The organism is Arthrobacter sp. Alg241-R88, assembly GCF_900537115.1.
GTDB lineage: Bacteria > Actinomycetota > Actinomycetes > Actinomycetales > Micrococcaceae > Arthrobacter.
This window is the reverse complement of sequence record NZ_UNRG01000002.1, coordinates 1-57220: the sequence shown is the minus strand read 5'-3', so window position 1 is coordinate 57220 and position 57220 is coordinate 1. Positions and strand designations below refer to the sequence as shown.

Annotated in this window: 51 protein-coding genes, 1 tRNA gene and 2 rRNA genes (1 of these 54 cut by a window edge); 18 read left to right on the top strand and 36 right to left on the bottom strand. The window is 65.2% G+C overall.

What is annotated here, in order from left to right; all coding sequences use genetic code 11:
* The 4 genes from rsmH to dinB all read right to left on the bottom strand — a co-directional run.
* Positions 1-661: the 5' portion of a 16S rRNA (cytosine(1402)-N(4))-methyltransferase RsmH gene (rsmH, locus tag G6R19_RS05090; RefSeq protein WP_163163026.1), read on the bottom strand. Its footprint begins 329 nt before the window's first position; the window shows 661 of its 990 coding nt (coding positions 1-661); its start codon is at positions 659-661; its stop codon lies off the left edge, out of view.
* Between the two features lie 166 nt (positions 662-827).
* On the bottom strand, positions 828-1256 hold the full coding sequence (mraZ, locus tag G6R19_RS05085) for a division/cell wall cluster transcriptional repressor MraZ (protein ID WP_018763545.1): 429 nt from the start codon (positions 1254-1256) through the stop codon (positions 828-830).
* Between the two features lie 374 nt (positions 1257-1630).
* Entirely contained in the window at positions 1631-2005 is a 375-nt protein-coding gene (locus G6R19_RS05080) for a DUF3040 domain-containing protein (protein ID WP_163163024.1), read from the bottom strand.
* Positions 2006-2279: 274 nt separating this feature from the next.
* Positions 2280-3503, bottom strand: a complete 1224-nt coding sequence (gene dinB, locus G6R19_RS05075; RefSeq protein WP_240341773.1) for a DNA polymerase IV — start codon at positions 3501-3503, stop codon at positions 2280-2282.
* 74 nt (positions 3504-3577) lie between these two features.
* Here dinB and G6R19_RS05070 point away from each other — a divergent pair, with 74 nt between their 5' ends.
* A complete protein-coding gene (locus G6R19_RS05070) occupies positions 3578-4105 on the top strand; it encodes a hypothetical protein (protein WP_163163022.1) in 528 nt (175 codons plus the stop codon).
* Positions 4102-5196 (top strand): polyprenyl synthetase family protein, encoded by a 1095-nt coding sequence (locus G6R19_RS05065; protein WP_163163020.1) that lies wholly within the window; start codon positions 4102-4104, stop codon positions 5194-5196. The genes G6R19_RS05070 and G6R19_RS05065 overlap by 4 nt, the downstream gene beginning before the upstream one ends.
* 35 nt (positions 5197-5231) lie before the next feature.
* On the opposite strand, the gene G6R19_RS05060 is transcribed toward G6R19_RS05065, so the two are convergent.
* Complete coding sequence (locus tag G6R19_RS05060) at positions 5232-5585, bottom strand: Rv2175c family DNA-binding protein (RefSeq protein WP_205484251.1); 354 nt, start codon at positions 5583-5585, stop codon at positions 5232-5234.
* 242 nt (positions 5586-5827) lie between these two features.
* Here G6R19_RS05060 and G6R19_RS05055 point away from each other — a divergent pair, with 242 nt between their 5' ends.
* Positions 5828-7210: a lytic transglycosylase domain-containing protein gene (locus tag G6R19_RS05055; protein ID WP_163163019.1), complete on the top strand. Its 1383-nt coding sequence runs from the start codon at positions 5828-5830 to the stop codon at positions 7208-7210.
* 104 nt (positions 7211-7314) lie between these two features.
* Entirely contained in the window at positions 7315-9411 is a 2097-nt protein-coding gene (pknB, locus tag G6R19_RS05050; RefSeq protein WP_163163017.1) for a Stk1 family PASTA domain-containing Ser/Thr kinase, read from the top strand.
* 82 nt (positions 9412-9493) lie between these two features.
* Here pknB and G6R19_RS05045 read toward each other — a convergent pair whose 3' ends face one another.
* Both G6R19_RS05045 and G6R19_RS05040 read right to left on the bottom strand, forming a co-directional pair.
* On the bottom strand, positions 9494-10885 hold the full coding sequence (locus tag G6R19_RS05045) for a 3-deoxy-7-phosphoheptulonate synthase class II (RefSeq protein ID WP_163163015.1): 1392 nt from the start codon (positions 10883-10885) through the stop codon (positions 9494-9496).
* A gap of 116 nt (positions 10886-11001) precedes the next feature.
* Positions 11002-11859, bottom strand: a complete 858-nt coding sequence (locus G6R19_RS05040) for a lysophospholipid acyltransferase family protein (protein WP_240341772.1) — start codon at positions 11857-11859, stop codon at positions 11002-11004.
* A 111-nt stretch (positions 11860-11970) separates the two neighbouring features.
* Between G6R19_RS05040 and G6R19_RS05035 the strand changes: the two genes are divergently transcribed.
* The 3 genes from G6R19_RS05035 to G6R19_RS05025 are packed head-to-tail and all read left to right on the top strand — an operon-like array spanning position 11971 to position 14133.
* A complete protein-coding gene (locus tag G6R19_RS05035; protein ID WP_163163013.1) occupies positions 11971-12759 on the top strand; it encodes an alpha/beta fold hydrolase in 789 nt (262 codons plus the stop codon).
* Positions 12756-13568, top strand: coding sequence for an alpha/beta fold hydrolase (locus tag G6R19_RS05030; RefSeq protein WP_163163011.1), 813 nt, complete (start codon positions 12756-12758; stop codon positions 13566-13568). Before G6R19_RS05035 ends, G6R19_RS05030 begins: the two co-directional genes overlap by 4 nt.
* Positions 13555-14133: a hypothetical protein gene (locus G6R19_RS05025; protein ID WP_163163009.1), complete on the top strand. Its 579-nt coding sequence runs from the start codon at positions 13555-13557 to the stop codon at positions 14131-14133. Before G6R19_RS05030 ends, G6R19_RS05025 begins: the two co-directional genes overlap by 14 nt.
* A 4-nt stretch (positions 14134-14137) precedes the next feature.
* On the opposite strand, the gene G6R19_RS05020 is transcribed toward G6R19_RS05025, so the two are convergent.
* Positions 14138-15229 carry an ROK family glucokinase gene (locus tag G6R19_RS05020; protein ID WP_240341771.1) on the bottom strand — a complete coding sequence of 364 codons (1092 nt, stop codon included), beginning with the start codon at positions 15227-15229 and terminating at the stop codon, positions 14138-14140.
* Between the two features lie 179 nt (positions 15230-15408).
* On the opposite strand from G6R19_RS05020, the gene G6R19_RS05015 reads away from it, so the two are divergent.
* Positions 15409-17217 (top strand): AMP-dependent synthetase/ligase, encoded by a 1809-nt coding sequence (locus G6R19_RS05015; protein ID WP_163163007.1) that lies wholly within the window; start codon positions 15409-15411, stop codon positions 17215-17217.
* 238 nt (positions 17218-17455) lie between these two features.
* On the opposite strand, the gene G6R19_RS05010 is transcribed toward G6R19_RS05015, so the two are convergent.
* On the bottom strand, positions 17456-20854 hold the full coding sequence (locus G6R19_RS05010; protein WP_163163004.1) for a pyruvate carboxylase: 3399 nt from the start codon (positions 20852-20854) through the stop codon (positions 17456-17458).
* Positions 20855-21155: 301 nt separating this feature from the next.
* Between G6R19_RS05010 and G6R19_RS05005 the strand changes: the two genes are divergently transcribed.
* The gene (locus G6R19_RS05005; protein WP_163163002.1) at positions 21156-21974 is read left to right on the top strand and encodes a ParA family protein; all 819 of its coding nucleotides are present in this window, start codon (positions 21156-21158) and stop codon (positions 21972-21974) included.
* A gap of 81 nt (positions 21975-22055) precedes the next feature.
* Here G6R19_RS05005 and G6R19_RS05000 read toward each other — a convergent pair whose 3' ends face one another.
* The 5 genes from G6R19_RS05000 to gcvH all read right to left on the bottom strand — a co-directional run bounded on the left by G6R19_RS05000 (position 22056) and on the right by gcvH (position 25144).
* A complete protein-coding gene (locus G6R19_RS05000; protein ID WP_163163000.1) occupies positions 22056-22649 on the bottom strand; it encodes a MerR family transcriptional regulator in 594 nt (197 codons plus the stop codon).
* Positions 22650-22884: 235 nt separating this feature from the next.
* Complete coding sequence (locus G6R19_RS04995; protein ID WP_138135016.1) at positions 22885-23388, bottom strand: bifunctional nuclease family protein; 504 nt, start codon at positions 23386-23388, stop codon at positions 22885-22887.
* The gene (locus G6R19_RS04990; protein WP_163162998.1) at positions 23388-24104 is read right to left on the bottom strand and encodes a MerR family transcriptional regulator; all 717 of its coding nucleotides are present in this window, start codon (positions 24102-24104) and stop codon (positions 23388-23390) included. Before G6R19_RS04990 ends, G6R19_RS04995 begins: the two co-directional genes overlap by 1 nt.
* Before the next feature lie 23 nt (positions 24105-24127).
* Positions 24128-24604, bottom strand: coding sequence for an FHA domain-containing protein (locus tag G6R19_RS04985; protein ID WP_163162996.1), 477 nt, complete (start codon positions 24602-24604; stop codon positions 24128-24130).
* 153 nt (positions 24605-24757) lie between these two features.
* Positions 24758-25144: a glycine cleavage system protein GcvH gene (gene gcvH, locus G6R19_RS04980; protein WP_163162994.1), complete on the bottom strand. Its 387-nt coding sequence runs from the start codon at positions 25142-25144 to the stop codon at positions 24758-24760.
* Between the two features lie 163 nt (positions 25145-25307).
* Between gcvH and G6R19_RS04975 the strand changes: the two genes are divergently transcribed.
* Together G6R19_RS04975 and G6R19_RS04970 are read left to right on the top strand one after the other, a co-directional pair.
* Complete coding sequence (locus G6R19_RS04975) at positions 25308-26177, top strand: Fpg/Nei family DNA glycosylase (RefSeq protein WP_163162992.1); 870 nt, start codon at positions 25308-25310, stop codon at positions 26175-26177.
* 668 nt (positions 26178-26845) lie between these two features.
* A complete protein-coding gene (locus tag G6R19_RS04970) occupies positions 26846-27214 on the top strand; it encodes a hypothetical protein (protein WP_163162990.1) in 369 nt (122 codons plus the stop codon).
* A gap of 102 nt (positions 27215-27316) precedes the next feature.
* Here the strand turns inward: G6R19_RS04970 and G6R19_RS04965 are convergent.
* The 10 genes from G6R19_RS04965 to G6R19_RS04920 form a co-directional block, all read right to left on the bottom strand.
* Positions 27317-27393 (bottom strand) — tRNA-Pro (locus tag G6R19_RS04965).
* Between the two features lie 160 nt (positions 27394-27553).
* Positions 27554-29104: a ribosome biogenesis GTPase Der gene (gene der / locus G6R19_RS04960; RefSeq protein WP_163162988.1), complete on the bottom strand. Its 1551-nt coding sequence runs from the start codon at positions 29102-29104 to the stop codon at positions 27554-27556.
* A gap of 10 nt (positions 29105-29114) precedes the next feature.
* On the bottom strand, positions 29115-29795 hold the full coding sequence (locus G6R19_RS04955; RefSeq protein WP_163164103.1) for a lysophospholipid acyltransferase family protein: 681 nt from the start codon (positions 29793-29795) through the stop codon (positions 29115-29117).
* Between the two features lie 46 nt (positions 29796-29841).
* The gene (gene cmk / locus G6R19_RS04950) at positions 29842-30555 is read right to left on the bottom strand and encodes a (d)CMP kinase (RefSeq protein WP_163162986.1); all 714 of its coding nucleotides are present in this window, start codon (positions 30553-30555) and stop codon (positions 29842-29844) included.
* Positions 30555-31664: a prephenate dehydrogenase gene (locus tag G6R19_RS04945; protein ID WP_163162984.1), complete on the bottom strand. Its 1110-nt coding sequence runs from the start codon at positions 31662-31664 to the stop codon at positions 30555-30557. Before G6R19_RS04945 ends, cmk begins: the two co-directional genes overlap by 1 nt.
* A gap of 3 nt (positions 31665-31667) precedes the next feature.
* Positions 31668-32876 (bottom strand): pseudouridine synthase, encoded by a 1209-nt coding sequence (locus G6R19_RS04940; protein ID WP_163162983.1) that lies wholly within the window; start codon positions 32874-32876, stop codon positions 31668-31670.
* A 114-nt stretch (positions 32877-32990) separates the two neighbouring features.
* A complete protein-coding gene (locus G6R19_RS04935) occupies positions 32991-33653 on the bottom strand; it encodes an SMC-Scp complex subunit ScpB (RefSeq protein WP_163162981.1) in 663 nt (220 codons plus the stop codon).
* Positions 33650-34462 (bottom strand): ScpA family protein, encoded by an 813-nt coding sequence (locus G6R19_RS04930; protein ID WP_163162979.1) that lies wholly within the window; start codon positions 34460-34462, stop codon positions 33650-33652. The genes G6R19_RS04935 and G6R19_RS04930 overlap by 4 nt, the downstream gene beginning before the upstream one ends.
* Before the next feature lie 7 nt (positions 34463-34469).
* The gene (locus G6R19_RS04925) at positions 34470-35369 is read right to left on the bottom strand and encodes an AAA family ATPase (protein ID WP_104045332.1); all 900 of its coding nucleotides are present in this window, start codon (positions 35367-35369) and stop codon (positions 34470-34472) included.
* Positions 35370-35603: 234 nt separating this feature from the next.
* Complete coding sequence (locus tag G6R19_RS04920) at positions 35604-36950, bottom strand: cation:dicarboxylase symporter family transporter (protein WP_163162977.1); 1347 nt, start codon at positions 36948-36950, stop codon at positions 35604-35606.
* A gap of 165 nt (positions 36951-37115) precedes the next feature.
* On the opposite strand from G6R19_RS04920, the gene G6R19_RS04915 reads away from it, so the two are divergent.
* The 6 genes from G6R19_RS04915 to G6R19_RS04890 all read left to right on the top strand — a co-directional run bounded on the left by G6R19_RS04915 (position 37116) and on the right by G6R19_RS04890 (position 43883).
* Positions 37116-38750: a sensor histidine kinase gene (locus G6R19_RS04915; protein WP_163162975.1), complete on the top strand. Its 1635-nt coding sequence runs from the start codon at positions 37116-37118 to the stop codon at positions 38748-38750.
* Complete coding sequence (locus tag G6R19_RS04910; protein WP_163162973.1) at positions 38747-39460, top strand: response regulator; 714 nt, start codon at positions 38747-38749, stop codon at positions 39458-39460. The genes G6R19_RS04915 and G6R19_RS04910 overlap by 4 nt, the downstream gene beginning before the upstream one ends.
* 151 nt (positions 39461-39611) lie before the next feature.
* Positions 39612-40253 (top strand): GntR family transcriptional regulator, encoded by a 642-nt coding sequence (locus tag G6R19_RS04905; RefSeq protein ID WP_163162971.1) that lies wholly within the window; start codon positions 39612-39614, stop codon positions 40251-40253.
* A 9-nt stretch (positions 40254-40262) separates the two neighbouring features.
* Positions 40263-41783, top strand: coding sequence for an MmgE/PrpD family protein (locus G6R19_RS04900; protein ID WP_163162969.1), 1521 nt, complete (start codon positions 40263-40265; stop codon positions 41781-41783).
* Positions 41783-42685: a methylisocitrate lyase gene (gene prpB / locus G6R19_RS04895; protein ID WP_163162967.1), complete on the top strand. Its 903-nt coding sequence runs from the start codon at positions 41783-41785 to the stop codon at positions 42683-42685. The genes G6R19_RS04900 and prpB overlap by 1 nt, the downstream gene beginning before the upstream one ends.
* Positions 42686-42743: 58 nt before the next feature.
* Positions 42744-43883 (top strand): bifunctional 2-methylcitrate synthase/citrate synthase, encoded by a 1140-nt coding sequence (locus G6R19_RS04890; protein ID WP_163162965.1) that lies wholly within the window; start codon positions 42744-42746, stop codon positions 43881-43883.
* A gap of 65 nt (positions 43884-43948) precedes the next feature.
* On the opposite strand, the gene G6R19_RS04885 is transcribed toward G6R19_RS04890, so the two are convergent.
* Positions 43949-44431, bottom strand: coding sequence for an 8-oxo-dGTP diphosphatase (locus tag G6R19_RS04885; RefSeq protein ID WP_163162963.1), 483 nt, complete (start codon positions 44429-44431; stop codon positions 43949-43951).
* A 74-nt stretch (positions 44432-44505) separates the two neighbouring features.
* On the opposite strand from G6R19_RS04885, the gene G6R19_RS04880 reads away from it, so the two are divergent.
* Positions 44506-45195 (top strand): hypothetical protein, encoded by a 690-nt coding sequence (locus tag G6R19_RS04880; RefSeq protein ID WP_240341770.1) that lies wholly within the window; start codon positions 44506-44508, stop codon positions 45193-45195.
* A gap of 49 nt (positions 45196-45244) precedes the next feature.
* Here G6R19_RS04880 and xerD read toward each other — a convergent pair whose 3' ends face one another.
* The 11 genes from xerD to G6R19_RS04825 form a co-directional block, all read right to left on the bottom strand.
* Positions 45245-46327 carry a site-specific tyrosine recombinase XerD gene (gene xerD / locus G6R19_RS04875; protein ID WP_205484249.1) on the bottom strand — a complete coding sequence of 361 codons (1083 nt, stop codon included), beginning with the start codon at positions 46325-46327 and terminating at the stop codon, positions 45245-45247.
* Positions 46327-46986, bottom strand: coding sequence for an NUDIX hydrolase (locus G6R19_RS04870; protein ID WP_163162961.1), 660 nt, complete (start codon positions 46984-46986; stop codon positions 46327-46329). The genes xerD and G6R19_RS04870 overlap by 1 nt, the downstream gene beginning before the upstream one ends.
* Before the next feature lie 26 nt (positions 46987-47012).
* Positions 47013-48782: a CTP synthase gene (locus tag G6R19_RS04865; RefSeq protein WP_163162959.1), complete on the bottom strand. Its 1770-nt coding sequence runs from the start codon at positions 48780-48782 to the stop codon at positions 47013-47015.
* 112 nt (positions 48783-48894) lie between these two features.
* The gene (recN, locus tag G6R19_RS04860; RefSeq protein WP_163162957.1) at positions 48895-50634 is read right to left on the bottom strand and encodes a DNA repair protein RecN; all 1740 of its coding nucleotides are present in this window, start codon (positions 50632-50634) and stop codon (positions 48895-48897) included.
* A gap of 3 nt (positions 50635-50637) precedes the next feature.
* Positions 50638-51663: an NAD kinase gene (locus G6R19_RS04855; protein ID WP_163162955.1), complete on the bottom strand. Its 1026-nt coding sequence runs from the start codon at positions 51661-51663 to the stop codon at positions 50638-50640.
* Between the two features lie 13 nt (positions 51664-51676).
* Positions 51677-52492, bottom strand: a complete 816-nt coding sequence (locus G6R19_RS04850) for a TlyA family RNA methyltransferase (RefSeq protein ID WP_163162953.1) — start codon at positions 52490-52492, stop codon at positions 51677-51679.
* A complete protein-coding gene (locus G6R19_RS04845; protein ID WP_163162951.1) occupies positions 52492-52746 on the bottom strand; it encodes a hypothetical protein in 255 nt (84 codons plus the stop codon). Before G6R19_RS04845 ends, G6R19_RS04850 begins: the two co-directional genes overlap by 1 nt.
* Positions 52747-52755: 9 nt before the next feature.
* Positions 52756-53745 carry an HAD-IIA family hydrolase gene (locus G6R19_RS04840; RefSeq protein ID WP_163162949.1) on the bottom strand — a complete coding sequence of 330 codons (990 nt, stop codon included), beginning with the start codon at positions 53743-53745 and terminating at the stop codon, positions 52756-52758.
* Between the two features lie 5 nt (positions 53746-53750).
* A complete protein-coding gene (locus G6R19_RS20355; RefSeq protein ID WP_163162947.1) occupies positions 53751-55712 on the bottom strand; it encodes a hypothetical protein in 1962 nt (653 codons plus the stop codon).
* Between the two features lie 605 nt (positions 55713-56317).
* Positions 56318-56434, bottom strand: a 5S ribosomal RNA gene (gene rrf, locus G6R19_RS04830).
* Positions 56435-56635: 201 nt separating this feature from the next.
* A 23S ribosomal RNA gene (locus tag G6R19_RS04825) occupies positions 56636-57220 on the bottom strand; the annotation flags it as partial.

Below are 57220 nucleotides of genomic sequence, written 5' to 3'. Positions count from 1 at the left end.
AGGTCCTCTTGGCCGGATGGCCGCCGGACTTGGCCGCTCCCGCGGGAACGACGGCGCGGATCTGCTCCACCAGTTCACCCGTCGTGGTGAAAGGTTTGACGGCCCGGGAGGCGACGATCCTGTTCGCAATCCGGCCGGCGAACTTCTCTTCGCCCCACTTCCGGATAATCCGGACGAGTTCCTCTTCGCTGTAGTTGTTCACGACGTCAGCTGCGGTCTGGCCCCGGCTGGTATCCATTCGCATGTCCAACGGAGCGTCGAACGAGTACGCAAAGCCCCGTTCGCGCTCGTCCAGCTGGAGCGAGGAAACGCCCAGGTCCATCAGGATTCCGTGGACTTCGGGGACGCCGAGGTCGGCGATGACTTCCTGGATTTCGTCGTAGACGGCGTGCACCAGGTCGGTCCGTGCCTCAAAGGGCGCCAGCCGTTCCCCAGCGAGGGCAAGGGCTTCTTCATCCCGGTCGATGCCGATCAGGTGCAGGTCCGGAAAGCGCTGCAGCATGGCCTCGGAGTGGCCGCCCATTCCCAGGGTCGCATCGATGGCCACCGGTGTTTCACCGCGGCTCCTGGCGGCTTCAAAACCGGGAGCCAACAAATTGATGCACCGGTCCCGCAGGACCGGCACATGGCGTTCGGACGTAGGCTTCGGTTGATCGTTCATGCCTCGTCCTTTCTCGCCGTCGCTGTCACCTGGTGGGTTCTTGGCCCAGATCCCCATCCGCGCCTATCGTCCTGCCCGCCTGGCTCCGGGGAAGTGAGCCAGGTTGGCCTGCCGATGGGCCGGCTGGAGATCTCAGCCAAGAAAGCTGCCCGCTGCCCTGTTCCGGTCAGAGAATGCCCGGAATGGGGTCATCGGTTTCGGAAAAGGCTGTCTCCTTCTCCGCGAGGTACTCATTCCAAGCCTGGGCGTCCCAGATCTCGGCGCGGGTTCCGGCGCCAATGACGGCCAGTTCCCTCCCGAGTCCTGCGTACTCCCGGAGCGCCGGTGGAATGGTCACGCGCCCCTGCTTGTCAGGTACCTCGTCAGAGGCTCCAGAGAGAAAGACGCGGATATAGTCCCGCGCCTGTTTTGAGGAGATTGGCGCCTCCCGCATTTGCTCGTGAACCCGGGCAAATTCCTTCTCGCTGAAGACGTAGATGCAACGTTCCTGGCCCCTGGTGAGAACCAGTCCGCTGGCAAGTTCCTCCCGGAACTTCGCGGGGAGAATGATCCGTCCCTTTTCATCCAGACGTGGCGAATGCGTGCCCAGAAACACTGGCCCACCGCCTGTCCGATGTCAGGAACTGCACATCCCCTATGTTGCAACCACCCTCTTATGTCCTCCACATTACTCCACTTTCCCCCACAGTCAACGCGAAAAGGGGGTGTGGAGGCGCAATTATTGGGAATTCAGCCGCTAAATTGCGCGGAATTGCTGTGGTGGTGGGAAGTGGAGGACTTTCCCCGTGCCCGGGCCGCTATCCGCCTGAGCGAAACCCCAATGCACCGGCGGGATTGGCCGCCGCCGGTTTTCGAGCCCGGTTAAACGCGAAAAGACCCGCCGAAGCGGGTCTTTTTGGCGCGATCCCCCACCGGGGGGAGCAAAGTGGGGTACCGGGGGGGCTTCCGGATCAGGGGCGCTCCTTGAGGCTAGGGCTCGCCCCTGCGCCTCTCGTCCCAGCGTTCCTCCAGGCTGCTCATGAAGGAGCTCCGCTGTTTGCCGGCTTTACCGGTGCCGGACTTGGCGCCCTTCGCGCCGGAAGAGCTGCTGCGCATGGTGGCGAAGTAGACGCCGCCCCCCATCACAACGAAGCCCAGGACACCAACAAATATATTTTGGAGGGTAACGCCCACCAGCAAGAGGAAGACGCCTGCCAGCGCACCAAGGACGCCGATCACGACGTGTCTCGTCGACCACGAGCGCCCGGGGTCCGACCCCATGGAATTCGCGAACTTTGGGTCATCCTCGTGAAGCTGCTTCTCCAGCTGCTCAAGCAGCTTCTGTTCGTGCTCCGACAGCGGCATCACGACCTCCTTTTGTAGGCCAACGTCCGGGCTGGTCCCAGCCACTACTTCTGCTCGGATAACGTCCGGCATGCCTTAGTGGTTCCCGCCTCCGCCGGCAATGGCGAAAACGCAAACCCGGCATGCAGACGCCGGAGCGGGAGCATGTCCAAGAGAGTCCGGCAGTAAGTCCGTCACTCAAAAACTTTGTATCTATAAGGATAGTTTGTTCAGGGCGGTTCTGAAAGACGGCAATGACTTTCGCGGCGCGCTTCCGGCGGCCTATTTGCCGGGCTTATCCGGAGCCGCTGCCCGGCTCCAGAAGCCGGGCCGGAAGGACCGGATGACCACCGAATTTGCGCGCCACCTGGTCCACGGCCTGCTCAGCAGCCCGCCAGTTTTCATCCCTGCGGTCGATACTCAGCTGGAGCGAGGTCCGCGCTGCTTCTTCAAGCTGCTCGGCCCGCACTCCTACCAGCCTGACAGCCATTGGCCTGGCCACGGAGTCCAGGAGCTGAAGCGCCACTCCATAGATGAGCTGTGCACTGTCCACGGGCGTCTGAACGGTCCGGCTGCGCGTGATGGTGGAAAAGTCCGCGAAGCGCAGCTTCAAGGCGATGGTTCGGGCCACCATTCCGGAACTTCGCAGCCGCTCTGCAGTACGGTGCGAAAGCCGCAGCAGTTCGCGGTGGAGGAGGGCGTCGTCGGCGGTGTCCTCTGCAAAGGTTTCCTCAGCCCCGATGCTCTTCTCAAGGCGGACAGGCGTCACGGGACGCGGGTCTATCCCCCACGCGAGCTGATGTACGTGGATTCCGGTGACGCCCAGCATCTTCTTGAGCGAGGAGACCGGCGTGGCCGCCAGGTCCGCCACGGTTTTGATGCCCATCCTCGCCAGGACATCCGCGGTTTTTGCGCCAACTCCCCAGAGGGCCCCGACCGGCAGGCTGTGGAGATAGGGAACTGTTTCCTCCGGCCCGATCAGGAGCAAACCGTCCGGTTTGCAGCGGGTGGATGCAATTTTTGCCACAAATTTTGTCTCAGCGATCCCCACGGAGGCGGTAATGCCCAGGTCCGCGGCTACCCGGCTCCGGATGAGCTCACCGATGCTCCGCGGCGGACCCAGCCGGCGGATGGCACCACCGACATCCAGGAACGCTTCGTCCACACTCAGCGGCTCGACGAGTTCGGTAACCGATCCGAAGATCGCCATCAGCTCGGCGGAAACTTCGTAGTACACCTTGTGCCGGGGCTCGATAATCACTGCCTGGGGGCACATGCGCATAGCCACTGCCATAGGCATGGCGGACTTAACGCCGAACGCCCTGGCTTCGTAGGACGCGGACAAAACAACCGAGCGCTCCGCCGGATAGCCAACGATGACGGGTTTGCCCCGGAGGTCGGGCCGCGTGCGGAGTTCCACAGAGACGAAAAAGGCGTCCATGTCCACGTGCATAATGCAGTTGCGCCTGCGGCGCTGAAGACCTGCTCCGGCCGGCTCGTTCGTCCCAACAGGTCCCACGGCTGCAATCCTATCGCTTTGTACTGACTAAACTGGAGGCTGAATCCGGCATCTACACCAGGAGGAAAGTCCCTGTGACGGTCATTGGAAACCTTAAGCCAGCAGCCTTGGCGGCTTTCGCTGCCGGGGCGGTATTGGCCCTTGCTGCCTGCAGCCCAACGCCCTCAGGAACACCGGATCCCGCAGCCTCCGCTTCTTCGCCGGAAACTGCCCAGTCCACCATGACAGCTTCGGCCAGCCCCTCCGCCTCGCCCAACACGTCCGCCACGGTGGGCGCCGTCGTCGAAGGATTCCCCCAGCAGCTCCTCCCGCTCATGCCCGGCGCGAGCGTGGTGTCCAGCAGCTTCGACAAGGCATCGACGCCGGCCACCGCCGCCCTGGTTGCCACCATAACCTCGCCCGCTGCGGCTGTCCTGGACTTCTACACCAAGGAGCTGGAGGCCCGCGGGTTCAAGGCAGTCCCGGGTGAAGCCGTGGGGGCGGTAGCTTCGAAGGACTTTGTCCGGGGAGACAATGAGACGGTCAATCTCTCCGCCGTGGAAGCGGCCGGTGTTGTCACTTTTACCATCGGCGCCAACGTGGCAGCTGAGTCAGCCAAGTGACGGCAGCTGAGCAGCTAAGGAATGAACAGGCCGCCTTTGTGGCGGCAGTGGCAGGTGAACTGACTGACTTTCTCACGTCCCGGCAGTCCATTATGTCCGCCATCTCACCGGACATCGAACCCATCATGGGCTCCATTTCCAACCTGGTGACCGGCGGAAAGCGCCTGCGGGCGCTGATGTGCTACTGGGGCTGGCGGGGCGCCGGCGGCGAGCCGGCGGCCCGGCAGGTAGTGACGGCCGGAGCAGCGCTGGAATTGTTCCAGGCCGCCGCGTTGATCCATGACGACATCATTGACCGCTCCGACACGAGGCGGGGCGGACCCAGTGTCCACCGCCGCTTCAGCGAACTCCACGGGACCCGCGGCTGGGCCCTGGACAGTGAGCGGTTTGGGCAGGCCGCTGCAATCCTCACTGGAGACCTGTGCCTCTCATTCAGTGAGGAAGCGTTCACCGATATTGGCGAGAACGCCGCAGCCGGCAGCCGTGCGCGGCTGATCTTCAACCTGATGCGGGCAGAGGTGATGGCCGGCCAGTACCTGGACATCCTGGAGGAAGTCGCGGGCCCGGTTAGGGACCGCGCAGGTGCGGTCAGCAGGGCGCAGTCCATCATCAGGTTCAAGTCCGCCAAGTATTCAACGGAGCATCCGCTGGCGCTCGGCGGAGCACTCGCCGGAGCCTCGAACGAACTGCTCCGCGGCTACTCGGCATTCGCGTTGCCCCTTGGCGAGGCCTTCCAGCTTCGGGATGACGTGCTGGGCGTCTTCGGCGATCCGCTTACCACGGGCAAGCCCGCCGGCGACGACCTGCGCGAAGGAAAGCGGACTGTGTTGGTGGCGCTGGCTTTGGACCAGGCGTCGGAAGCCGAATCCGCCTTTATCGACGCCAGGCTGGGCAGCCCCGACCTCTCCGATGAGGACATTCTTGAGATCCGCCGGATCATCGAAGAGTCGGGAGCTTTGCAGGCCACTGAAGTCCTGATCAATGAATTCGGCGCGGCAGCATTCGACGCCCTCGAGGCGCTTCCACTGCATGAACTGCCCAAAACCGCCCTGCGCAGGCTGGCTGAAGCAACCGTCAGCCGTGCCTCCTGACTAAGGGGGACAAAGCAGGAGGCAAAGCCGGACAGCTACCAGGCCAGGGTCTGCGCCCTGCGCCTGATTTCTGTTTTGCGGCCCTCCCGCAGGGCGTCAATGGGACGTCCGCGCAGTGACTCGTCAGGCGTGAAAAGCCACACGATAAGGTCCTCGTCCGAATAGCCGGCGTCTGCGAGCACAACAATGGTGCCTTTAAGGCTGTCTACCACCTGGCCGTCCTGAATGAATTCAGCCGGAACCGACCGGATATTCCGCTCTCCCACCCGCAGAGCCGCCAAGGCATGTTCATCAAGCAAACTGTGGACTCTGGTGATGGAAACATCCAATAAACGGGCGACGTCGGGCAAGGGCAACCATTCGCCCACGAGGTTTTCTACATTACTCACGGATCAAGGTTGCCATGGGGCGTACCGCCGCGCCTAGTCGGGAAAATTCCCGGAGCGGCCCTGACCTGCGGACACTCCACGAATTACTTCTTGCAGGTAATGCGTGATTTCTTGTGCTAACTGCAAATTCGTGAGAGATTCACATAGATCACATTCGTAACAGCAATAACACGAGTAACAGTAGTATCAGAATGACAGCGGCATCCCCGCCCGCGCCCGCAGTTGAGAAGAGGATTCTTTCCATGACGATGTCCCGCTCGCCCAAGCAGCCCCCCAAGCCGAGTCTGCCTATGATCGCTGCCACCACGGCAGCGCTGCCAGCGGTCGTATTGTCATCCTTGGCCCTCGCCCAGCCCGCCGCCGCCGAGCAGCCTGCCCGCGCCGTGCCTGCCACGCTGGCCGCGGCGATGAAAGCACAGGCGGCAGCACAGGCGACGGCGGCTGTCATCCCGGCCTCGTCCGTCTCCACCACCATCCCCACGGCCTTCAAGCCGGCGCAGCCGGCCGCACCGGCTGAGTACACGATCGCCCGGGGCGACACCATCAGTGCCATTGCGGGCAGGTTCGGGTTGAACACGGGCGAAATACTGAAGCTTAACAACCTGCAGGCGAACACCATCATTTACCCGGGACAGAAGATCAAGCTGTCAGGCTCGGCCGCCGCGCCGGCAGCCCCGGCGCCGGCAGCCGCTCCCGCTGCCCCCTCCACTGCCGGCGGCGGTGCCACCTACACCGTGAAGCCTGGCGACACGCTGGGTGCCATTGCTGCAAAGCACAAGGTGAGCCTTGCCGATGTCTTCGCCTGGAACAACCTCAATATGCGTTCCATCATCTACCCCGGGCAGAAAGTCAAAGTCGGCGGTGGTGATGCCGCTCCAGCCCCGGCCGCCCCGGCCCCTGCCCCGGCAGCACCCGCCCCGGCCCTGGCAAACTCCTCCGCCCCTGCCCCGGCTTCCGGCTCGTACACGGTCAAAGCAGGCGACACGCTTTCCGCCATCGCTTCGCGCCACGGCGTCAAGCTTTCGGAGCTCCTCTCCGCCAACCGCATGAACATGGGCACCGTGATCTACCCGGGCAACAAGCTGGCCATCCCCGGCGCCGGCCAGCAGGCCCCGCAGCCGGCTGCCTCGGTCACGCCGCTGGTGCCCAGTTCCTTCCTTGGCTTCAGCTACCCGGCGGCCGTGGTGAGCTCGGCAAACGAAAACAAGGCGCTCCTGAACGCTTCGCCCGTCCCCTCCCGGGAGCAGATGCGCGGCATCGTTGCGGACACCGCGCGCGCCATGGGTGTGGAGCCGTCACTCGCCCTCGCCTTCGCCCACCAGGAGTCCGGCTTCGACCAGCGCGCGGTATCCCCCGCCAACGCCATCGGGACCATGCAGGTCATCCCCAGCTCGGGCCAGTGGGCCTCGGACCTGGTGGGACGAAAGCTGAACCTCCTTGATCCCTATGACAATGCGACGGCCGGGGTGGCGATCATCCGCCAGCTCCTCGCCACCAGCAAGGACCGGGACACGGCCATCGCCGGCTACTACCAGGGCCAGTATTCTGTGAGCAAGTACGGCATGTACGACGACACCAAGGCCTACGTCGCGGCCATCAAGGCACACCAGAAGAACTTCGGCTAGCACCGCGGTCCGCTTCCCGGCATCGGGAGCGGCAAGGAGAACTCGGCACGGGTCCGGACCGATATCGGTTCGGACCCGTTTCATTGCTGGATTACGATCGTAGGGTGCAGGAACACGTGTCAGACCCCCTGGTAGGAACCCTGGTGGACAACCGGTACGCCGTCAGGTCCAGGCTGGCGCGCGGCGGCATGTCCACTGTTTATGTGGCGACGGACCAGAGGCTGGAGCGGGACGTGGCCCTGAAGGTGCTGCACCCCCACCTCTCCGCCGATGAAAGTTTCCTGGACAGGCTGGGCCGAGAGGCCAAGGCTGCCGCCAGGCTGTCCCACCCCCACGTAGTGGGAGTGCTGGACCAGGGCACTGACGCCCATACCGCGTACCTGGTCATGGAGTACATCAAAGGCCATACGCTGCGGGACGTTATCAGGGAGAAGGGCGCACTTCCGCCCCGGCTTGCTTTGGCGCTGATCGATCCCGTGGTGGAAGGCCTCGGCGCCGCCCACGCAGCCGGGTTCATCCACCGGGACGTGAAACCCGAGAACGTCCTGATAGCCGATGACGGCAGAATCAAGATCGGCGACTTCGGCCTGGCCCGCGCAGTCACCACGTCCACCAGCACGGGCGCGCTGCTGGGAACCGTTGCCTACCTATCCCCGGAACTCGTCCTCGGTAAATCCGCGGACGCGCGGAGCGACGTGTACTCCGTGGGCATCATGCTTTACGAGATGCTGACCGGCCAACAGCCGTTCACCGGTGAGGTCCCGATCCAGGTGGCTTACCAGCACGTCAACGGCGTCGTGGGGCCTCCTTCCGCCCTGGTGCCGGGCCTGGCGGCGGAGGTGGACGAACTGGTGCAGTGGTGTACGGCAAATGATCCGGAGAACCGCCCCATCGACGGGAATGCGCTGCTCCAGGAACTGCGCCACATCAGGACCAACCTCAGCGATCGGGAACTGGACCTGCAGCCTCCCGCGGCCCTGGACGCCGGGGGCCCCGCCGGAAACCAGAACCGGACCGAAGTGATATCCCGCACAAATAATCCAACAAGCGTTATGCCGTTTGGCCGGCCCGCGGCGCCACCGTACCAGCCGCGGCAGCCGCAGGCGGGTCAGGCTCCCGGCCGGGAGGCGCCGCACGCGGACTCCGCTCATCGGCACCTCCTCACTCCCCCGGAAAAGGACGACGACGCCCCGTGGGCCGCCACGCCTCCGGCGCCTATGAGCAAGCGGGCGCAGCGCAAGGCCGACAAGGAGGAGGAGAAAGCCCGGGCCCGCGCTGCAGCCACTCCGGCACGGAACCTCCGCGAAGGGAGCCCGCGCCGCCGTGGGGTCCTGTGGGTGGTGGTCCTGGTCATCGCCGCGCTGCTTGCCACAGGTGCCGGCTGGTTCTTCGGCATGGGTCCCGGCTCGGCCGCGGCCATCCCAACCGTGGCAAACAAGACGGTGGCACAGGCCCAGGAACTCCTTAGCCAGGCAGGATTCCGGTCCACCTCCAGGGATGTTTTCGACGAGGATGTTCCCAGCGGGCTGGTGGTGGGCACTGAACCGCCGGCCGGATCGGAGATCCGGAAATTCCAGCCGGTCTCGGTGTTTGTCTCAAAGGGTCCGCAACTATTCCCGCTGCCCGGGCTGACGGCCGGCACGCTGGAGGAAGCCAAGACCGGCCTCAACGCCGCCGGGATGGCGCTTGGGACTGTTACCGAGCAGTTTGATGAAGCTGCAGCCGCGGGCGTTGTCCTGTCGCAGGATCCGGCAGCCGATACCCCTGCCCGGCGGGGAACGCCCGTCAACCTTGTGGTCTCGAAGGGCCCCGAGCCGATCCCGGTGCCCAACGTAGTGGGCCAGGATGAGGCTGACGCAAAGGACGCCATCGAAGCGGCCGGGCTGAAGGCTGACGTTGCGCGCGAAGAAGTGTTTGACCGGAACATCCCCGAGGGCGCGGTGGTCAGCCAGTCCCCGGCCAACGGGACCCTCACCCGCGGCGCAACGGTGACCCTGACCATCTCGAAGGGGCCCAGGATGGTGGAGGTACCCAGCTACATCGGCAAGCAGGCAACGGAGGCGAAGCGGGCACTTGAGGCCCTGGGCTTCCGCGTGCAGGTGAACAACATCCTGGGCGGCTTCTTCGGCACCGTCCGCGACCAGGACCCTGTGGATACAGAAGTACCTGAAGGATCAGTCATCACACTGACCGTGGTGTAGGCGGGACCGGCCCGCCCACACCAGGCACCCGCAGGTGCCGGCCGGACATCAGTGCTTGGAACAGCTCAGTGTTTGGAACAGCTCAGTGCTTGGCGAGTGCCCCCGCCACCAGGAACGCCATTTCCAGCGACTGCATGTGGTTCAGCCGGGGGTCGCAAACTGACTCGTAGCGGTCCAGGAAGGCTTCCTGGTCGATCGGATCAGCTCCGCCGAGGCACTCGGCAACGTCGTCGCCCGTCATTTCCACGTGCAGTCCGCCAGGAACAGTGCCCAGGGCGTGGTGCACCTCGAAGAAGCCGCGCACCTCGTCAATGACGTCATCGAAGTTGCGGGTCTTGTACCCGTTCGGGGACGTCACGGTGTTGCCATGCATGGGGTCGGTGACCCAAAGGACCTGCGCGCCTGAGGCGGTGACCTTTTCGACGACGGCGGGCAGCTTCTCGCGGATGTTGCCGGCACCCATGCGGGTGATGAACGTCAGCCTGCCGGGTTCGCGCTCCGGATCCAGCCTGTCGATCAGGCGGAGGGCATCGTCACCGGTGGTGGACGGGCCCAGCTTAACGCCGATGGGGTTCCGCACGCGGGACAGGAAATCGACGTGCGCGTGGTCCAGTTCGCGGGTGCGCTCCCCGATCCAGAGGAAGTGCGCTGAGGTGTCGTACGGGAATCCGGTGCGGGAGTCGATCCGGGTGAGGGCACGTTCGTAGTCCAGGAGGAGCGCCTCGTGGCTGGCGAAGAACTCAACGCGCTTAAGCGCCTCGAAGTCCGCACCGCAGGACTCCATGAACATAATGGCCCGGTCGATGTCCCGCGCCAGGGACTCGTAGCGGGCGTGGGCCGGGTTCTCGGTGAAGCCCTTGTTCCACTGGTGTACCGAGCGCAGGTCCGCAAATCCGCCCTGGGTGAAGGCGCGGATGAGGTTCAGCGTGGAGGCGGACGTGTGGTAGGCGCGGAGCATTCGCGCGGCGTCATGGCCGCGGGATTCGGGCGTGAACTCGTAGCCGTTCACGATGTCGCCGCGGTACGCCGGCAGTGTCACGCCGTCGCGCGTTTCATCGTTGGATGAGCGGGGCTTTGCGAACTGGCCTGCCATCCTGCCCATCTTGATAACGGGCATCGCGGCGCCGTAGGTCAGGACCACTGCCATCTGGAGGATGGTCTTGACGCGGGCGCTGATCTTGTCCGCCGTAGCTGCTTCGAAGGTTTCGGCGCAGTCGCCGCCCTGCAGCAGGAACGCCTTGCCCTGGGCAGCAGCAGCCAGCCGCTCGCGGAGGACATCCACCTCGCCGGCGAAGACCAGCGGAGGAAGGACGGAGAGTTCCTTTACCGAGGCATCGAATACGTCCCTGTCCTGCCAGCTGGGCTGCTGGGAAATAGGCAGGTCCCGCCAGTCATCGAGTCCGGGATAGTTGGCCGCTCCGCTCTGGGCGGTGCTGGACAGCGAAAAGGCAGGTTTTGCAGATAGCTCAGTCACCCTCTAAGACTAACGGTCGCGCAGGCACGGGGAACACCACGGCGTCACGCATCCAGGGCTCGGCGTCACAGACATCCGCCGGGCCCGGATGGCTGGCAGCGGGAAGCCGGCGCGGGTTAGGCGGTGGCGGCAGCCCCGCCGTCGTCCTGCTGCTTTCCGGGGTCGGGGGCAAGCTGCCCGGCACCGGCATGTGGGGCCCCGGCATGTGGGGCATCTGCATCCGGGCCGGCATGGGTGCCCTCAAGAGACACGGGGGTGGCAAGGGGTTCCGCAGCCGCAGCAGGGTCAACGGGCTTTCCCGCGAGCCGGAGCTTCACCACGGCCGCGTATTCATCCACGTATTCCTGCCCGGAGAGCCGCATCAGCTCGAACATGATTTCGTCCGTGACCTGCCTCTGGACCAGGCGGTCCTCGGCCTGGTCGTGGTACCTGCTGAAGTCCAGCGGTTCACCGAAAATCATGCCGATCCTGCGGATGTTCGGCAGGCGTTTGCCGATGGGCTGCACTTTGTCCGTGCCGATCATTGCCACCGGAACCACCGGGACTCCGGCCTTGAGCGCGAGCCTGGCAACGCCCACCTTTCCCCGGTAGAGGCGCGAATCGGGGCTGCGCGTCCCCTCCGGGTAGATGCCCAGCAGCCCGCCATGCGTGAGTACCTCCATTCCGGCACTCAGCGATGCCTCCGACGCGGCACCGCCGGACCGGTCCATGGGCAACTGGTTGGTGAGCCTGAAGAACAGGGCCGTCAGCCTGCCTTTGATTCCCGTGCCCGTGAAGTACTCGGACTTGGCCAGGAACACCACCGGACGGCGGACCATCAACGGCATAAAAATCGAGTCGGAAAACGAGAGGTGGTTGGAGGCGATAATTGCCGCACCTTCGGCCGGAATGTTATCCAGGCCCTTCACCCACGGGCGGAAAAGCAGCTTCAGCACCGGACCCAGGAAGATCCTTTTCATCACCCAATAGAACACGTGCGAAACCCCTCCGGAAGGCAGCCCTCAGGCCCCGCGTCGGGCCTGGCCAGCAGTTCAATGCAACCCTACTCTAGTGAGATTTGCCGGGAACAGTGACACGATGGAGTCATGAGCGAAAGCAGCACCCCGTCCCGTCCTGCCGCTTTCAGCTATCCCGGCCACGGAGCCAACGCCCGCATCGGAGTGGCGATATGCCACGGTTTCACCGGCAGCCCCCTGAGTGTGCTGCCATGGGCGGAACACCTCGCTTCGCAAGGCTACGCGGTCACCGTTCCCCTGCTGCCCGGGCACGGGACCAACTGGCACCAGCTTGCCCGGACGCGCTGGAGCGAGTGGTACAACAGCTTCGAAAGCGCCTACCTGGAGCTTTCGGAGCGGACGGATACATGTTTTGTCGCCGGGTTGTCCATGGGCGGAGCCATCGCGCTGCTGGCTGCTTCCAGGCACCCTGTGGCGGGAGTCTCGGTGGTGAACCCCGGCCTGAGCTTCTACGACCGCCGGGTACGCGTCATTGGCGTGCTGAAGTATTTCCAGAAGACCACCCTCCCCATCCAGGAGGAGCAGCCCACGGCGGTTGTCACCGAAGACGGCGACTATTCGCGCACACCGCTCTCCGCCGTGCACGAACTGAAGAAACTGTTCGGGGTTGCATCCCGTGGCCTGCCCCGCGTCACAGCTCCCGTGCAGGTATTCAAGTCGCACACGGACGCAGTAGTCCCGCCCACCTCGCTGGCAGTACTGAAAAAACGCCTGGGCACGCACCTTGAAGAGGTGGTCAGCCTTGCCAGCAGCGGTCATGTGGCTACGCTGGACCTGGACGCGCCGGAGATCTTTTCGAAATCCAGCGCCTTTTTCCATGCCCACGCCCGCCAGAACACTTCAGTGGAGACCCCATGACCTCCAGCCCGGACCACAGCCCCTACAGCAGTCCATCCAATGGCGAGGGGCCCCGGATCGGTGTGGTCCTCTCGCACGGGTTCACCGGCAGCCCCCACGGCCTGCGTACGTGGGCCCAAGCCTTCGCTGCCGCGGGTTTCGCTGTCCGCATGCCACTGTTGCCGGGCCACGGCACCAGTTGGCAGGAGCTGGCCCGGACTACGTGGCAGCAGTGGCATGCCGCACTTGATGACGCCTACCTGGAGCTGGACGCGGAGTGCGATTACGTCTTTGCCGCCGGCCTGAGCATGGGCGGAGCGCTGGCGCTGCGCATCGCCGCCACACGTCCGGTGGCAGGGGTGGTCCTGGTGAATCCGGGGCTGGTGATTGACGATCCGCGCGCGCCGCTGGCCGGAATCCTGAAGCTGGTCATGAAAAGCACACCGGCCATCGCGAACGACATCCTTAAAGAAGGCATGGATGAGGGCGCCTATCCCCGCACTCCGGTAGCTGCCGCCCACGAACTGAACAAGATGTTCAAGGACACCATCAGGATCCTGCCCAGGGTCACTTCTCCCGTACAGGTCTACCGCTCCACGGTTGACCATGTGGTGTCCGACTCCAGCATCGTGGCGCTGCGCCGCGGCCTCACCCATGCGCCCCTTGAGCTGGTCCGGCTGGAAAACAGCTACCACGTGGCCACCATGGACAACGACGCCGACCAAATCTTTGCTGGATCCGTGGACTTCATCCGCAGCGTGGTGTCCACTGCCGGCGCTGCGTCCGCTTCAGCTGCGCCCGTCCAGGAGGCTTCCCATGAACAGGCCTGACTCCGGCTCCCCCGACCAGGGCTCCAACCACGACGACGCCGTCTGGCTTGACCTCGTGGCCCGCCTCGAAGCAGACTCGCCGGCAGGCCCTGCCGGTTCCGGTACCGCCGGTACTGACGGTACTGACGACCCGGAGGCGCCTGACGGCACACCCGCTCCCGCGGCCAGGTCCGCCACTTTTCGGGACTTCGATCCCCTGGGACTTGCCGGGTCCGCCCCCACCGAGCTTTCCGCCGCCGAGCGGCAGGAGTCGGCAGCCACCACCGGTGACGCCGCGAACGGCAACGCGGCCGCGGGGCCACGCGACTATGACGTGGACGGGGACGACGGCGAATTCATTCCCGAGGAGCCCCCGAGCCTGGCCGGAACCGACCCGCTGACCATGCTGGCCTGGCTGGCCGCGGTGGGCGGGCCCGTGGCCCTGCTGCTGTCGGCCATGTTCTGGCGCTCTGCACCGATGCTCGCGATCGTGGGCATCGTGGCCGTGTTTGTCCTGGGGACGGTCTACCTGATCATGAAGCTTCCGCAGGAAAAAGACGAGAACGACGACGGCGCCCGCGTTTAGTGCCTCAGGCGCGCACCCTGCTGCTCACCCGGGAGAGGTCCGCCGCCCCGATCAGGCCGGCGTTCGGTCCCAGGGCCGCCAACTGAATGCCGGCAGCAGGCCGGAAGCCGCGGCCGGTCAGGTTGCGGGCGAAGGCCTTTCGGGCAGGTTCCACCAGCAGGTCCCCTGCTGAGCAGAGGCCGCCGCCGATAACAAACAGGCCGGGATCCAGCGCCGCGGCCAGGTTCGCCAGCCCGAGTCCGAGCCACTCACCTACTTCGTCGATAAGTTCACGGGAAGCAGCGTCGCCGGCCAGAGCCAACTCGGTGACGATCGCACCGGTGATCGTATCGGTGTTGCCACCCACAGCTGCGAGCAGGTCCTGGGCCACCGGGGAGTTGGCCCGCGCCAGGATCCGGGCTTCACGCCCCAGCGCATTCCCGGACGCGTACTGCTCCCAGCACCCCCGGTTGCCGCACTCGCACCGGTGGCCGCCGGGCATGATGATCTGGTGGCCGAACTCGCCGGCCACGCCAAACCTGCCGCGCTCCACCCGCCCGTCCATCACCATGGCCCCGCCGATCCCCGTGCCCAAGGTGATGCACACCAGCCGGGCTTCACCCTGCCCGGCTCCAAAGCGCCACTCCGCCCACGCTGCGGCGTCGGCGTCGTTGGCGAGCAGGACGGGACGGCGCAACAGGTTCTGCAGGTTTTTCCGGAGCGGCTCGTTCCGCCAGGCGAGATGCGGGCTAAAAAGCACCGTGCCGCCGTCGAGGTCCATCCACCCGGCGGCGCCGATCCCGACCGACCAGATCCGGTGCCCCCGGCCGAGCTCTTCCACGAGCTCCACAATCACCTGCTCCACTGCCCGGGGATCCGTGCCGGGCGTCGAGCGCCGCGCCTCGTTGAGGATCCGGCCTTCGGCATCCACCACGCCGGCAGCCACCTTGGTGCCCCCGATGTCGATCCCGATGGCAAGGCCCTTCCGGCCAAGGCGCAGGTGCTCGCGCAGGCCTTCGCCGTGGCGCAACCTGGTCCGGCCGGTGGTTGGGCGCCGCCTCCACGGAACCGGTCGTGGCAAGGGGCCGGCCTGTTCGCCGGGGGGCGGTGCATACATAGTCAACCATTCTAGGCTGGCGGTTCAGGGGGTGAAGGAGGCCGTCCCCGCATGTCCCGCAGGGCACCATTGACGCCAAAGTTACTCGTCAGTAGGTTTAGATACTGCATGGCCCGGTACAGGCGTACTAGTCTTTAGGCATACCCCTGCGCGGGTCTTCGGATATCAAAGGAGCTATAGTGCGCGAATTCAGTGTTCCGCCTCTTGTTGTTGTCCCACCGGAAACCAACATCACTGATCTGGTATTGCGGCAGGCTGCAAAGCCCAGCAACCCGGCACTGTTTTCGCGGCGCGGCTCCGCCGGTGCCTGGCAGGACATCCAGGCTACGGATTTCCTGGCCGACGTCTCGGCCCTGGCCAAGGGACTGATGGCAAGCGGCGTGGCTGCGGGTGACCGGGTAGGCATCATGTCCCGCACCCGCTACGAATGGTCCCTGGTGGACTTTGCCATCTGGTTTGCGGGAGCAGTATCCGTTCCGATTTACGAGACCTCCTCCCCGTCACAGGTGGCATGGAACCTCGGCGACTCCGGCGCGGTGGCAGCCTTTGGCGAAGCAGCCCACCATGAGGACGTGATCCGCCAGGCGGTTACGGCCGAGGGCCTCACTGCGCTCCAGCACGTGTGGCAACTGGAAGGCCAGGGGCTGGACGCCCTCCGTGAAGCCGGCCGCGACGTCAGCGACGCGGATCTCGAGGCGCGCCGCGCGACGGCCACCCTGGACGACGTCGCCACCATCATTTACACCTCCGGTACCACGGGCCGCCCCAAGGGCTGCGAACTGACGCACGGAAACTTCGTTGAACTCTCGGACAACGCCCTCGCCATCATCGGCGAGATCGTCCATGAGAATGCCAAGACCATCATGTTCCTGCCGCTGGCCCACGTTTTTGCACGGTTCATCTCCGTTTTGGCCATGGCTGCCGGAACAACGGTGGCCCATACACCGGACATCAAGAACCTCCTCGCTGACCTGCAAAGCTACGAGCCCACCTTCATCCTTGCCGTGCCCCGCGTCTTCGAAAAGGTCTACAACTCCGCGCTGACCAAGGCCGAGGACGGCGGCAAGGGCGCCATCTTCCACAAGGCCGCTGACACTGCCATCGCCTTTTCAAAAGCGCGCCAGGACGGGCGGGTGGGCCTTGGCCTCAAGCTCCGCCACGCCCTCTTCGACAAGCTGGTGTACAGCAAGCTGCGGGCTGCCATGGGCGGCCACGTTGCCCATGCCGTCTCCGGTGGCGGCCCGCTGGGTGAACGTCTGGGCCACTTCTTCCAAGGCATCGGCCTGCAGGTACTCGAAGGCTATGGCCTGACTGAAACCACAGCCCCCATCTCCGTCAACACGCCGTCGCTGATCAAGATCGGGTCCGTGGGCAAGCCGCTGCCCGGGAACGCAGTGCGGATTGCCGAGGACGGCGAAATCCTTGCCAAGGGCGCCTGCGTTATGCGCGGTTACTACCAGCGGGAGGACCTTACCTCGGAAACCTTCGCCGACGGCTGGTTCCGAACCGGCGACATCGGCCGCCTCGACGATGACGGCTTTGTGTGGATCACCGGCCGCAAGAAGGAAATCATCGTGACCGCCGGGGGCAAGAACGTGATCCCCGCGTTGCTTGAGGACCAGATCCGTGCCGATGCCCTGGTCTCCCAGGTGCTGGTGGTCGGTGACAACAGGCCCTTTATCGGGGCCCTCGTCACCCTGGACCAGGAAGCCCTGCCCGGCTGGCTGCAGCGCCACAACCTCCCGGCCGACACTTCCCTCGAGGATGCGGCCAACAACCCGGTGGTCAAAGCAGCCGTCCAGGACCTGGTCACCGCAGCGAACGCCTCCGTATCGCAGGCCGAAGCCATCAAGTCCTTCCGGATCGTGCCTGCTGACTTCACCGAGGCCTCAGGTCACCTGACCCCCTCGATGAAGGTCAAGCGGGCACAGGTGATGAAGGATTTCGAGACGGTGATCGAGGAAATGTACTCGGCACCACGCTCGTAGCAGGCATCTCAAGAGGCAGGCCTGGGACGCGGGCCCCGATCCTCTGCGTGCTATTCCCCGCGCCCCGCTATGGCCGCTTCGCGGCGAGCAGGGGCGCGGGGCCCCTTTTACGCACGCTGCCGGACCGCGGCCCGCCTTCCGAACCGGGGCCTGGCCCGGGCGGCCACTCCCGCCGGATGCAACGAAAGGATCCTCCCTCACGGGAAGATCCTTTCGTTTGCCTTAGCTGATGTCCCGCTTACTGCTCCACTACCAGCAGCAGGTCTCCGCCCTCTACCTGCTCGACGGCTGAGATGGCGAGCCGCGCGACCTTGCCGGCCACCGGCGTCGTAATGGATGCCTCCATCTTCATCGCCTCGATGGTGGCTACCGTGTCGCCGGCTTTGACCTCGTCGCCCTGCTTGACCGTCACCGTAACGGCACCGGCGAACGGTGCTGCCACGTGGCCGGGCTGGCCGGGGTCGGCCTTCTCGGCTGCCTTGACGTTGCTGACCACCGAACGGTCCCGGACCACCACCGGCCGGGACTGGCCGTTGAGGGTGCACATGACCGTGCGCATGCCCTTTTCGTCAGGCTCGGAGACGGCTTCGAGGGACGCGATCAGCCGCACGCCCTTCTCCAGCTGGATCTCGTGCTCGGCGCCGCGCTGGAGCCCGTAGAGGTAGTCCCGGGTGTCCAGCACAGAGATGTTGCCGTAAGTCTCCACACTCTTCAGGTAGTCCTTGGTGGGTCCGTCGAAGAGCAGCCTGTTCAGCGTGTGCTGGCGGGTCTTGGAGTCGGACTTCAAGGCGGCACTGTCCTCGGCGCTGAGCTCCACGTCGCGGACCTTCACGCTCCTGCCCTGGAGGGCCTTGGTGCGGAAGGGCTCGGGCCAGCCTCCCGGCGGGTCACCCAGTTCACCGGAAAGGAATCCGATGACTGAATCCGGGATGTCGTAGTTCTGCGGGTTCTCGTTGAAATCCGCGGGGTCCGCGTTCAGTCCCACCAGGTGCAGGGCGAGATCGCCCACCACCTTGGAGGACGGCGTGACCTTGACCAGGTGGCCCAGGATGCGGTCGGCGGCGGTGTACATGTCCTCGATCGCCTCAAAGCGCTCCCCCAGTCCGAGCGCCATGGCCTGCTGGCGGAGGTTGGAAAGCTGCCCGCCGGGGATTTCGTGCTGGTACACACGGCCCGTGGGGCCCGGAAGGCCCGACTCGAACGGCGCGTAGACGCGGCGGACCGCTTCCCAGTACGGCTCCAGCGAGCTGACCGCGGCCAGGCTCAGGCCCGTATCCCGCGGCGTGTGTGCCAGTGCTGCAACCAGGGCCGAGGCCGACGGCTGGCTGGTGGTGCCGGCCAGGGATGCGGAGGCGACGTCCACGGCGTCGACGCCGGCGTCCACGGCGGCCAGGAGGGTGGCCAGCTGGCCTCCTGCGGTGTCGTGGGTGTGCAGGTGCACCGGCAGGTCGAAGCGTTCCCGAAGGGCGGAGACGAGTTTCGCCGCGGCGGCGGGACGGAGCAGGCCTGCCATGTCCTTGATGGCCAGGATGTGGGCTCCGGCGTCCACGATCTTCTGGGCCAGGCCCAGGTAGTAGTCCAGCGTGTAGAGCGTCTCTTCGGGATCCAGCATGTCGCCGGTGTAGCAGAGCGCCACTTCGGCGACGGCGGTGCCTGTTGCCCGGACAGCGCGGATGGCAGGTGCCATCTGGCTGACATCGTTCAGGGCGTCGAAGATGCGGAAGATATCAATGCCCGTGGCCGCGGCCTCGTTGACGAAGGCTTCCGTTACTTCTTCCGGGTAGGGCGTGTACCCCACGGTGTTGCGGCCGCGGAGGAGCATCTGGAGGCACACGTTCGGGAGCGCCTGGCGAAGGGCGGCGAGCCGGTCCCAGGGGTCCTCGCCCAGGAACCGGAGGGCGACGTCATAGGTTGCGCCGCCCCAGGCCTCAACGGAAAGCAGCTCGGGCATGAGCGCAGTAACCGCGGGGCCGGCGGCCACGAGGTCGCGGGTGCGGACACGGGTTGCCAGCAGTGACTGGTGGGCGTCCCTGAAGGTGGTGTCCGTGACGGCCACAGCGTTCTGTTCGCGAAGCGCCCTGGCAAAACCCTCGGGTCCGAGCTCAAGGAGCTTCTGCCTGGAGCCGGGCGCGGCCTGGCTGTCCTTCACGGACGGCAGCTTACTGGCCGGGTTGGAGTGGACCTTAAGTTCCCCGTTGGGCTTGTTGACGGTGACCTCGGCCAGCCAGGTGAGGAGCTTGGTGCCGCGGTCGGCAGAGACGCGGGCCTTGAGCAGCTGCGGGCGCTCGTCAATAAAGGAGGTGGCGACGTCCCCGGCGATGAAGTCGGGATCGTCCAGCACCGCCTGCAGGAAGGAGATGTTCGTGGAGACTCCGCGGATGCGGAATTCGGCCAGGGCACGGCGTGCACGGGCGACGGCGGCCGGGTAGTCCCTGCCGCGGCAGGTGAGCTTCACCAGCATGGAATCGAAGTGCGGGCTGATTTCGGCACCCGAGTAGACAGTGCCGCCGTCGAGCCGTACACCGGCTCCGCCGGCGGAGCGGTAACCGGTGATCTTTCCGACGTCGGGCCGGAACCCGTTGGCGGGGTCCTCGGTGGTGATGCGGCTCTGCAACGCCGCGCCGCGCAGCTTGACTGTCTCCTGGGAGAGGCCGAGGTCCGCCAGCGTTTCGCCGGCGGCAATCCGCATCTGGGCCTGGACGAGGTCGACGTCGGTGACTTCCTCGGTGACGGTGTGCTCCACCTGGATGCGGGGGTTCATTTCGATGAAGACGTGCTGGCCGGCACGCTCACCCACCGTGTCGACGAGGAACTCCACCGTGCCGGCGTTGACGTAGTTCAAGGCCTTGGCGAACTTGACGGCGTCCCGGTACAGGGCCTGGCGGATGCCTTCGTCAAGGTTGGGGGCCGGGGCGATCTCAATCACCTTCTGGTGGCGGCGCTGAATGGAGCAGTCCCGCTCGAAGAGATGCATCACGTTGCCCTCGGCATCCGCCAGGATCTGCACTTCGATGTGCCGCGGGCGGAGGACAGCCTGCTCCAGGAACATGGTGGGGTCACCGAATGCCGCGTCCGCCTCACGCATGGCGGACTGCAGGGCCTCGGGCAGTGCCTCGCGGGTATCCACCCGTCGCATGCCGCGCCCGCCGCCGCCGGCCACGGCTTTGGCGAAGATGGGGAAGCCGATCTCATCGGCTGCCGCAATGAGCTCGTCCAGGTCCTTGGAGGGCGCGCTGGACTTCAGGACGGGAACGCCGGCGTCCCGGGCAGCCTTCAGGGCTGCCACCTTGTTGCCGGCAAGTTCCAGCACCTCGGCCGGCGGACCGACAAAGGTAATGCCGGCATCCTTGGCCGCGCGGGCAAGGTCCGGGTTTTCCGAGAGGAAGCCGTATCCGGGGTAGATGGCGTCCGCACCGGACTCCTTTGCTACCCGCACCACTTCGGCAACATCAAGGTAAGCCCGGACGGGGTGGCCCTCTTCGCCAATCAGGTAGGCCTCGTCCGCCTTCTGGCGATGGATCGAGTTCCTGTCCTCATGGGGGAATACGGCAACGGTCTTGGCGCCCAGCTCGTAGCCGGCGCGGAAGGCCCTGATCGCGATTTCGCCGCGGTTGGCCACCAGAACTTTGGAAAACATACTTCTCCTGCATCATTGCGGGTGGATCGGTGAGTGGTCACAGTGTCTAGGACCTACAAGGGCAAACACAAATCTTTGTGGCCACCATCACAGATTTCCCCGTCATGTCCCGAGCCCTTCTGCCGGCCCGGGCGGAAACCGCCCCGGCAGCATAGTTGGTGCCATGCCGACGCCCTTTAAAGCAGGAATCGCCGACGCATCCACATATGATGAGTAGGGCGGCAGGACCGTCCGGCTTCGGCACTGCCGGAGCAAACATTACTCCCAACACGGCATCCGGCGTTAGGTTTTGGTCTCTCAAGTGCAAGTAGTCAGCATCAGCAGCCTCAAGGGTGGAGTCGGCAAGACTTCCGTCACCACAGGATTGGCGTCTGCAGCCCTTGCCGCAGGCATCCGCACGCTGGTGGTGGATCTTGATCCCCATGCGGACGCGACTACTGCCCTGGGCGTGCAACCGGGCGACCAGCTCGATATCGGCAGGATGCTCAAGAGCCCCCGCCGGGCCAAGCTCGCCGAGAATGTGGTGCGCAGCAGCTGGACGGAGCGGGCCCCCTCCAACGGCTCCGGCCCAGCGGTCCTGGACGTCGCCGTCGGCTCTGCCTACACGGGAATCTACGACCGGCCGGACCTCAGCCGCCGCGATCTGCGACGGTTGTCTTCGGTGCTGGCCGCCGCAGACAACTACCAGCTCGTCCTGATCGACTGCCCACCGTCCCTGAATGGCCTGACCCGGATGGCGTGGTCAGCCAGCGACAAGGTGGCGCTTGTTGCCGAACCGGGGCTGTTTTCCGTTGCCGGTACCGAACGGACCATGAGGGCTATCCAGCTTTTCCGCCAGGAGTTCGCGCCCAACCTTTCACCGGCCGGCATCATAGCCAATCGGGTGCGGTCAGGGTCCTCCGAGCACAGCTACCGGCTGGCGGAGATGGAGTCGATGTTCGGCGAGCTCCTTTTGAGCCCACGGATCCCGGAACAGGCGAACTGGCAGCAAATCCAGGGCGCCGCCCACCCCGTGCACCACTGGCCCGGCGATTCCGCCAAGGCCGCCGCGGCCCTCTTCGATGAGCTGCTGGCCAACGTGATGGCGGTAGGCAGCGGCCTGCGCAGCCGGGCCAGGTAGGAAACCCAACGTCAACAGCAGAGGCCGCTCTCCCCGTGGAGAGCGGCCTCTGCTGTTAAGGCTGAAAACCGTGATGCAGCTTTAGCTGATCTTGCGGGCTGCCCGCCGCTTGCTCAATTCGTCGTCGGGAAAGGACTGCTCCGTGGCATGTTCGCTCGGGAGCGACGCCAGGCTGCCTTCCACCTCGCGCCACACGCGGCCAACGGCGATGCCGAACACGCCCTGGCCACCCTGGACGAGGTCGATGACTTCGTCCGCGGACGTGCACTCGTAAACGCTGGCGCCATCGCTCATCAGCGTGATCTGGGCCAGGTCCTCCACGCCGCGTTCACGCAGGTGTTCCACGGCCGTGCGGATCTGCTGCAGCGACACACCCGTGTCCAGCAGGCGCTTGACGACCTTGAGGACGAGGATGTCGCGGAAGCCGTAGAGCCGCTGGGATCCCGAACCGGCGGCACCGCGGACGGCGGGTTCGACAAGTCCGGTGCGCGCCCAGTAATCCAACTGGCGGTAGGTGATGCCTGCTGCCTTGCAGGCGGTGGGACCCCGGTAGCCGGCGTCTTCATCCAGGACGGGGAGGTCTTCGGTGAACAGAAGGCCCTGGGCACCGCTTGCGGGCACAGCAACACCGGCCGTGGGCTGTTTCAGCCCGCCTGCTTCGCCTTTGGGACTCACCTGGATCCTCCTTGTCATAAGCTCCCCGAGAAGAACTGCAGCAGCTTTAACAGGAATGAAGATCATGCCTGTAATTTCCGCGGGGCGCACCTTCCAGTGTGACCTCCGCGGCTGCTGTAAGCAATGGGAACTCGATACTTAGACGTTAGGCCCGCGGGGAGCCAAGGTCAAAGACGTTGGCCCTTCGAAGAGGCGTGTCGAAAGTTTCATCCTCAGCTTTAACCTTAACGTGACCTTAGCCGTCGAAATCCTCGGGTTCCACGTCGTCCAGGAACTCGCGGAACCGGCGCAGTTCGCGCTCTTCGTCGACGGTGGGGCCCGGTTCTGTGTCCTCGCCTTCATCGTGCTCCGTGATCCGCACGCCGGCTTCATCCATCACGGAATCCGCGCACCAGATCCGGCACTTGGCCCGAAGGGCGACGGCGAGGGCGTCAGAGGCGCGCGAACTGACGGTGGTGCCGTTCTCGAACTGGAGCTGGCCGTAGAAGATGTTGTCCTCAACCGCCACGATGTTCACGCTGACCACGGAGTGGCCCAGCGACTCCACCACGTCCACCAGGAGGTCGTGCGTCATGGGCCGCGGCGGAACCACACCCTGCTGGGCAAGGGCGATGGCGCTTGCTTCAGGGGTGCCGATCCAGATGGGCACGTGGCGTTCCCCATGCATCTCCCGCAGGAGGACCAGAGGCTGGTTGGAAGGCAGTTCGATCCGAACGCCTACGATCTCGACTTCAATCATCAGATGTCCATGCGTGAGATGTGGTCCTGCACCAGAGCCCGGTGCAGGGTGAGGCAGAGGTCGCTGATTTCGCGGGCAGCCTCCGCAGCCCGCGCCTGGGAGGCGGCGTCCTTGCGGGAAGCAAGCGGCGCCACTGCGCGTTCCACGAGTCCGAACTCCCTTTCAGCAGCTGCCTGGAAGGGCCGAAGGTGGCGGGGTTCGAGCCCGTGGCTTTCCAGCTGCACGCAGGCCCTGGCCACCTGCAGGGCGTGTTCATCAAACAGTCCGTTGGAGTGGCTGATGAGGCCGAAACTCAGGAGGGCCTGGAGCAGGGGTACGCTGGCCCCGGACTCCGTGCGGAGCTGCTCCTCGGTGAGCTTGCGCCCCCGGCTCTGCAGTTCCGCGGCCAGTTCGTCCGAGACAATCCGCGGGGACACCACAACGCCTGGTGGCAGGTTTTCGGGGCGCTCTCCCCTGTCGATGGCGTCCAGGTAGTCCTTGATGACCTTCAGGGGAAGGTACTGGTCCCGCTGCAAGGCCAGGACGAAACGGAGCCGCTCCACGTCGCCGTCGGAATACTGCCGGTAGCCCGCCGGGGTGCGGCGGGGATTGATCAGCCCTTTTTCCTCAAGGAACCTGATTTTTGACGCTGTCATGCCGGGGAAATCGCCGCTGAGCTGGGCGAGGACTTCCCCGATGTTCAGGACCTGCGGTCCCCGGCGTTCCGGTTGTGCCATTGCCACAGGCAGCGGTCCCCGGATCAGCCGCGGCCTGCAGCGCTGGCAGGGCTCAGGTAGAAGGTGAGGCGGAACTTGCCGATCTGGACTTCACTGCCGGACTTGAGCTCGACGCTGTCAACGCGGTCGTGGTTAACGTAGGTGCCGTTCAGGCTGTTCTTGTCCACTACCTCGAAGCTCCGCGCGGTGCGCCGGAATTCGACGTGCCGGCGGGAGACCGTGACGTCATCCAGGAAGATGTCCGCGTCGGGGTGGCGGCCGGCGGTGGTGACGTCGGAGTCCAGCAGGAAGCGGGCACCGGCGTTCGGGCCGCTGTGCGCAACGAGGAGTGCAGACCCGGCTGGCAGTGCCTCGACGGAATTGCGCTCTTCGGATGAGAGCTTGGGGGCGATAGTGGGTTCATCCCGCACCGGGGTGAGGTGGATCGAGGTGGTCTCCGACGCCCTGGCCGCACCATTGCCGTATTCCCCATCGGCAGGGTTGTGTGTGTGGCCAGCCATGGATTCCTCCTCTTCCGCTGCAGCTCTGACGCCTGCAATTTACATTTGCCGTCCGGGCCTGCCTCGCAGGTCCGGCACCGGCTCCCGATCCGGCCTGACGTGCGAAGACATGGCGTCTGCACCGCTGGCCGAACCGGATTTACCGGATAGCTTTTAGCCTACCTGTTGTTCGTACTCGGATGCACTGAGCAACGACTCAACAGCGTCTGCTTCGGCAAGTTTGACTTCGATGAGCCAGCCGTCTCCATAGGGATCGGTGTTGATCAGCGCCGAGTCCGTGTCGAGGGACTCATTACGCGCCACTACCTCACCGGTGACCGGCGCGTAGATGTCACTGACGCTTTTGGTGGATTCAACCTCGCCGACAACCTCGTTCGCCGTAATCTTGGTGCCCACTTCCGGCATCTGGGCGTAAACGACATCGCCGAGGGCGTCCTGGGCGAAGTCGGTGATGCCCACCCGCACCACACCGTCGGCGCTGGGAGCAGAAACCCACTCATGTTCGGCGGTGTAGGACAGATCTTCGGGAATGTTGCTCATCAGGGGCCTTTCATGGGGTGGAACACCAATGTCAACGGGGCCCAAACAGGCCGCCGCAGAAAGTATAGGCACAACTGCCGGAGCCTTCGCCGGGGATTCTGACAAGATGGGACCCATGAGCGCACGCACCCTTCCAGCACTCCGGGAAGCGGCAGGGTAGGCCATGCCGGAACTTCCAGAGGTGGCCGGCCTGGCTGAATTTCTTGATGAGCACCTGCGGGGAACTTCAGTGACCAAGGTGCAGATCGTTTCCTTTGCCGTGCTCAAGACGGCTGATCCGCCCTTCAATGCCCTGGAGGGCCGGACCGTTACCGGAGTGCGGCGCTTCGGCAAGTTCGTCACCATCGACACCGGCGGGATCTCGCTGGTGTTCCATCTGGCCAGGGCGGGCTGGGTGCGCTTCACGGACTCTCCCACCGATGGGCAGCTGCGGATGGGCAAGGGCCACATCGCGGCGCGCTTCGCCTTTACGGGCCCGGATGGGCCGCGCGGCATCGACCTCACCGAGGCCGGCACCAAGAAGAGCCTGGCCGTCTATGTGGTGCGGGATCCCCAGGACGTGCCGGGCATCGCCACCCTGGGGCCGGACCCATTCACCGAGGCGTTCGACGTCGGCATGCTGGCTGAAATCCTCGCCGGCAGTTCGCAGCAGATCAAGGGGCTCCTGAGGAGCCAGAGCGTGATCGCCGGCATTGGCAACGCCTACAGTGACGAGATTCTTCACGCCGCAAGGATTTCCCCTTTCGCCACTGCCAAATCACTGGACCGGGAAGCGGTGCAGGTCCTCTACGACTGTATCCACGGCGTGCTCGGCACGGCACTGGCTGAGGCAAGCGGCAAGCCGCCCAAGGACCTGAAAGACGTCAAGCGCAGCCACATGCGCGTCCACGCCCGGACCGGCGAGCCGTGCCCGGTGTGCGGGGACACCGTGCGGGAAGTATCTTTTGCCGATACTGCACTGCAGTACTGCCCCACTTGCCAGACGAAGGGCAAGATCCTCGCCGACCGCCGGACCTCCAAGTTCCTTAAGTAGGGCAAACCGTGGAAGCAAGTCAAGCGCTGGGCTGCCCTTGGCGGATGGGCCAGGAGGTCCCTCGGCGGCAATTCCGGCCCTTCGTGCAAGGTCTGTCCGGCCTGGGCAGGCTGTGTTCGACCTGCCGTCTGTGGAGGGCCGCGTAACATTCACGCGTTGAAGGTATGCCTGTTGGCGTTATACCGGTGGGTAGCCTGGAAACCGGCGCAAACCCGCCGGGGAGGCGTCGACGGCGACTCTCACGACCATGCTCGCAGAGAAGTTCGTGTAATAAAAGCGTGGCTCTTCACACGCTGAAAATCCGGAGTATCGTGGTTGGCACGTCCCTCCCAGCGAAAATAAAGGGCGGACGGATACTGATTACGAGGGTCCAGACACCGGCGCTCAGTGCTCACACACCGGCCCCATCTGGGCCTTTTCCATGTGTTCTATCAGTCACCCCACAGCGCCCCTCAGCGTATGAACCGGGGGAAAGAATCAGGTTCACCCGTTGATGCCGGCGCTGGCACCCTCAAGCATGGTGCTCCTCGCGCACTGATCGGCTTGAGACAGAACCGTAGATCGGCGAGTCGACAAAAAAGAGTGGACCGCGCCCAACGACGACCGTGCCACTCTGCATGCTCTCCCGTTCCTGCGGTACATCAGTTGATGCACGACAGGAAAATGCAATGAACAAAGTAACCCGCTTCTTCGGCTCCGCTGCCCTGGTGGCAGGCCTGACCGTAGGCGGATCGGCCCTAACGGCCGGTGCTGCGTATGCCGGCGACGATTACGATCGCTCGAATCATAACAAGCACGACGACGACGACAAGCGCAAGCACGACTGGAAAGATCACAACGGACGCGATCACAAGTCGGACAGGCACGACGATCATAAGTCGGACAAGGACGATCGTCATCGCGGCGACTACAAGTACGTTTACGACCACAAGGATGACGATCACGACGAGGACTGCAACGGCAAGTATCACCGTGCGTGGTACAAGGACCACTACGGACAGTGGCAGTTCATCATCGTGATCGTGTACCAGCACTGATTCCGAAGCGTGGTGGTGCTCCCGCGGCTCCTCCGCAGGAAGGCTGATTAGCCGTAAACAAAAAAACCGGAACCACGCGTTTCCGCGTGGTTCCGGTTTTTGTGGTCGGGCTGACAGGATTTGAACCTGCGACCCCTTGACCCCCAGTCAAGTGCGCTACCAAGCTGCGCTACAGCCCGTTAGTTCCGCCGTTCTCCGCTGTGCTTCATCCCCCGGGCTGACCCGGGAATTTCCACCAGCAGTCCGGCCGAACCACCTAGAAGAGCTTACACGATTCCGGAGGGTGCAAGTGACACTTTCCGGCTGTGGCAGCTCCGTGTGTCGCGGAGATCACGATGCCTAGCGCTTCTTGCCGCGCTTTTCCCGCACCCGCATGTTGACCTCGATGGGGGTGCCCTCGAAGCCAAAGGTTTCCCGCAGCCGGCGGGTGATGAAACGGCGGTAACCGGGGTCCAGGAATCCGGTGGTGAACAGCACGAACTTCGGCGGCCTGCTGGAGGCCTGGGTGCCGAAGAGGATGCGCGGCTGCTTGCCGCCCCGGACGGGGTGCGGGTGTGCGGCCACGAGCTCGCCGAGGAAGGCGTTCAGGCGGCCGGTGGCAATGCGCTTGTCCCAGTTTTCCAGCGCCAGGTCCAGGGCCGGAACCAGGCGGTCCTTGTGCCACCCGGTCTTGGCCGAAATGTTAACGCGGGGCGCCCACTCCACGTGGGCGAGGTCCTGTTCAATCTCGCGCTCAAGGTAGCGCCGGCGTTCGTCGTCGAGCAGGTCCCACTTGTTGAACGCCAGCACCAGGGCGCGGCCTGACTCAATGGCGAGCTGCAGGATCCGGACATCCTGCTCGCTGAGGACCTCGTCCACGGCGAGGAGCACGACGGCGACCTCCGCCTTCTCGAGCGCGGCCTGGGTCCGCAGGGAGGCGTAGTAGTCCGCGCCCTGTGCCATATGCTGGCGGCGGCGGATGCCTGCCGTGTCCACGAACCGCCACGTGCGTCCGCCGAGTTCAATAAATTCATCCACCGGGTCGCGGGTAGTGCCGGCAGTGTTGTCCACCACCACGCGCTCGGTACCGGCCAGCTTGTTCAGCAGGGACGACTTGCCCACGTTGGGGCGCCCGATCAGCGCGATGCGGCGGGGGCCGCCGGAACGTTCCAGCCCTTCGATGGTGGAGAACTCGGGAAGGGTATCCATCACGTGGTCAAGCAGGTCGGCCACGCCCCGGCCGTGCAGCGCGGAGACCGGGTAGGGCTCGCCGAAACCGAGTCCCCACAGCGCAGCGGAGTCGGCCTCCTGGGCGAAGTCATCCACTTTGTTGGCCACCATGATGACGGGCTTCTTGCTGCGGCGCAGCATCTTCATGACGCCTTCGTCGGTGGCGGTGGCACCGACAGCGGAGTCGACGACGAAGAGGACTGCATCCGCGAGTTCCACGGCCATCTCGGCCTGCTCGGCCACGCGGGCGTGGATGCCGCGGGCGTCGTGTTCCCAGCCGCCGGTGTCCACGAGGGTGAAGTTGCGCCCGTTCCAGTTGGCGGAGTACATCACGCGGTCACGGGTGACGCCAGGGGTGTCTTCCACCACTGCTTCGCGGCGGCCGAGGATTCGGTTGACCAAGGTGGACTTGCCCACGTTGGGACGTCCGATAATGGCCAGGACCGGATCGAGCTTGACCGGACCGTCATAGTCCTCATCGTCGTAGTCACCGCTGAGCAGCGCGGCGTCGTCCTCGTCAAGCTCGTAGTCCTCCAGGCCGGCCCGGAGCGACGCAGCACGGAGTTCGGCTTCGTCGTCGTCTATCGCCGCCAGCCGCTCGGCCACCTGGTCGGTGCCGGAGGGGGTGTACTCGTCATCGCCGGCGCCGGAGTGGCCGGAAGTTTGGGTTGTATCGCTCATTGCATTGTCCTTAGTGGTCATCTGCCGGCGTCCCGGCTACTGCTGTGAAGTCTTTGGAAAAATCTGCCACCGGCAAGGGCTGCCCCGTGAGCTGGATGGAATCCTGCACGTGCCCTGACAATGCGGCCCGGATCTCCAGCGCCGCCCTGTCCATTGAAGCACGCCCGCTTTCCCCGGCCCTGCGGCCCAGCGTCAGCGCATTACCGAAGCTGACGTGGAAGCGCCTGCCAGGCCGCGGCACCGAATCGAGGTGCTCATTGCCCTTGCGCGTGCCCAGGATCGCGACGGGTACCACCGGAGCGCCGGAGTTCAGCGCGAGCCACGCCACGCCGCCGTTGATGTCAGCCGCTGCCCCGCTCCCCCGCGTGCCTTCGGGAAGAATCCCGACGCAACGTCCGGCATCGAGCACTTCCTTGCAGCGCTGCAGCGCAGCACGGTCCCCCGTGCGGTCAACAGGCAGCTGCCCGGACGCCGTCAGCACCCGGCCCAGGAAGCCTTTGAACATCTCCTGTTTCACCAGGATGTGCATGGGGCGCGGCGACGCGCCGAACATCACCGGCCCGTCCAGGAAGCTGATGTGGTTGCCGGCAAAAATCACCGGCCCGCCGGTGGGAACGTTGTCCCTGCCCGTGACGGACGTCCGGTACACCAGGTGGTCGAGGGCCCAACCAACTGGCCTGCTCCAGGCCATGGTCCAACCGGACGGGATCTCCGGCCTGGGCTTTCCGACGTTTGGCTCAGTCACGGTTCAGGACCTTGGTCACTATCACGAGGGCCGCGGCAACCGTCTGGTCGAAGTCCAGGTCTGAGGAATCCAGGGTGACCACACCGGACGCAGCCTGCGTGAAGTTGACCACCGTGGAGTCTTTGGCGTCGCGGTGGGTCACTTGGGCCGCCAGTTGCTCGGCATCCTGGGTGCCGCCGAGCTGGATTCCGCGCCGGCGCAGCCGTGCTTCCTCGCTGGCGGTGAGCAGCATCCGCACTTCAGCCCCGGGCGCGACGACGGTGGTGATGTCCCTGCCTTCCACCACCATGCGGCGGTGGTGCTTTTCGATCAGTTCGCGCTGGCGCCGGATGAGCTCTGTCCTGGCTCCCAGCGTGGTGGCCACGGAACTGACAGCTGAGGAGATGGCAGGCTCACGGATTGCGTCGGTGACGTCGGTCCCGTCCACCCGGACGTACTCCACCTGGGGGCTTGTACTCAGGTCCAGGACCAGGTCCCGGGACGCCTGCTCCACAGACGCACTGTCCTCCAGGTCGATGCCTTTGGTGACGCAGAACCAGGTCAGTGCCCGGTACATGGCACCGGTGTCCAAGTAGGCGAGCCGGAGCCGGCGGGCCACTTCCTTGCTGACACTGGACTTTCCGGAGCCCGACGGCCCGTCGATGGCCACCACCAGCGGCCGGCCGATCCGGAGCGCGGGCAGGGTGTCAAGAAGTTCTTGTGTCATTACTGGAGTACCCGCCATCCGCGGTCGTTAAGTGCTTCGATCAGGTGGTCATGCTTATTCGGCAACACGGAGATTTCCACCATACCCACGTTCTGGCCCGATGAATGGTCCAGGCGCAGGTCCTCAAGGTTCACGCCGATCTCCCCGATTTCCGTAAGGAGCCGGGCAATCTGGCCCGGCTTGTCGTCCACCAGGACGGTAAGCCACGAATACGCCTGGGGAGGACCGCCGTGCTTGCCCGGAATCCTGGCCTGGCCGGCGTTGCCTTCACTCATCAGCTGTGCGAGGTCAAGCCGGGCGCCGGGTGCGGTGGGCTCCTCCAGTGTGCCGATCAGGCGGTTGAGGTCCTCCCGCACGCCGTAAAGGATCTCCACCACCTTGGCTGCATTGCCGCCCAGGATCTGCACCCACAGGGATGGATCACTGGCAGCGATCCGGGTAACGTCGCGCAGTCCGTTGCCCGCGAGGGACAACGCGTGCAGTGGCGTCCCCTGCAGCCGGCTGGCCAGGAGCGATGACATAACCTGCGGCAGGTGCGATACCAGGGCCACGGCTTCGTCGTGTTCGTCGGCGGTGAACTGGGAAACAACCGCCCCCAGGTCCGTGGCCAGCGAACGGGCCGTCTGGAGGGCTGCGCCGGAGGTTTCCTCCGACGGGCACACCACCCAGGGCATCGAGGTGAAGAGCTCCCCGCGGGCTGCGACCGGCCCGGACTTTTCCCGTCCGGCCATAGGGTGTGTGCCCACGTAGCGGGAGAGGTCCACGCCGCGGCTGCGCAGCGCCGAGAGGATCTCCGCCTTGACGCTTGCGATGTCCACCACCACGGAGTCCGGGTAGTCAGCCAGGGCCTTTGCCACAACATCGGCCGTGACGTCCGGCGGGGCGGCGACAACCACCAGCTGCGGCGAACCACCCGCAAGCCCGGCCAGGGGTTGGCCGGCACCGATATCCACCGCAACAGCCTGGTTGGTGGGCGAAGGGTCGGACAGGTAAACCGGAACGCCGCGGCCGCGCAGGCCCAGCCCGATGCTGGTGCCCAGCAGCCCCGTGCCGAGGACCACCACGGGTCCGTCCAGGTGCCCGCGGCCCTGGCTGTGGAAAGCGGACATGCCTCAGAGCCCTACGGATGCCAGCAGATGGCCGACTTCCTGCTTGCCGAGGTTGCGGATGCTTCCCTGGCGCTGGTCGCCCAAACCGATGGGTCCCACCTTGACGCGGACAAGCCGCAGGACCGGGAATCCGACGGCGTCGAAGAGGCGGCGGACGATGCGGTTCTTGCCCGAGTGCAGTACTACCTCGATCAGGACGTGGCCGGGAGTGGAGTCAACGAGGCGGAAGGAATCCACCGAGGCAAAGCCGTCCTCCAGTTCCACGCCTTCCTTGAGCTGGGCGCCGATTCCCTGCGGGAAGGGGCCGCGGACCTGGACCAGGTAGGTCTTGGGCACCTCGTAGGAGGGGTGCGTCAGGCGGTTGGCAAGTTCGCCGTCGTTCGTCAGCAGCAGCAGCCCCTCGGTGGCGACGTCGAGCCGGCCCACATGGAACAGGCGTTCGCCGTGCTGGTGGCGAAGGAAGTCACTGATGCACGGGCGGCCCTCGGGGTCCTCCATGGTGGAGACGACGCCCTTGGGCTTGTTGAACACCATGTACACCAGGTTCTCGTCCAACTGGATCCGCAGCCCGTCAACGTGGATGACGGCGGTCTTGGGATCGACGCGGACGCCGAGCTCGGTGACTACCTGGCCGTCCACTTCCACGCGGCCCTCGGCAATCATCTCCTCGCAGACGCGGCGTGACGCGACACCCGCGGAGGCCATGACCTTCTGCAGGCGCACGCCGTCGGCATCGTGGAGTTCCGACTGGGGAACCTCGCCGCGGGGGCCTTTCTTCCGACTCGGCCGGCGTACCGGACCCAGGTTCTGGCCGAAACGTTCGCTGCCGAAAGCACGGGAAGCTGCCGCGCCCGGGGCGCCGGTCCGTGGTTTTGGCTTCAGCGCGCCCGGCGTTCCCGGGGCCTTCTTGGCACCCGGCTTGCGTACTGCAGGCTTCCGGGAGGAAGGCTTTGCAGATTTGGGTTCCGTTGCTCCACGGCCCCCCTGGCCACCGCCCGGAGCCTGGTCCGGATCGATGAACCGCTCCTCGCGCGGCTTGGGTGAGCGGTGCGGGCGGTCGCTGCCGAATCCGCCGCCGCGCTTGGCGGCCCCGCCGCGGAACCCGCCGCCGGAAGCGCCGCCCTGTGAGGTGCTGCGCTGTGATGTGTTGCGTTCGGTACCGTCACGTCCCGAACCTTTACGTGGTGAACCCTGGCGTCCCGCCTGTGTCATGACCCGTCCTTCGATATGTTGACCGGAAAGGTGTCCAAGGACAACCTTAACCAGCCGTGCAGAAATAATCTGCCCTTATAAGTACTCTTGCGTGCCGCCAAGGCGGTGCCCTGGCTACATTCCTTCGGCGTCGTAGAACTCCGCAATCCCGTCCAGCCCCGGGAGGTGCGGGGACAGCTGCGGCAGCTCAGCCACCGAACTGATTCCCATCCGTTCCAGGAAATATGAGGTGGTCCGGTAGAGGACCGCGCCGGACTCCGGATCCGTTCCCGAGTCCTCGATGAGTCCGCGCTGGGCGAGCGTCCGTACGACAGAGTCAACATTGACTCCCCTGATTGCGGAAACCCTGGCCCTGGAGACCGGCTGGCGGTATGCAATAACCGCGAGCGTTTCCAGGGCGGCCTGGGTAAGCCTGGCTGTTTGTCCCTCCAGCACATATTTGCCCACGATGTGGGCGAATTCAGTACGGGAGTAGATCCGCCAGCCGCCGGCGACCTTCCGCAATTCAAAACCCCGGGGGCTGGAGCCAAAACCAGTTCCACTGGCTTGATCCATATCCGGGGCTTTAACAGTATAGCCGCTATAATCCCGCTGAAGTTCTGCAAGCAGGGCACCGACCGCGTCAACGGGAAGTTCGAGTCCGGCAGCCAGTTCTTCCTCCGTGGCGGGTTGGTCTATCACCATCAGCACCGCTTCAAGGGCTGCTTTGGCCCCACCCGGAAGGTGTGCGACGTCCGGCTCCCCTTCGCTGGTACCTTCTGTTGCCTGCCCGGTCACAGCTGCTCCTCAAATTCTTCGCTCAGATTTTCCGCCGACCATTCCCCGTTCCCGGCAGTCCAATGCACGGCAAGGTCCCCCAGCGGCGACAACTGGTCGAAGGAAACCGCCTTGTCCCGGAACAGCTCCAGGAGGGCAAGGAACCGTGCAACCACTACCAGGGTGGACTCTGCATCGGCGATCAAGGCCCGGAAGGTCAGCGGTGATTCACCCTGAAGACGCAGGCCCATTGCTTCTGCCTGCTCCTTGACGCTGACATTGCCGCCGTGCAGGTGTGCCAGTCCTACCTCTGTTTGCTTCGGAACCTTGGGCTGCAGCGCGGCTTCGGCCAGGCGGGCGAACTGTTCCGGACTGTGTTTCCAGACCAGCTCGGGAAGCATGGCCGCGAAGTGTTCCTCCAGGGCGACCTGCCGGGGGAACCGCATTGCCTCCTGGTGGAGGGATTCGCCGAGCAGTCCCGCCACGTGCTTAAAGGCTTTGTACTGGAGCAGCCGCGCGAAGAGCAGGTCCCTGGCTTCGAGCAGCGCGATGTCCTCATCGTTTTCAACTTCTCCCGCAGGAAGGAGCCGGGCAGCCTTGAGGTCCAGCAGCGTTGCGGCAATCACCAGGAATTCGCTGGCCTCATCCAAGGCCCACTCCTCGCCCAGCTTCTGCAGGTTCCGGATGTACTTGATGAATTCGTCGGTCACCGTAGCGATGGCTACCTCGGTGATGTCCAGCTGGTGCTTGGCGATCAGTCCGAGCAGGAGGTCGAAGGGACCCGTGAAGTTGGCCAGCCGCACCTCAAAGCCGGGCTTGGATTCGGCCACCGGGTAGCTAGGGCGCGCCGCCGCGCGAGATCAGTTCCTTGGCGAGCCGGCGGTAGGCGTCGGCGCCTACGTGGTTGCCGGCGTAGCTGGTGATCGGCTCCGCGGCAACGGTGGCGTCGGCGAACTTGATGGAGCGCTTGATCACGGTCTCGAAGACCTTGTCGCCGAAGGCCTCCACCAGCCGGGTGATGACCTCGCGGCTGTGCAGTGTCCGGGCGTCGTACATGGTGGCCAGCACGCCGTCCACCTGCAGGCGGGGGTTGAGCCTGTCCTGGACCTTGTCGATGGTCTCCACCAGCAGCGCCACGGCACGGAGGGCAAAGAACTCGCAGATCAACGGGATGATGACACCGTGCGCCGCGGTGAGGGCGTTGACGGTCAGGAGGCCAAGGGACGGCTGGCAGTCGATGAGGACGACGTCGTAATCGTCTTCGACTTTCTTGAGGGCGCGGTCCAGGACCTGCTCGCGGGCCACCTCGTTGACCAACTGGACTTCAGCCGCGGAGAGGTCGATGTTAGCGGGCAGGAGGTCCACGTTTTCCACGCCGGTCTGGTGGATGGCATCGCGGATGTCCACCTTGCGGTCCATCAGCACGTTGTACACCGTGAGGTCGAGTTCATGCGGATTCACGCCCAGGCCGGCAGACAGGGCGCCCTGGGGATCGAAGTCGACCAAAAGCACCCGCCGGCCGTACTCAGCCAGCGCCGCAGCAAGGTTAATGGTGGACGTGGTCTTTCCGACCCCACCCTTTTGGTTCACCATGGCGATGACGCGGGCCGGACCGTGGGAGGCCAGGGGCGCAGGTTCCGGGAACTCGCGGTATGGGCGCCCCGTGGGTCCCATCACCGCGTCTTCCAGGTCGAATTGCGTGCCCTCCAGAGTTGCCGAACCCTGTTCGCTGCTCACGTATCTATCCACACTTTCGATGACGGTGATTTCCTGCCGCTGGCTGGCCAGCAACGCTCCTTCTTCTCCCCAAGGTTACAGCGCCCGACACGGTATTCCAGGCAACTTGACTTTCCCCGGATGTTGAGCCTTGACCCTCTAGCTGAGGTCGAAGGTTGCCTTTTTCCCCGCACGCAACTGCCCCCGCAGCATAAGGCTGCGGAGGCAGTGGCGGTGGCTCCGGGGTGCTGCGGCCTAGGCGTTCGCAGGCACCGGCCGTGCTTCGGTTTCAGCAACTGCAGGCTCCGCGTGGCCGGCAATCATGGTCTGCTCGTCGAAGGGCAGTTCACCGGAGAGCACCTGGTTGACCTGGCCGCCGTCGATCTCCTTGACCCAAGTGCCAATGAGCACGGTGGCTACGGCGTTTCCGGTGAAGTTGGTCAGGGCGCGGGCCTCGGACATGAACCGGTCGATGCCTACGATCATGCCCACGCCGCCCAGCAGTTCGGGCTTGTGGGCCTGCAGGCCGGCAGCGAGCGTGGCAAGGCCGGCACCGGTGACACCGGCTGCGCCCTTGGAGGCAATGATCATGAAGATGAGCAGGGAGACCTGTGCGCCCAGGTCCAGCGGCGTGCCCATCGCGTTGGCAACGAACAGGGAGGCCATGGTCAGGTAGATGGCCGTTCCGTCGAGGTTGAAGGAGTAGCCGGTGGGTACCGTGACGCCCACAACGGGCTTGGAGACACCGAGGTGTTCCATCTTGGCGATCAGGCGGGGCAGGGCAGCTTCGGAGGATGACGTGGAGAAGATGAGCAGGTACTCGCGGCCCAGGTACTTCATCAGCTTGAAGATGTTGACGCCCGTGACCACCTTGAGCAGGCCGCCCAGGATGACCACGATGAACAGTGCGCAGGTGATGTAGAAGGCAGCCATCAGGGTGAACATGCTGACAATGGCCTGGACGCCGGTAGCTCCCACGACAGCGGCGATGGCACCGAAGGCGCCCACGGGGGCAAGCCACATGATCATGATCAGGATGCGGAATACGAGGACCTGGCCGTGGCCGATTGCCTTGAGGATGGGAGCTCCCTGCGGGCCCATCTTCTGGAGGGCAAACCCTACGAGGATTGCAGCAAAGAGGGTGGGGAGAACGGGAATATCTCCTGGAATGATGCCAAGGAGGAAGGCAACGGTGCTGTCTACTTCCGCCTTCTTGTTGGGGTCGTAGGGAGCAAGCTTCAGGCCCTCGCCCGGGTGGATCAAGTTGCCGACCACCAAGCCGATGGCGAGCGCGAACGTCGACATCAGGACGAAGTAGCCCAGCGCCAGGCCGCCTACCTTGCCTACGGTGGCAGCCTTCGCGATCGAGCCGATGCCCAGGACGATGGTGCAGAAGATGACCGGAGCGATCATCATCTTGATGAGTTTGATGAAGCCGTCGCCAAGCGGCTTCATGGACTTGCCCACCTCAGGGAACATCAGTCCCACCAACGCGCCGAGGATGACGGCGGCGATAACCGCGATGTAGAGGTAGTGCGATTTGTCGATGCCCTTGCGCCGCGTCTTCACGGTGTCAAGCGACTCTCCTCGTTGAGAAGCCATGATGTGTCTCCTTTGGATAATCTGATAGACGCTGCGGCACAATCTCTGGGCTGAACGCGTCCTCCGGTGTGATATCCATCATTGGGCAGGTGGTGACCCAGCTCACCGTTGCGTTCATATTGGTCGTGGAGCCCATGTTTGTGCGGAAGATGCCGGGAGGTACAGATGATCCACCGCTGGAGTATCGCCCGACGGCTCTTCGTGGCGAACCTGCTGATTGTGGTGGCGTTCATCGCCATCGTCGGGTCGGCCACGTACGTGGACGCCCGGGACCGTACCTATGACGAGGCCGGCCGGCGGATGGCAGGAATCGCGGCCTCGGTGGCGGCAAATCCTCTGGTTCTGGAAGCGGCTGCGGCTCCGGATCCCACTGCCCTCCTGCAGCCCTATACGCGCGACGTTATGGCCGCGGCCGACGTCGACTTCATCACCATCATGGCCCCGGACCGTACCCGCTGGACCCATCCGCGTGACGAGGAAATAGGGCGCCCCTACATCGGCTCCGTTGACGCAGCACTCAAGGGTGGAACCCTCACCGAGGTCACCGCCGGCACCCTAGGGCCGTCCGTAAGGACCATCGTTCCGGTCAAGGATGCGGGCGGTACGGTCAGGGCATTGGTGGCCGCCGGGGTCACAGTGGGAACCGTGGATGTTGCCTTCGCCGCCCGCCTGCCAGCCCTGTTGGCCATCGGCCTTGCCCTGCTGGTGGGCGGCTCCGTGGCATCCTGGCTGTTGGGCCGGTATCTGCGCCGTGTCACCCGGGGCTGGGGGCCGGAGCAACTGGCGCAGTTGTTTGCCTACTACGAGTCCGTGCTGCATTCGGTGCGTGAGGGCCTGATCCTGATCGACACCAAAGGCAGTGTTGTTATGTACAACGACCAGGCCGCCGAACTGCTGGGCCTTGATGAAACCGGCACCAGGGATCCCATCCGACCGCCATCGCTGGCCGACCTTCCCCTCGATGATGAACTCCGCGGCCTGTTCGAGTCCGGCCGCACGGCCAAGGACGAGATCGTCCTGGCCGGATCGCGCGTCCTGGTGGTGAACCAGGGGCCTGCCAAGGGGCCGGAGACCGCCGGCAGCCGTGGCAGGACCCCTGTGTACGGCACGGTGGCCACGCTGCGCGACCGGACCGAGATCGAGGCGCTGGGAAACGAGCTGGCAACCATGCGGACCCTCTCGGACGCGCTGCGGGCGCAAACCCACGAGCATGCGAACCGGCTCCATACGATGGTTTCACTACTGGAGCTTGGGCGCACCCAAGAGGCTTTGGACTTTGCCACCAAGGACCTGGAACTCAGCCAGCAGCTAACGGATGACATGGTCAGCTCCGTGGACGAGCCGGTACTGGGCGCGCTGGTGATGGGCAAGGTGGCCGAAGCCCATGAGCGGGGCGTCCAGTTGGATGTGTCGGCGCTGGGCTCAGCGACTGTGGCGGGAATTGCTGTCCAGGACCTGGTCACTATCCTGGGGAACCTGCTGGACAACGCAATCGATGCCGCGGCGGAAGGTCCCGCTCCACGACGGGTGGAGTTGACGGTGGAGTCCGATGAGGAAGGCCTCGACATCTCTGTCCACGACTCCGGAGCGCCGCTTGATCCATCCGCTGCGGGGAACATCTTCCGCCACGGATACAGTACAAAGCCGGCGGGCCCCGGCGGCCGGGGCATCGGGCTCGCCCTGGTGCGGCAGGCGGTACAGCGCCTGGGAGGTACCCTGACCATCAACGGACGGCGCGGCGCCAAATTCGAAGTGTTCCTCCCCGCAGCGGTGCCGGCACAGAAGGAGCACGAACAGTGAGCAACATCCGGGTCCTCGTCGTCGAGGACGAAGCCATCGCGGCCGCCGCGCATGCAGCGTACGTGGGACGGCTGCCGGGCTTCGAGCTCGCCGGCACCGCCCCGGACGGCCAGTCTGCCCTGCGGCTCCTCAACGAGTTTGCTGCTGCGGGAAACCCGGTGGAACTTGTCCTGCTGGATATGAACCTGCCCGACCTTCACGGCCTGGACATTGCGCGCCGGATGAGGGCGGCGGGAATACTGGCGGACATCATCGCCATCACGGCCGTCCGTGAGCTGGCCATCGTGCGCAGCGCAGTTGCCATCGGCGTTGTCCAGTACCTGATCAAGCCGTTCACCTACGCCACCTTCTCGGACAAGCTGGCAAGTTATCAGCAGTTCCGGCAGCAATTGGCGGGCCCGCAGGGCGGGTCCGGGAAGACTGGAGCTTCCCAAACCGACGTGGACCAGGCGTTCGCCAGCCTGCGCGCACCATCGGAGCTGCCCCTACCCAAGGGCCTTTCAGTTTCCACGCTGGCGTCCGTCCAGGAGTTCATGAAGCTGCAAAAGGGCGCCGTGTCCGCCACCGAGGTCATGGATGCGCTCGGTATGTCGCGGGTCACGGCGCGCCGCTACCTCGAGTATCTGGCCGACGCCGGAACAGTCTCCCGGACCGCCCGCTATGGCACACCCGGGCGGCCGGAAAACGAATACCGCTGGGGCGGCCGCTGACCGGGCAGTCCGTCCCTGAGCTTGTCCGAATCTCTGACGCGAAAGCTGCATGTATACAAATAGCAGTTGATCTGGATGATTTAGGGCCGAATCCTGCCGCAGAGGCAGCCCTGTGTATACACTGGTGTCAATGCCAACGAAGGGACAGCCAGTGCGAGCCAGCGACCGGGCCTATGCCGCGCTCCGCGATGACATCGTCCAGTGGCGGCTCCAGCCCGGAGCCCTGCTGGCCGAGGTGGAACAGGCAGAACGGCTGGGGGTCTCCCGCACGCCCCTCCGGGAGGCGCTGGGCCGGCTCACGGCAGAAGGACTGACGACGGCGGCAGGCGGCCGCGGCGTCGTCGTCACCGGCATCTCACTGGCGGATATCGACGAACTGTTCGAGCTCCGCGAGACGCTGGAGGGAAAGGCCGCCGCCCTGGCAGCGGAGCGGGGCGATCCGGAAACGTTTCGGAACCTGGAGGCAGAGTTCCGGGCAGCGCCGTCACTCATTACCGGGCCGGCACCCGCCCTGCAGGACTACTACCTGCTGGTGGACCGGCTGGACTCCGCCGTTGACGCCGCAATTTCCAACTCCTACCTGGCCCAGGCCATGCGCAGCCTCCGGGTGCACCTGGTCCGTATCCGCCGCCTCGCCGCAGACGACGCAGCACGGCTCACAGCCGCAGCAGCCGAACATGCAGCCATCGCCGAGGCCATTGCCATCGGCAATCCCCGCCTGGCGCAGGCAGCGACCACCCTCCACCTGCACCGCAGCCTGTCCCACATCAAAGCCACCCATCCATCCCGCTAAAGGAGCACCATGGTCAAGGAACACCACGTCCGCGTCTACAAGAGCGAAGAAAACCTGCCCCGCGAGGACCAACTTGCGTACAAAATCGCCAGGGTGGCCGCCGACCCCGTGGAGGTGCCTGCCGAGGTCACCGACATGGTCATCAACAGGGTGATCGACAATGCTTCGGTGGCCGTGGCTTCGCTCAACAGGGCACCGATCGTGGCAGCCCGGGCGCAGGCCCTCACCCATGGTCCCAGTTCCGGTGGAAAGGGCGCCAAGGTCTTCGGTATCGGCGAGCGCATCTCACCGGAATGGGCGGCGTGGGCCAACGGCGTGGCGGTGCGTGAACTGGATTACCACGACACCTTCCTGGCTGCTGACTACTCCCACCCTGGCGACAACATTCCGCCGATCCTGGCTGTGGGCCAGCACGTGGGCTCAAACGGCCGGGACCTGGTGCGGGCGATCGCCACGGGGTATGAGATCCAGGTGAACCTGGTGAAGGCGATCTGCCTGCACAAGCACAAGATCGACCACGTCGCCCACCTTGGCCCGTCCGCAGCCGCCGGCATCGGCACGCTGCTGGGGCTGGACGTCGAGACCATCTTCCAGTCCGTGGGGCAGGCCCTGCACACGACGACGGCGACGCGCCAGTCCCGTAAGGGCGAGATTTCCACCTGGAAGGCGCACGCGCCGGCCTTTGCGGGCAAGATGGCCGTCGAGGCGGCAGACCGGGCGATGCGCGGCCAGACCTCCCCCGTGCCGATCTACGAAGGCGAGGACGGGGTGATCGCCTGGCTGCTGGACGGTCCAGACGCCTCCTACCTGGTGCCCCTGCCCGAAGCCGGCGAAGCCAAGCGTGCCATCCTGGACACCTACACCAAGGAACACTCCGCCGAATACCAGGCGCAGGCCTGGATCGACCTGGCCCGGAAGCTGAACCGTGAGCACCCGGAGGCCACCGACCCGGCGAATGTGAAATCCGTGCTGATCAGGACCAGCCACCACACCCACTACGTCATCGGGTCCGGCGCGAACGATCCCCAGAAATACAGCCCCACCGCTTCCCGGGAAACCCTGGACCACTCCATCCCCTACATCTTCACCGTGGCTCTGCAGGACGGCGCCTGGCACCACGTGGACTCCTACTCCCCCGCCCGTGCCGCCCGGCCGGACACCGTGGACCTGTGGCAGAAGGTCACCACCGAGGAAGATCCCGAGTGGACCCGGCGCTACCACTCACTGGACATCGCAGAGAAGGCCTTCGGCGGCTCCGTGGAGATCACCCTTACCGACGGCACCGTGATCACGGACGAGATTGCCGTGGCCGATGCCCATCCACTGGGTGCCCGCCCCTTCGGCCGCGGGGAGTACATCACCAAGTTCCGCACCCTGGCCGCCGGCCTCGTGGAGGAAGCCGAAATCGAACGGTTCCTCGCCGCCGTCGAACGCCTGCCGGAACTGGCGGCAGGGGAACTCGACCAGCTGAACATCACGGCAGCCCCGGGCGTGATCGACCTCGCTGCCGCACCGAAGGGACTTTTCTGATGCTGTATTCCAAGGTCACGCCGGAGCAGAAGCGGCTCCGGTTCCGGGAGCTTTTGGCATCCGGGACCATCCAGCAGTTTCCCGGCGCCTTCAACCCGCTCTCGGCCCGGCTGATCGAGGAGAAGGGCTTCACCGGGGTCTACATATCCGGTGCGGTCCTGGCCAACGATCTTGGTTTGCCGGACATCGGGCTGACCACCCTCACGGAGGTGGCCACCCGGGCGGGGCAGATCGCCCGCATGACGGACCTGCCTGCGATCGTGGACGCCGACACCGGCTTCGGTGAACCCATGAACGTGGCCCGCACCGTGCAGGAACTTGAGAACGCCGGGCTGGCGGGCCTGCACATCGAGGATCAGTTCAACCCCAAGCGCTGCGGCCACCTCGATGGCAAGAACGTGGTGGACCTGGAGACGGCAGCCAAGCGCATTCGTGCCGCCGCCGACGCCCGCCGCGACCCGAACTTCCTCATCATGGCCCGCACCGACATCCGCGCCGTGGACGGACTCCAAGCCGCGCAGGACCGGGCCCGGGCGCTCGTGGAAGCAGGAGCGGACGCCATCTTCCCGGAGGCCATGAAGGACCTGGCTGAATTCCAGGCCATCCGCGACGCCGTCGACGTCCCGATCCTGGCCAACATGACAGAGTTCGGCAAGAGCGAACTGTTCACCGTGGACCAGCTCCAGGGCGTCGGGGTGAACATGGTGATCTATCCGGTCACCCTCCTCCGTAGTGCCATGGGCGCTGCCGAGCGTACGCTGGAAGCGATCAAGGCTGAGGGCACGCAGGAAGCGCAGGTGGGCAGCATGCTCACCCGCGCACGCTTATACGATCTTGTTGACTACGAAGGCTACAACCGCTTCGACAGCGGAGTGTTCAATTTCCGGGTCCCCGGGGAGTAGGGAAAACCGCGCCGGCTCCGGCCGGCACAACAGGCGACAGGAACGAAGGAGTTTCAGCATGGCTGAAGAGGACATCAAAAAGGGTCTTGCCGGCGTCGTGGTGGATTACACGTCCGTCTCGAAGGTCAACCCGGATACCAATTCCCTGCTGTACCGGGGCTACCCGGTTCAGGAGCTCGCCGCGAGGTGCAGCTTCGAGGAGGTGGCCTACCTGCTCTGGAACGGTGAACTTCCCACGGAACAGGAGCTGGTGGAGTTCACTGCACGGGAGCGTGCCGGCCGGGCCCTGGATCCGGTGGTCAAGCAGGTGATCGATGCCCTGCCGGAAAGCTCCCATCCCATGGATGTTTGCCGGACCGCTGCCTCGGTGATGGGCGCCCGGCACCCGCTGGCGGAAGACTCCTCCCGCGAGGCCAACATGGCCAAAGCCATCGACTTGTTCTCGGCCATGCCGGGCGTCGTGGCCTACGACCAACGCCGCCGCCACGGGCAGGATGTCATTGAGCCGCGCGACGACCTGGGCTATTCGGCCAACTTCCTGTGGATGACCTTTGGGGAGGAGCAGGTGCCGGAGGTAGTGGAGGCCTTCAACGTCTCGATGATCCTCTACGCCGAGCACTCCTTCAACGCCTCCACCTTCACGGCCAGGGTGATCACGTCAACGCTCGCGGACCTCCACTCGGCCGTCACGGGGGCCATCGGCGCTTTGAAGGGACCGCTGCACGGCGGTGCCAACGAGGCAGTGATGCACACCTTCGACGAAATCGGCATCCGCCCGCAGGAGTCCCTGGAGGAAGCGGCTGCCCGTGCCAAGACGTGGATGGAGAACGCCCTGGCCCAGAAGAAGAAGGTTATGGGCTTCGGGCACCGTGTGTACAAGCACGGCGACTCGCGCGTGCCCACCATGAAGGCTGCCCTGGACAAGATGGTGGCCCACTACGGCCGGCCCGAACTGCTGGGCCTCTACCAGGGCCTGGAGAAGGCCATGGACGAAGCCAAGGCCATCAAACCCAACCTCGACTATCCCGCCGGCCCCACCTACCACCTGATGGGGTTCGATACCGCCACGTTCACTCCCCTGTTCGTCGCCAGCCGCATCACCGGGTGGACGGCGCACATCATGGAGCAACTGGATTCAAACTCCCTGATCCGCCCCTTGAGCGAATACGTCGGTCCCGAGGAACGGCACGTTCCGTAGGCGGGCGGAGCGTACGACGGCGGGACGGCCACGCAGGTGGACATCCCGCCGTCGGTCATTACTGCCTAGGGCAGGAGGCTCACGGACGACGCGACAGTTTCGTTGTCGCTGTTCAGCGTGACCACCACGTTGACCCTGCCGCCTTCGAGCACCACTGGAAGCCAGTGATCGGCATCCTGCCACATACGGTCCACCGGCAGGATGCCGGTCTGGAACCACTGCGGCGTGATCTCGTCGCTTTCTTCCGGCTCCCCCACCCATCGCCGGGCGGTGAAGAGGCGGGTGTGCATGTCCCAAGCCGGCTTGGCCGGGAACACAAACTGCACCACGCCGGCGTCCGCCAGGTCTTCCGGGCGGACCGTCACACCGGTTTCTTCCCTGACTTCGCGGACCACGGCTTCGGCCTCGCTCTCCCCCGGTTCGACGTGTCCTCCAATGCCCACGATCTTGCCGGTGCCGAAACCTGTCCGTTTGAGGCCCAGCAACACCTCCGGGCCGGAATCCCCGTCACGGAGCAGGAAGCAGAGAGTCACCCTTGCTGCAGTCATGCGCTCAAGCCTATGGGGTTGGCCAGTTGCCGGCGAGGAAGCGCACGGGGCGCTGAATATGCCAAGCTCTACGTGTGGCTCCCGAAACTGCACCCGGGATACGGCCGGCCCGTATCTCGACCCTTGACGCCCGCCTGCCGGAGTGGCTGGTGCGCAACCCTTTGTACTGGGGCTGGGCCTGGGCCTGTTTTTGGACGGTCCTGATTGTTGTGGATGAATTCGTGGACCTGGCAGGCTGGACGTGGTATCTGCTGGTGGCCGCGGCTGCCCTGCCCACCCTGCTCAGCACCCTGGCCGTGCTGCACGTGACTCCCCGGCAGCAAGTGAAGGCCGCCCGGGAATCGGTTTTGGGACTGTTCTTCGTGCGTTTCCTGGCACTCGTTGCGGCCTTCATGGTGTGGGCCATATCAGTGGTGCTGAGCGCGTCCATCTCCACCACCATCCAAGCGGTGGCGGGTGATTCCGAGCGTGAGGTGACAGCTCTGGGTTTCAAGCTGATGGCTGCCCTGTTCCCGGTTGTGGTGGCCGTCCTGTGGCTGGCGTTTGTTGCCCGGTGCGCCTGGTTCCTGCGGAGGCTGCGCGGCTGGCGGCAGGTTCCTGCACTCTTACGGGTGCCGAAATCGTTCCTCCGCGGCCGGCCGCGCCTGCGGCGGGTGGTGATCGGCCTGGCGCATCCGGGACTGATGTTGCTCGCGGGGATGGGCACGTCGGCGCTGGCTTTCCTGCTGGGGCCGGTGGAACTGACCATCGAGGCGCTGCTCTAGGTGTCCCCGGCAATACATCTGTGCAGCCCGGGACGGTGCTTGGGCAAGCTCAGCCGAGGGCCCGGGGATGTGCGGCCGCGTAGATCTCACGCAAGGTGTCCGCTGTGACCAGGGTATAGACCTGGGTGGTGGTCACCGACGCATGGCCCAGCAGCTCCTGGACCACGCGGACGTCGGCACCGCCTTCGAGCAGGTGGGTGGCGAAGGAGTGACGCAGGGTGTGCGGTGAGACGTCCTTGGTGATGTTCGCCTTCTCGGCGGCGGCCTTCAGGATGGTCCAGGCGCTCTGGCGGCTGATCCGGCCTCCGCGGGCATTCAGGAACAACGCCGGGGTGCCCTTTCCCTTGGCCGCGAGCAGCGGGCGTCCCCGGACCAGGTAGGCGTCGAGGGCGCGGGCGCCGTAGGACCCCAGCGGCACCAGCCGTTCCTTGGAGCCCTTGCCAAAGAGCCGTACGATGGCCGGCCCGGTTTCCGCCTCCTGCAGGGAAATATCGTCCACGTCCAGGCCCACGGCCTCGCTGATCCGCGCACCGGTGGAGTACAGGAACTCCAGGAGGGCGCGGTCGCGCAGCCCTGTTGCGGTGTCGGTGCCGGCTGCCTCCAGGATCCTCGTTACTTCGTCCACACTAATGGCCTTTGGCAGCCGCTTTCCGGGCATGGGCGGATGGACGTCGCTGGCGGGGTCGGTTGGCGTGAACCCTTCCAGGGCCCAGAACTTGTGCAGCCCCCTGACGGCGACCACAGTCCTCGCCGCGGACCGCACACCAAGGGCTGAACCGCCGTCGGAACCATCCGTCAGCGCCCGGACGTAACCGGTCACGTGGTGGCGGGTGATGTCCTGGGGGCGGCTGCACCCGGCGGCTGCCAGGTAGCGGGAGTAGCGGGCCAGGTCCCTGCGGTAAGCGGCGAGCGTATTGGCGGCCACGCCGCGTTCCACGCCCATGTGCTGGAGGTAGTCGGTGATGGCGCGCTCGATGGCTGTTGGCGGGGAAGCCGGCGGCGGGGCGTCACGAACCGGTCCCGGCGCGGCCGGTCCAGCGGGAGCGGCTTCAGCGGGAACCGGTCCAGCCGGAGCCGCTTCAGCAGGGTGCAGCCCAGCCGGAGCCAGTTCGGCAGAGGGACCAGGGACCATCAGCGCTGGCTGGGGTGCGCGGGCCAGGGCGCGTCTGCGGGGCGAAGATTGGTATATCCCGCACCGCGGGCGGCTGCGGCGGCAAGGATCCCGACGACGGCGGACGGGTTATGGAGCCTCCCTGCCAGCACCGACTCCACGGCGTCGTCCAGCTTGATCCAGTGGAACTCGATCTCGGCTTCCTCGTCCGTCCGCTCATGGCGTTCATGGTGCGGGACGTCGGTGAGGTCCCGGGCCAGGTAGATCCTGATGGCCTCGCTGGAGGAACCGGGCGAATTGAAGAAGTCGGCCAGGACGTTCCAGGTGCCGGCCGCGAGGTCCGCTTCCTCGGCGAGTTCGCGGGCCGCGCCCACCACGAAGTCCTCGCCTTCGATATCCAGCAGTCCGGCGGGAATCTCCCAAAGGTCCATACCCACGGGGTGCCGGTACTGCTTGAGAAGGAGGATCTCGCCGTCGTCGTTCATGGGCAGGACGGCCACGGCACCCGGGTGTTCAATGTAGTCCCGGGTGAGGGCCTCGCCCGTTTCCTGCAGTTGGAAGCTGTCGCTGACCACATCCCAGATCCGGCCTTCGTAGACCTTCTCCGTAGACAAAAGACGGCGCGGGCTCGGTGCATCCGAAACCTTTACTACGTGGGTGGCTTCAGGTGTACCGGGCATCGCGCCGTCCTTTTTATCGTGCGGAACTACTTAGCGGCTACCGTACCGGACTGCTCGGCTTCGGGGGCAACAGCACCCAGGCCGGCGGCCGTGTCGGAGCCTTCCTGGTGGTCCAGGGCTGCCTTGACGAGCCCGGCGAACAGCGGGTGCGGCCGGGTGGGGCGCGAGCTCAGCTCAGGGTGCGCCTGGGTGGCCACGTAGTATGGGTGGACGTCGGCTGGAAGCTCAACGAACTCCACGAGCTTGCCGTCCGGGGAGGTGCCGGAGAATACCAGCCCTTCGGCTGCGATCTGGTCGCGGTACTTGTTGTTCACCTCGTAGCGGTGGCGGTGGCGTTCGCTGACAGTGGTCTTGCCGTACGTACCGGCGATGACCGAACCGGCGTCGAGCTTGGCCTCATACAGGCCCAGGCGCATGGTGCCGCCAAGGTCGCCCTTGCCCTCGACAATGTCGAGCTGTTCTTCCATGGTGGCGATGACCGGGTACTTCGAATCCGGCTCGAATTCGCTGGAGGACGCACCTTCCAGTCCCACAACGTTGCGGGCGTACTCGATGACCATGCACTGCAGGCCCAGGCAAAGTCCCAGGACGGGCAGCTTGGTCTCGCGGGCGAATTTCAGCGCACCCAGCTTGCCCTCCAGGCCGCGGATGCCGAAGCCGCCCGGGACGCAGATGGCGTTGACGCCGTCCAGCGCCTTGATGGCGCCTTCCCGGGTTTCGCACTCGTCCGAGGGAACCCAGCGGATCTTGACCTTGGTGTCGTTGGCGAAGCCGCCGGCCCGCAGGGCCTCGGTGACGGACAGGTAGGCGTCCGGAAGGTCGATGTACTTGCCGACGAGGGCGATTTCCACGTGGTGCTTGGGGTTGTGGACGGCCTCCAGCAGCTTGTCCCAGCTGGTCCAGTCCACGTCCTTGAACGGAAGGTCCAGGGCGCGCACGATGTAGGAGTCCAGGCCCTGGGAGTGCAGGGTCTTGGGGATGTCGTAGATGCTGGGCGCATCGGCGGCGTTTACTACGGCGTCAATGTCGACGTCGCACATGCGGCCGATTTTTTCGCGCATGGCGTCCGGCACTTCGCGGTCAGAGCGGATGACGATCGCTTCGGGCTGGATGCCGATGGAGCGCAGGGCTGCGACGGAGTGCTGCGTCGGCTTGGTCTTCAGTTCCTGGGACGGTCCGATGTACGGGACCAGCGAGACGTGCAGGAAGAAGACGTTGGTGCGGCCGATGTCCTGGCGGACCTGGCGGGCCGATTCGAGGAATGGCTGGGATTCGATGTCTCCAACGGTGCCGCCGATTTCGGTGATGATGACGTCCGGAGCGTTCTTGCCTTCGGCCGGCAGCCGCATCCGGCGCTTGATCTCATCGGTGATGTGCGGGATGACCTGCACGGTGTCGCCGAGGTACTCGCCGCGGCGTTCCTTGGCGATAACGGTGGAGTACACCTGGCCCGTGGTGACGTTGGCCGAGCCTTCAAGGTTTTCGTCGAGGAAGCGCTCGTAGTGTCCAATGTCCAGGTCCGTCTCAGCACCGTCGTCGGTGACAAAGACTTCGCCGTGCTGGAAGGGGTTCATCGTGCCCGGATCCACGTTCAGGTAGGGATCGAGCTTCTGCATAGTTACAGACAGGCCGCGTGCCCGCAGGAGATGACCGAGGCTTGAGGCCGTCAGTCCCTTACCGAGCGAGGACGCCACACCACCGGTTACGAAGATGTGTTTGGTCGTCTTGGACGAGCCCGGGAACCGGGAATTTACACGGGAATTTGATCGCTGCACCACGGAATTCGAGCCTATCATCAAATGAGCCTTCCACGGGTCGGGAACTGCTTCCGCAAATGATCCAGTCTGCGCGTCCGGGCGACCCGTAAGCAAGGGCGGCCCCGTTCCACGATCCCCACGCGAGGCGCGGTTACGCCCGCTGTGGCAGCAGTTTGGCGTCGTCCAGCAACTCCTGGGCGTGCGCCTGCGCCGACTCCGAGTCCTCCTGGCCGGCAAGCATCCGGGCCAGTTCGCGGACCCGCTCGGGGCCGTCAAGGAGGCGGACATCACTTGATGTGAACCCGGTTGCCGTTTTGCCGTCGGCTCCCCGGACCGAGGTTTTGGTGACCGTGATGTGCTGGTCCGCGAACGCTGCCACCTGCGGCAGGTGCGTGACCACAAGCACCTGCACGTGCTGTGCCAGCATGGCCAGCCTGCGCCCAATCTCGACGGCGGCGCGTCCGCCCACCCCGGCGTCCACCTCATCGAAAACGAACGTGGGGACGGGGTCCACGGCGGCCAGCACCACTTCGATGGCCAGCATAACCCTGGAGAGTTCACCGCCGGACGCCCCCTTGCCCAGCGGCCGGGCAGGAGCCCCTGAGTGCGGCTGCAGCAGGAAACTGATCTCGTCCGCGCCGTGCGGTCCAAGCTGGCCGGTCGGCTCGAGATTGATCACCAGCGTGGCGTCTGCCATGGCCAGGGCCTTCAGTTCGGCGCTGACCCGGGAAGAGAGCTCCTTGGCGGCTTTGGTCCTGATCCTGGTGATGGCCGCGGCCTGCTTCTGCAGGTCAGCCTCGGCCCGGACCACTTCCGCGTCCAGTGTTTCGATGCGGGTTGAATCGTCCTGAAGTTCGTCAAAGCGCACCCGGGCGTTTTCAGCCCACTGGAGGACTTCGTCAATGGACGGGGCATATTTTCTGATCAGCTTGGCCAGGACGGCGCGCCGGTCCTCGATCTCCGCCAGCCGTTCCGGTCCTTCGCTGTCCAGCCCGGCCTGGTAGCTCGCCAGTTCGGTAGCGATGTCATTCAGCAGGAAACCCACCTCGGCCAGGCGCGCTGCTGCGGAACCGAGTTCGGCGTCGTGCTCAGCCACGTGTTCAAGGGTCCGCTTCGCAGCGTCCACCAGGGTGGTGGCGTCACCCGCTTCGCCGAAGTCCTCGGCGATCAGGGCCTGGTGGGCCGTACTCGCCGCGATCCGCAGTTCCTCAACATTGGCCAGCTTTACTGCCTCTGCCTTGAGGAGTTCGTCCTCGCCGGGCTGCGGGTCCACGTCGTCGATCTCAGCCAGTGCTGCCTCGAGGGATTCGGCTTCGCGGAGCCTGTCCCGGGCGGCACTGCGGAGGGCATCAAGCTCCGACTGGATGGATTTCCAGTGGTTATACAGGCCCTGGTAGTTGGCGAGGGGCCCCGCCAGCGTTTCCCCTGCGAACTTGTCCAGCGCGCCGCGCTGGGCTACGGCACCCTTGAGCCGGATCTGGTCCGACTGGCCATGGACCACCACCAGCGTTTCGCCGATTTCGGCGAGGACGCCTACGGGGGCGGCGCGCCCGCCCAGGAAAGCACGGCTGCGGCCGTCCGCGCCCAGCCGGCGGGCGAGGATAAGCTCAGCGCCGCCGTCGAACTCTTCCGCCTCGGCGCCTGCCTCCAGTGCGCGCGCGATGGCGGGGTGTCCGGCATCGAGCTTCAGGACTGCCTCGGCAGTTGCGCTCTTGGCGCCGCTCCGGACGGCGCCGGCATCCGAACGGGCTCCCAGGAGGAGGCCGACGGCGGTGACCACCATCGTTTTGCCCGCGCCGGTCTCGCCTGTCACCACGCTCAGCCCGGGGCCCAGCGGCAGTGTTGCGTCGGTGATGACGCCCAGATCGCGGATTCTCAGTTCTTCAAGCATGGTTCACTTTGCGGTTGAGGGATCGGGATCGACGTCCGGCTGCCCGGTGTGCGGCAGCTGAAGCGGCGGCATCGGCCGCGGGGTCCGGACGATGGGGATCGGACCGGTGTGGATGGCGTCAGCCTTGGGGACTGGCCCCCGCCAGCCGTGGATGGGCAGTTCGAACTTCCGCACCAGCCGGGCCGAGAACGGGGTCTGATGGGTCCGTGCCAGGCGCACGGGGGTAGCTGACTTCGTCACCTCCACCCGGGCACCCGGCGGCAGGTCCACCGAACGCCGGCCATCACACCACAACACGCCCTGGGCATCTGTCCTGCCAAGGACTTCAACGGCGAGGCGTGAGCGCGGCGATACCACCAGCGGCTTGGCGAAGAGCGCATGGGCACTGATGGGAACAATCACCAGCGCCTCCACCTCCGGCCATACCACCGGGCCCCCGGCGGAGAATGCGTAGGCCGTGGAACCCGTGGGGGTCGCCAGCACGATGCCGTCGCAGCCGAAAGTCGTGAGCGGACGCTCGTCCACCTCGGTGACCACTTCCAGCATGCGCTCCCGGTTGGCCTTTTCGATCGCAGCCTCGTTCAGGGCCCACGTGTGCCAGATCTTCTGTCCCCGGACCCACACCTGGACATCGATGGTCATGCGCTCTTCCACCGTGTAATCCCGGCTGGCGATCCATTCAACGGTCTGGGCCAAGTCCGCCCGCTCGCTCTCGGCCAGGAAGCCCACATGGCCCAGGTTCACGCCCAGCAGCGGCACGTCCACTTCGCGGACCAGCTCGGCGGCGCGGAGGATGGTGCCGTCACCACCCAGGACCATCACCAGTTCAACGTCGGGGAGCTGGACGTGGTCGTGGAGCACTTCCACCGGCTGGGACAGGTGCCCGAAGAACCGTTCCATGTCATCCAGCTCGGAGTCCTGCATCACCGGGACGATGCCGGAGGCGTGCAGCAACGCGCAGGCCTCCCAGGCGGCCTTCAGCGATTCCTCGCGGCCGGTGTGGGCGAGGACCAGTACGCGCCTGCTCATCAGGTTCCGCTCTCTAGTGGTTGTGCCAGATCGTTCCGAGCAACGCAGCGGTGGCTGCGTCTCGCTCTTCGATCTTAGGCAACTCTTGGCTCATCCTGCGCTTTATCCACAGGAAGTATTCGACGTTTCCGTCCTGGCCGGGAAGCGGGCTCTGCGCGAGGCCGCGGAGGTCCAGGCCGGCCTCGAAGGCAGCCCGGGCCACTTTTTCCACTGCCATCCGGCGCTCCCGCTCGGAATTCACCACGCCGGTCCGTCCCAGCCGGTCCTTGCCGATTTCGAATTGCGGCTTCACCATGAGGACCAGGTCACCGCCCGGCTCCGTGCACAGGGCCAGGGGCCGGACCACCAGGGTCAGGGAGATGAAGGACAGGTCAGCCACGGTGAGGGCTGCGGGGCCACCGATGTCCTCAGGCGACATGTACCTGACGTTGAGCCCCTCATGGACGTCCACGCGGGGATCTTCCCGCAGCTGGGGCACCAACTGGCCGTGCCCGACGTCGACCGCCACCACATGCGCCGCGCCGCGCCGGAGCAGGACATCAGTGAAGCCGCCGGTGGAGGCGCCGGCGTCGAGGCACCTTTTCCCGCCCGGCGAAACGTCGGGAAAGGCGTCAAGGGCGCCCGCCAGTTTGTGGCCCGCCCGGCTCACGTAGGTGTCCTGCTCATCATGCTGGACCACCAGGTCCCTGTCCTCCGGGACTTGGACGGATGCCTTGCTCAGGACCTGCCCTGCTGAACTTACTTTTCCTTCAGCGATGAGCGTGGCGGCATGGGTGCGGGACCTGGCCAGGCCGCGCGCAACCAACGCCTGGTCAAGGCGCACCGGCATCAGGCGCCACTTTCCGGGAGGTTGATGCGGGGGCGGGTTTGCTCCGCCGGGTCGGCGTCCAAGGCAGCGCGCAGTTCGTCGTGGAGTTCACTGTAGGCCGCTTCGTGCTCTGCAACCGGTGTCCCGGGCACACCGTCCAGACGCGCCAGGGACTGTTGCACCAGGGGATCCGGCACCTCGTCGTGGTTTATCCGCGGCCAGTCCAAGGAAGGCTGGGCTGCTGCGGACTCGTCAGGGGGGCTCAGCTCAGTCATCCAACCAGTCTAGTGATCCAGCCACACGAGCTGCGGCGCCTGCGCCGTGGACGCGTCCGGAGTGGCCGCCCACCAGGCTGCGCACGCTGCCCGCCAGGAGTCCAGGTTGTCCTGGCTGCCAATGATGCCCACCGCACCATTGGCCACCCGCGCCGTCGCCCCGCCGCACGTGTAGGTCCCGTCGGCTTGCGTGACAGCAGGGTAAGGGCGGTACAGGTCCGGAAGGGAGCTGATGATGTAGTCCGGCCGTTCGGCGGCCTTCGCGGCCAGGATGGTTTCCCGGGTGTCGACGCCGGTCAGTACCGCCACCGTTGCGAAGCCTGCGTTGTTTCCGCCCAGGATGTCAGTGTCCAGCCGGTCACCGACCACGAGGGGGCGCTCTGCGGCGAGGCGCTTGGCGGCCGAGTGGAAAAGCGGCGCTTCCGGCTTGCCGGCGACCCGGGGCGTTTGGCCAGTGGCTGCGGTGACTGCGGCAACGAGGGTGCCGTTGCCTGGCGCGATGCCACGGGCCTGCGGGATGGACATGTCGGTGTTGGTTGCCACCCAAACGGCCCCGGCCGACACCACGTAGGCTGCCTCGGCGAGTTCCTTCCAGCCAATGGCCGGGTTGAAGCCCTGCACCACTGCCACCGGATCCTCCTCCTGGCCGTACACCGGCACCAGGCCCACTAGTTCGATCTCCTGCGCAAGCGCCGGGCTTCCGGTGATCAGCACCCTCGAACCCGGGGGCAGCTCTGAGGCGAGCAGCTCCGCAGCGGCCTGGGAGGAGCTGACCACCTGGTTGTCAGCCGCCGGCGCGCCGAGCTCACGGAGGTGGGCTGCGACGTCGGCAGGGGTGCGCGACGCATTGTTCGTCACGTAGCCCAGGCCAACTCCGAGGCCTTCCAGCTGCTGCAGTGATTCCACCGCACCAGGAATGGCGTGCGGGCCCGCGTAGACCACGCCGTCCAGGTCCGCGAGCAGCGCATCGAACAGGGAAATCAGGGTGGCTTCAGTCATCCGCTTTAGTCTTCCCGGCGATCCTGGTGGTCCTCCGGAGTTGTGCTGTCCGGCAGGGCCTCTCCGTTGTTGTCCAGTTCGTCGTGGTCCAGTTCGTTGTGGTCCAGTTCGTCGGCCTCCACGGAGTCCTCGTCGGATTCAGCGTCGTCGGAGACGAAGTAATCCGGCTCCTGGTCGTCGATGCTGGCCTCGACGGCTTCGCCGGAACCAGCGGGCGTCTCCTCGCTGCCAGCGGTGGACGTGCCGGCTGCGGTGGATGTGCTGGCAGCGGTGGATGTGCTGGCAGCGTCAGTTGCTGTTGCGGACGAAGCTTCAGCAGCAGTACCCGAAGCGGTGGATGCCCGCTCCAGGAGGCGGCGGCGTTCCTTCTCTTCGCGAGCTTCCTCTTCCTCGTCCCAGCCCAAATCGATGATGTCGGGTTCTTCGTCAACGCCCAGGCCCAGCGCATTTTCCGCCACGACGGCCTGCTTTTGCCATTTCTCCGACTCAGCCGTGCGGCCCACGGCGGCGAGTGCGTCGGCGTAGGCGCGGAAGAGGCGCGGGCTGTAGGAGAACGCGCGGTTGATGTCCAGCTGCGGGATCTCCAGTTCCGCCACGGCGGCGTCGAGCTGGCCTAGGTCGGCACGGGCCCCGGCGGCCACGATGGCGAGTTCAGCTTTGCCTGGAGCGTCCAGGTCCTGGGCTTCCTCGGAGCGGACCACATCGAGTGCGCGGTCGGGACGGCCAAGCCCACGTTCGCAATCTGCCATCACCGGCAGGTGCACGTTGGAGCCGCTGATCCGGCGGTACGTCCGGAATTCCCTCAGCGCTTCGCCGTAGTGGCCGGCGGCATAGGCTGTGAGCCCCACGGCTTCCCGGACAGCAGCCAGCCGGCCGCCGCGCCGGCTGGCGGCCAGGGCGTGCTGGAAGGCCAGTTCGGGCTCGTCGTCAATCAAGCGGCCGGCCATCACCAGGTGGCGTGCCACCCACTCGGCGCTGTTAGCCTCAAGCGTCTTTATCTGGTGCTGAGTGGCGCGGTCCAGCTCCTTACCCGTGACATCCTCGTCGATCTGAGGCGACCGTTCACGGTCCGGACGGTTGGCGCTGCGAAGGTCACGCATATTCGGGACGCGGGCCGGACGCTCTTCCTGGCGGTCCCGGCCAAAGGTGCGGGGGCCGCCGTCGCGGTTGGCATCACGGTCGAAGCTGCGGGGACCGGCGGCACGGCTGGAGTCACGGTCGAAGCTGCGGGGTCCGGCGTCGCGGTCGAAGCTGCGAGGTCCCCGGTCCTGGCGGTCTCCCCCACGGCTGGGGCGGTCGCTCCGGCCTCCGAAGGGCTTCCTGTTCTCGCCGCCGGCGAACCCACGGCGGTCACCTTCGCCATCGCGGCGCGGACGGTCGCTGAAGGAACGGTTGTCACGGTCACCGTAGGGCTTGCGGTCGCGATCCCCGAACGGCTTACGCTCACCGCCACCAAAGCTACGACGGTCCCCCTCACCATCCCGGCGGGGGCGGTCGCCTTCACCGTCGCGGCGCGGGCGGTCGCTGAAGGAACGGTTGTCCCGGTCACCATAGGGCTTGCGGTCGCGGTCCCCGAACGGCTTGCGCTCACCACCGCCGAAGCTACGACGGTCCCCCTCACCATCACGGCGCGGGCGATCACCAAACGGTTTCCTGTCACGGTCACCGAAGGGCTTGCGATCCCGGTCGCCGAACGGCTTACGCTCGCCACCGCTGAAGGGCTTACGCTCGCCGGCACCTGAACCGCGACGATCCCCCTCGCCATCACGGCGCGGACGATCACCAAACGGTTTCCTGTCACGGTCACCGAACGGCTTACGCTCTCCCCCGCCGGCTGACCGGTCGGAACCTGCGTTGTCGCGGTTGGCCCGGGAGCGGAATCCACGGGGATCACCACCGGAATTGTTGTTACCGCGGAACCCGCCGCGGTCATTTCCGCCGCGGTTGCCGCCGTTGTGCTCAGCCATGTGGATTCCTCCTGTTGTGAGCCGACCACTGGCGCAACTGCAGCCGCTCGTATCCGTGTTTCGTTTTCCTACGCAACCCGAAATCAAGCGCTTCGAAGTCCGTACATCTTCATCAATTCTAGTGGAGTTGCCCAACATGGCAGGACCGGGCAGGGCCAGGGACCAGCATCGTGGCAATATTCACACTCCCCAGGAACGCTCTCTCCCTCGATGCGGGTTTTGGAGTGACGCTCTCTCACTCGATGCGGGGTTTTGGGTGATGCTCTCTCACTTGATGTGGCCTTTTGGGTGATGCTCTCTCAGTTGGCGGTGTTCCAGGTGTTGCTCTTCCGTGTGATGGTCGACGACGACGGCGGGTTTGGGATGGTGCCGGCTGGGCCTTAGCTCCTGGGCGGGTGAGGGATCGTTGGGTTTGAGAACACGTCGAGTGAGAGAGCGATCGGGAAAAGCCGCGTTAAGTGAGAGAGGGATCGGGAAAAGGCCGCGTTAAGTGAGAGAGGGATCGGGAAAAGCCCGCGTTAAGTGAGAGAGGGTTCCGGGTGGTGTTTTTGTTTGTTAAATGTGGGAGGCCCCAACCTGGTGGTTGGGGCCTCGACCTAATGGTTGTCCGGCGGTGACCTACTCTCCCACACCCTCCCGGGTGCAGTACCATCGGCGCTGTGGGTCTTAGCTTCCGGGTTCGGAATGGGACCGGGCGTTTCCCCCACGCTATGACCGCCGTAACCCTTCTACCCGTCCCCCAGTGCGGGGGTGGGAAAACTGTGGTTACAACATTGTGGTGTTGTTATTCAGTTGTTCGTTCCCTGCAACGAACCGGTTTGGTTTGTTGTTTGGGAACCACATAGTGGACGCAAGCAGTCTTATTTATCTTTTTACCAGTGCTTGGTGTGAACGTCTTTTGAATGCCGTTCACGCAGTRGTGTGTGGTGTAAGTTATCGGCCTATTAGTACYGGTCAGCTTCACGAGTCGTTAGTCCTCGCTTCCACATCCGGCCTATCAACCCAGTGGTCTGGCTGGGGGCCTCTCACACACAAGGTGTATGGAAATCTCATCTTGAAGCGAGCTTCCCGCTTAGATGCTTTCAGCGGTTATCCCATCCGAACGTAGCTAATCAGCGGTGCACTTGGCAGTACAACTGACACACCAGAGGTTCGTCCGTCCCGGTCCTCTCGTACTAAGGACAGCCCTTCTCAAATTTCCTGCGCGCGCAGCGGATAGGGACCGAACTGTCTCACGACGTTCTAAACCCAGCTCGCGTACCGCTTTAATGGGCGAACAGCCCAACCCTTGGGACCTACTCCAGCCCCAGGATGCGACGAGCCGACATCGAGGTGCCAAACCATGCCGTCGATATGGACTCTTGGGCAAGATCAGCCTGTTATCCCCGAGGTACCTTTTATCCGTTGAGCGACGGCCATTCCACAATGTACCGCCGGATCACTAGTCCCGACTTTCGTCCCTGCTCGAGATGTCTCTCTCACAGTCAAGCTCCCTTGTGCACTTACAC

What these genes read in the sequence shown, in the direction of transcription:
- G6R19_RS05080 (WP_163163024.1), bottom strand. Translation starts at nt 2,005, where the DNA reads ATGCCGCTGTCGGAGCACGAACAGAAGCTGCTTGAGCAGCTGGAGAAG.
- G6R19_RS05055 (WP_163163019.1), top strand. Translation starts at nt 5,828, where the DNA reads ATGACGATGTCCCGCTCGCCCAAGCAGCCCCCCAAGCCGAGTCTGCCT.
- G6R19_RS05035 (WP_163163013.1), top strand. Translation starts at nt 11,971, where the DNA reads ATGAGCGAAAGCAGCACCCCGTCCCGTCCTGCCGCTTTCAGCTATCCC.
- G6R19_RS05030 (WP_163163011.1), top strand. Translation starts at nt 12,756, where the DNA reads ATGACCTCCAGCCCGGACCACAGCCCCTACAGCAGTCCATCCAATGGC.
- G6R19_RS05025 (WP_163163009.1), top strand. Translation starts at nt 13,555, where the DNA reads ATGAACAGGCCTGACTCCGGCTCCCCCGACCAGGGCTCCAACCACGAC.
- G6R19_RS05020 (WP_240341771.1), bottom strand. Translation starts at nt 15,229, where the DNA reads ATGTATGCACCGCCCCCCGGCGAACAGGCCGGCCCCTTGCCACGACCG.
- G6R19_RS05010 (WP_163163004.1), bottom strand. Translation starts at nt 20,854, where the DNA reads ATGTTTTCCAAAGTTCTGGTGGCCAACCGCGGCGAAATCGCGATCAGG.
- G6R19_RS04995 (WP_138135016.1), bottom strand. Translation starts at nt 23,388, where the DNA reads ATGATTGAAGTCGAGATCGTAGGCGTTCGGATCGAACTGCCTTCCAAC.
- G6R19_RS04990 (WP_163162998.1), bottom strand. Translation starts at nt 24,104, where the DNA reads ATGGCACAACCGGAACGCCGGGGACCGCAGGTCCTGAACATCGGGGAA.
- G6R19_RS04985 (WP_163162996.1), bottom strand. Translation starts at nt 24,604, where the DNA reads ATGGCTGGCCACACACACAACCCTGCCGATGGGGAATACGGCAATGGT.
- gcvH (WP_163162994.1), bottom strand. Translation starts at nt 25,144, where the DNA reads ATGAGCAACATTCCCGAAGATCTGTCCTACACCGCCGAACATGAGTGG.
- G6R19_RS04975 (WP_163162992.1), top strand. Translation starts at nt 25,308, where the DNA reads ATGCCGGAACTTCCAGAGGTGGCCGGCCTGGCTGAATTTCTTGATGAG.
- G6R19_RS04970 (WP_163162990.1), top strand. Translation starts at nt 26,846, where the DNA reads ATGAACAAAGTAACCCGCTTCTTCGGCTCCGCTGCCCTGGTGGCAGGC.
- der (WP_163162988.1), bottom strand. Translation starts at nt 29,104, where the DNA reads ATGAGCGATACAACCCAAACTTCCGGCCACTCCGGCGCCGGCGATGAC.
- G6R19_RS04955 (WP_163164103.1), bottom strand. Translation starts at nt 29,795, where the DNA reads ATGGCCTGGAGCAGGCCAGTTGGTTGGGCCCTCGACCACCTGGTGTAC.
- cmk (WP_163162986.1), bottom strand. Translation starts at nt 30,555, where the DNA reads ATGACACAAGAACTTCTTGACACCCTGCCCGCGCTCCGGATCGGCCGG.
- G6R19_RS04945 (WP_163162984.1), bottom strand. Translation starts at nt 31,664, where the DNA reads ATGTCCGCTTTCCACAGCCAGGGCCGCGGGCACCTGGACGGACCCGTG.
- G6R19_RS04940 (WP_163162983.1), bottom strand. Translation starts at nt 32,876, where the DNA reads ATGACACAGGCGGGACGCCAGGGTTCACCACGTAAAGGTTCGGGACGT.
- G6R19_RS04920 (WP_163162977.1), bottom strand. Translation starts at nt 36,950, where the DNA reads ATGGCTTCTCAACGAGGAGAGTCGCTTGACACCGTGAAGACGCGGCGC.
- G6R19_RS04915 (WP_163162975.1), top strand. Translation starts at nt 37,116, where the DNA reads ATGATCCACCGCTGGAGTATCGCCCGACGGCTCTTCGTGGCGAACCTG.
- G6R19_RS04900 (WP_163162969.1), top strand. Translation starts at nt 40,263, where the DNA reads ATGGTCAAGGAACACCACGTCCGCGTCTACAAGAGCGAAGAAAACCTG.
- prpB (WP_163162967.1), top strand. Translation starts at nt 41,783, where the DNA reads ATGCTGTATTCCAAGGTCACGCCGGAGCAGAAGCGGCTCCGGTTCCGG.
- G6R19_RS04890 (WP_163162965.1), top strand. Translation starts at nt 42,744, where the DNA reads ATGGCTGAAGAGGACATCAAAAAGGGTCTTGCCGGCGTCGTGGTGGAT.
- G6R19_RS04885 (WP_163162963.1), bottom strand. Translation starts at nt 44,431, where the DNA reads ATGACTGCAGCAAGGGTGACTCTCTGCTTCCTGCTCCGTGACGGGGAT.
- xerD (WP_205484249.1), bottom strand. Translation starts at nt 46,327, where the DNA reads ATGGTCCCTGGTCCCTCTGCCGAACTGGCTCCGGCTGGGCTGCACCCT.
- G6R19_RS04870 (WP_163162961.1), bottom strand. Translation starts at nt 46,986, where the DNA reads ATGCCCGGTACACCTGAAGCCACCCACGTAGTAAAGGTTTCGGATGCA.
- G6R19_RS04865 (WP_163162959.1), bottom strand. Translation starts at nt 48,782, where the DNA reads ATGATAGGCTCGAATTCCGTGGTGCAGCGATCAAATTCCCGTGTAAAT.
- recN (WP_163162957.1), bottom strand. Translation starts at nt 50,634, where the DNA reads ATGCTTGAAGAACTGAGAATCCGCGATCTGGGCGTCATCACCGACGCA.
- G6R19_RS04855 (WP_163162955.1), bottom strand. Translation starts at nt 51,663, where the DNA reads ATGAGCAGGCGCGTACTGGTCCTCGCCCACACCGGCCGCGAGGAATCG.
- G6R19_RS04850 (WP_163162953.1), bottom strand. Translation starts at nt 52,492, where the DNA reads ATGCCGGTGCGCCTTGACCAGGCGTTGGTTGCGCGCGGCCTGGCCAGG.
- G6R19_RS04845 (WP_163162951.1), bottom strand. Translation starts at nt 52,746, where the DNA reads ATGACTGAGCTGAGCCCCCCTGACGAGTCCGCAGCAGCCCAGCCTTCC.
- G6R19_RS04840 (WP_163162949.1), bottom strand. Translation starts at nt 53,745, where the DNA reads ATGACTGAAGCCACCCTGATTTCCCTGTTCGATGCGCTGCTCGCGGAC.
- G6R19_RS20355 (WP_163162947.1), bottom strand. Translation starts at nt 55,712, where the DNA reads ATGGCTGAGCACAACGGCGGCAACCGCGGCGGAAATGACCGCGGCGGG.